This window comes from Pseudomonas sp. F3-2, from assembly GCF_038804275.1.
Taxonomy (GTDB): domain Bacteria; phylum Pseudomonadota; class Gammaproteobacteria; order Pseudomonadales; family Pseudomonadaceae; genus Aquipseudomonas.
Window position 1 is genome coordinate 3,769,109 of sequence record NZ_CP152388.1, and the last position, 57,671, is coordinate 3,826,779.

Consider the following 57,671-nt stretch of genomic DNA (forward strand, 5'->3'; position numbering starts at 1 on the left):
GGCGACAGGCGCGGCGCTGGTCGCGTTGAGCTTCGGCATCTCCAGCGCACACGGCCCGGTGCTGGCCTTGAGCATTGGCGCCGGTTTCGCCGCCGTGGGCAGCGTGGCGAGTGGATTGCGGCTGGTGACCAAGAACTCGGCCAACCCCCGAACCTGAACGCTGCACGCCCGTTCGCAGGCGCGCGCATCCGCTCTGTCACTGCAGGAGCGCGCTGGCCCGCGAAGACTGATTTCCAGCCGCTGCATCTCCATCCAACACACCGGCCCCTACCCGGCTAAAGCCGGTCCTGCAAGTGCTCGCGCGCAAAGATCGGTGATATTGTCCCGTGCAGGATCAGGCAATCATCCCGGAGGACTGGTACAGCGCTTCGCAGCCCGAGGTTTCTAATATGGCGTTATCGAGCAACGATATCTGCCTTGTGAGGAAACGATATGACCACGACCAAAACCCTGTTCATCACCGGCGTCAGCAGTGGCTTCGGCAAAGCGTTGGCGCAGCAGGCGCTGGCCGCCGGACACACCGTGATCGGCACCCTGCGCACCCAGGAAGCACTGGCCGAATTTGAATCCCAGGCGAACGGCCGCGCCCACGGTGTGCTGCTGGACGTCACCGAATTCGACGCCATCGACACCGTGATTGCCAACGTCGACAAAGCGTTCGGGCCGGTGGACGTGCTGGTCAACAATGCCGGCTACGGTCACGAAGGCATTCTGGAAGAGTCGTCGCTGGACGAATTGCGCCGCCAGTTCGACGTCAATGTGTTCGGCGCCGTCGCGATCACCAAAGCCTTCGTGCCGTTGTTTCGTCAGCGGCGCAAAGGCCACATTCTCAACATCACATCGATGGGCGGCTTCATTACCATGCCGGGCATTGCCTACTACAACGGCAGCAAGTTCGCGCTGGAAGGGATTTCAGAAGCATTGGGCAAGGAGCTCAAGCCGTTCAACGTGCACGTCACGGCAGTGGCGCCAGGCGGGTTTCGCACGGATTGGGCAGGTCGTTCAATGCAGCGCTCGCCTCGCCAGATCGCCGATTACGACGAAACCTTCGACCCGATCCGCAAGGCCCGGGAGGAACGGAGCGGCAAACAGATCGGCGATCCGCTGAAAGCGGCGAACGCCATGCTGAAATTGATCGACAGCGAAAACCCGCCTGCCCACCTGTTGCTCGGCAGCGATGCGTTGAAACTGGTGCGGGACAAGCTGGCCTTGCTGGAATCGGAAATTGCCGCGTGGGAAGCGGTGACGCTCTCCACCGACGCATGACCGACAACGCTTGAGAGGGTCTGCAGCCGCGGCGACCGTTACGCCCCGCCGCGACTGAAGATCCGGATCACTTCATCCAGGTGATCGGCCATCGCCTGCCGCGCGGCGTGCGGGTCACGGTTCTGCAGCGCCTGCAGAACCAGACGATGCTCGTGCTCCGAGCGGAACGGCATGTCGTCCGAAGTGTAATGCGCCTGCAGACGCTGGAACATGCTGCCGTATTGATGACCCAGCAAGTGCTGGATCATCAGCGCATACGCCGGGTTGCCCGACGCCTGGGCGATGCGGATATGGAACAGCCGGTCCCCCGGATGGGTGTGGGAATGTTCGCGGTTGTCGCGGGTGTTGCGCTCGAAGGCTTCGCGGATCGACTCCAGCTCTTCATCACTCGCGTTCTGGGCCGCCAGCGCCGCGGTCTCCGGCTCGATCAGACGGCGCGCCTGGAGCAAGGCGAACGGCGGGATTTCCGCGCTGAAATCCACCTCGATGCCCAGCTCCGGATCGACGTCTTTCCACTGATCGCGGGTCGCCTGGGTCATCACCGGTTCATCCGACAGCGACTGCACCGGTGGCTCACACACCAGTACGCCGTTCCCGACGCGCACATCGACAAGGCCGATGACTTCCAGCGCGATCATCGCCTCGCGCACCGACGCTCGACTGACACCCAATAACTTGGCCAGCTCTCGTTCGGCGGGCAATCGGCTACCGGGCGGAAATTCGCCGCTGTCGATCAAGGCCCGAAGCTGATCGGCGATCTGGCGGTAAAGCCGTTGGTTATCAATAGCTTGGATTGGCATGGGCACTCGGCTCAAAGATGAAGATGGCTGTCCGGCATGAAAATGACCTTGTTGAGGCCGAAAACAAGTGCTAAAAACAGGACCAATGGCCTGACCATTGGACGCCTGTGACGAGCGGATGATAGCAAACCTGGAAGGGTTCGGCTCAACTCCCCTGGCACGCGTCGAATGGCCTGACCATCAGACCGACCACGGTCGCCTCAACAATAAAAACAAAGGATGCATCATGGACCTTACCGGTAAGCGCGTGCTCATCACTGCCGCAGCTCAAGGCATCGGTCAAGCCAGTGTCGAGGCTTATCTGAATGCCGGCGCGGAAGTCTTTGCGGTCGATATCAACGCAGCCGCGCTGGACACCCTGCAGGGCGTGCACAAACACGTACTCGACGTCACCGACCATCGCGCCATCGAGCAACTGGCCGCCGAGATCGGCGCACTGGATGTGCTGTTCAACTGCGCAGGCGTGGTGCACAGCGGCAACATTCTGGAGTGTTCGGACACAGACTGGAATTTCGCGTTCGACCTCAACGTCACGGCCATGTACAAGATGATTCGGGCGTTCCTGCCCGCCATGCTGGCCAACGGCGGCGGCTCGATCATCAACATGTCGTCGGTGGCTTCGGCCATCAAGGGTGTCCCCAACCGCTTCGCCTACTGCGCCAGCAAGGCCGCCGTGATCGGCATCACTCGCTCGGTCGCCGCCGACTTCGTCGGTCAGAACATCCGCTGCAACTGCATTTGCCCCGGCACCGTCGAGTCGCCGTCATTGCGTCAGCGGGTGGCCGAACAGGCGGCCCGCGAGCAGCGGGACGAGGCCGATGTGTACGCTGCGTTCGAGGCCCGCCAGCCCATGGGCCGCCTGGGTACGCCGCAGGAAATCGCGCAACTGGCGTTATACCTCGGCTCCCCTGCCAGCGGGTTCACTACCGGTACGGCACAGATCATCGATGGTGGATGGAGTAATTGAACTCACCCACGCCTACCTGCCCCCTGTAGAAGTGAGCTTGCTCGCGATGCGATATGCCTGTTTCGCAAGCGGTGGCTGATACGACGCTCTCGCGAGCAAGCACACCTACACGGGCTGACACCCCATGCTGATTCATCATTCAAACGAGGACATCCAATGAAACTGCTGCGTTACGGCGAACCAGGCAAAGAACTTCCGGCCCTGCTGGACAAGGACGGAGGCATTCGCGACCTGTCGGAATTCATCGATGACGTGTCAGGCCCGGCGCTGAGCCCGGAAAGCATCGCCAGGCTCAAGGCGCTGGACCCGGCCAGTCTGCCGCTGGTGCAGGACAAACCGCGCATCGGTGCGTGCGTGGGTCAGGTCGGCAAGTTCATCTGCATCGGCTTGAACTACGCCGACCACGCGGCGGAAACCGGCGCCGACATCCCCAAGGAACCGATCATTTTCAACAAGTGGACCAGCGCGATCGTTGGCCCGAACGACAACGTCGAAATCCCGCGCAACTCCAGAAAGACTGACTGGGAAGTGGAGCTGGGCGTGGTGATCGGCAAGGGCGGCCGCTACATCGACGAAGCCAATGCGATGGATCACGTGGTCGGCTATTGCGTGATCAACGATGTCTCCGAGCGCGAATTCCAGATCGAACGCGGCGGCACCTGGGACAAGGGCAAGGGCTGCGACACCTTCGGCCCGACCGGCCCGTGGCTGGTGACCAAGGATGAGATCGCCGACCCGCATCAGCTCAACCTGTGGCTGGAAGTGGACGGCAAGCGTTACCAGAACGGCAATACCCGCACGATGATTTTCCAGATCCCGAAACTGGTCAGCTACCTGAGCCAGTTCATGAGCCTGCAACCGGGTGATGTGATTTCCACCGGAACGCCGCCGGGCGTGGGCCTGGGCATCAAGCCGGAGCCGGTGTTCCTGCGCGCCGGTCAGCGCATGCGCCTGGGCATCGAAGGCTTGGGTGAACAGGAGCAACTGACCGTCGACGCTTGATCAGGATGGCGCCGTCGCACTGACCGACGGCGCTGCACGGAGGGCAGTGAGCACGCTCACGAAGGCGTCGTCCGGACCGCAGCAAACGCGCGGACCGGCCTCGTCGTGAGCACTCACTTCCGCCGGATGACCGCTGCATCCGAGACTCACTGCCTCCCAAAAACAATTCCAAAGGGACCCGCCATGACGACCATCACCGCCCTGCGCGTTGAAGACATTCGCTTTCCCACTTCGCAGTCGCTGGACGGCTCCGACGCGATGAACCCCGACCCGGATTACTCCGCCGCTTACGTCATTCTTGAAACCGATGATCCCGCGCTGCAGGGTCATGGTCTAACCTTCACCATCGGCCGTGGCAACGAGATCTGCTGCGCGGCGATCAAGGCGCTGTCCGGCGTCATGGTCGGCCTGAAGCTTGAGTGGATCGCCGAAGACATGGGGCGCTTCTGGCGGCACGTCACCAGCGACAGCCAGTTGCGCTGGATCGGTCCGGACAAGGGCGCCATCCACCTGGCGACCGGCGCGGTGGTCAACGCCACGTGGGACTTGTGGGCCAAGGCCGAGGGCAAGCCGGTGTGGCAACTGGTGGCCGACATGAGCCCCGAGCAACTGGTGCGCTGCATCGACTTTCGTTACATCACCGACTGCATCACCCCGGACGAAGCACTGACCTTGCTGCGTGATCGCGCCAAGGGCAAGGCCGAGCGCCTGACAGCGCTGCAGGCCAAGGGTTATCCCTGCTACACCACCTCTGCCGGCTGGCTGGGCTACCCCGACGACAAACTGCGCCGGCTGTGCCAGGAAGCCGTCGACGGCGGTTTTTCGCATATCAAGCTCAAGGTCGGCCGCGACCTGCAGGACGACATTCGCCGGGTGCGCATCGCCCGCGAAGTGCTCGGTCCGGATCGGCATTTGATGATCGATGCCAATCAGGTCTGGGAAGTCGACGCCGCCATCGACTGGGTCCGCGAGCTGTCCTTTGCCAAGCCCTGGTTCATCGAAGAGCCGACCAGCCCGGATGACGTCGAAGGCCACCGCAAGATTCGACTCGGCGTACTGCCGGTAAAAGTCGCCACCGGTGAGATGTGCCAGAACCGCATCGTCTTCAAGCAACTGATCATGCGTGAAGCCATCGACGTGGTGCAGATCGACGCCTGCCGCCTGGGCGGGGTCAACGAAGTGCTGGCGGTCATGCTGATGGCCGCCAAATATCACCTGCCGGTGTGCCCGCATGCCGGCGGCGTCGGGCTGTGCGAGTACGTGCAGCACCTGTCGATGATCGATTACCTGTGCATCGCCGGGACTCACGAAGGCCGCGTAGTGGAGTTCGTCGATCACTTGCATGAACACTTTGAAGACCCCTGCGTGATCCGCGATGCGGCGTACATGCCACCCTCGGCGCCAGGGTTTTCGATCCAGATGAAAGAGGCGTCGAGGAAACAGTATGCGTATCGGGGCTGATCCTGCTTTTCCCTGATCAAGCGCTTATCCCTTGCAGGAGTGAGCTTGCTCGCGATAGCGGTCCATCTGCACCGCATTTATCGATTGACGCACTGCAATCGCGAGCAAGCTCACGCCTGCAGATGAGATGTGACAGGCAACGAAAACGGACGGAGTACAACAACAATGTCGTCCCGACACTTGAGCAACCCGGCGGCCGCGTTACGCCTGGACGCTCATCAGCATTTCTGGCGTTACCAGGCGCAGGAGTATCCGTGGATCGACGATCGTCACGGCCTGCTGCGCCGTGACTTTCAACCACAGGACCTGAAGCCGTTACTCGACGCGCACGGCCTGGACGGCTGCATTGCCGTGCAGGCCCGCCAATGCAGCGATGAGACCGATGCGCTGCTGGCGCTGGCCGATGAGCATCCGTGGATCGTCGGTGTGGTCGGCTGGGTCGATTTGCGCGCGACGGATCTGGAACGCCAGCTGGAAAGCTGGTCGCAGGCTCGCAAGCTGGTGGGCATGCGCCACCAGATCCAGGATGAGCCGTCGCCTTCGCTGTTTATGCAAGACCCGGCGTTCGCCCGAGGCATGCGTCTGCTGCAAGCCCGCGAACTGAGCTACGACCTGCTGATCAAGGACGCCGATCTGCCGGCCGCTGCCGAGTTCTGCAAACGTCACGACGACCATCACATCATCCTCGATCACCTTGGCAAACCCGATCTGTCGCAGGAAAACCCGCTGGCCTGGGCCGACCGCATCAGCCCGCTTGCGGTCCTGCCCCACGTCAGTTGCAAGCTTTCGGGGCTGATCACCGAGGCCGACTGGCAGCAATGGCGACCCGTGCAGCTGCTGCCGTATTTCTACCTTGCGCTGGAGCTGTTTGGTCCGCAGCGTTTGATGTTCGGCTCGGACTGGCCGGTGTGCCAGTTGGCCGGCAGCTACGGCGACGTCCACCACTTATTCGAAAGCGCCCTGCGCGAGCTGTCCGCCGACGAACAGGCGGCGATCCGTGGCGGCACTGCCCTCCGCCTTTATGGCCTGCAAGGAAACTGCCCATGAATCTGCACCTGCAAGACAAAGTCATCATCGTGACCGGCGGCGGCTCGGGCATCGGCGCCGCCATCTCGTTGGGTCTGGCCGAAGAAGGCGCGATCCCGGTGATCTTCGCCAACCAGCCGCTGCCCCCGCCGTTGGCTGCACAGCTCGATCAGCGCCAGCCGCAAAGCCTCTTCTTCCAGGTCGAGCTGCGCGACGAAGCGCAATGTGCCGCCGCCGTCAGCAGCGTGCTCAAACGTTTCGGGCGCATCGACGGGCTGGTCAATAACGCCGGGGTCAACGACAACGTCGGGCTGGACGCGGGACGCGAGGCGTTCATCGAGTCGCTGGAAAAGAACCTGATCCATTACTACCTGATGGCGCATTTGTGCGTCGAGGCGCTGAAAGCGAGCCAGGGCGCGATCGTCAACATCGGTTCCAAGACGGCCCTGACCGGCCAGGGCGGCACCAGCGGCTACACCGCGTCCAAAGGTGCGCAGCTCTCGCTGACTCGCGAGTGGGCAGCCTCATTGCTCGAGGATGGCGTACGGGTCAATGCGGTGATTCCGGCGGAAGTGATGACGCCGTTGTATGAGCGCTGGATCGACAGCTTTACCGACCCACAGGCGAAGCTGGCGAAGATCGTCGAGAAAATTCCGCTGGGCAAGCGCATGACCACGCCGACCGAAATCGCCGACAGCGTGCTGTTTCTGTTGTCGTCGCGCGCCTCGCACACCACCGGACAATGGCTGGTGGTCGATGGCGGTTACACCCATCTGGACCGGGCGCTGACATGAGCGCGCAGCGACTGTGCCTGGCGCTGGACCTGGCCGACGACCCCGCGTCGATTGCCGAATATCAACGCCTGCACGCGCGGATCTGGCCAGAAATCGCCGCTCACCTGCGCGAACAGGGCGTGCTCGACATGCAGATCTGGCGGCTGGGCACGCGGCTGTTCATGGTCATGGAAACCACCGGAGATTTCAGTGCCGAAGCGATGGACAAGGCCGCTGTCGAGAACCCCAAAGTGCAGGAATGGGAAGACCTGATGTGGGCTTACCAGAAGCCGACACCCTGGACCGAACCGGGCAACAAATGGCAGCCCATGGAGCGGATTTTCAGTCTGGCGGAGCAGCCCCGGTAACGTTCTGAATCTGTAGCAGTGAGCCTGCTCGCGATGCACTCAGCCTGACCCACACATGTCGGCTGACACACTGTTATCGCGGGCAAGCGCGCGCCTACAGGAATCGATGCATCACCCACCGTCACGTTTCACGCCCCAACAAAAACAAAAGGAGAGCGTTATGTTGACTGAAAACACGAAAGTCCAGACCCGGGTATTGCGCCAGGCCGAGCCATCGGTGCGGATGGCGCTGATGCTGGTCACCAGCCTGTTTTTTCTCTGGGGCCTGTCCTATGGCCTGCTCGACGTCCTGAACAAGCACTTCCAGGAAACGCTGCATGTCAGCAAGGCGCAGTCCGGCCTGTTGCAGGCGGCCTACTTCGGCGCCTATTTCATCATCGCCCTGCCCGCCGGCTTTCTGATGGACCGCTTCGGCTACAAGGCCGGGATTCTGCTGGGACTGTGCCTGTATGCCGCGGGCGCGCTGCTGTTCATGCCGGCCGCCAGTGCCGCGAGCTTTCCGTTCTTCCTGTTCGCGCTGTTCGTCATCGCGCTGGGGCTGGGATGCCTGGAGACCGCGGCCAACCCTTACGCCACGGTGCTCGGCGACCCCAAAGGCGCCGAGCGCCGGCTCAACCTCGCGCAGTCGTTCAACGGCCTGGGCCAGTTCGTCGGCCCGCTGCTCGGCGGCGCGCTGTTCTTCGGTGGCGCCCAGGCGGCCACCGATAACAGCTCGCTGCAGACGACCTACGTGGTAATCGCGGTAATCGTGTTGCTGGTCGCCGCCCTCTTCGCCCGCACGCCGATGCCCGATCTGCGTGAGCAGGAATCCGGGATTCAGCGCAGTGACAGCAAGACGCTGTGGCAGCACCGTGAATTCGTCGGCGGCGTCGTGACTCAGTTTTTCTACGTGGCGGCACAGGTCGGCGTCGGCGCGTTCTTCATCAATTACGTCACCGAGCATTGGGCGAGCATGACCAGCCAGACCGCTGCCTATCTGTTGTCGGTGGCGATGATCTGCTTCATGTGTGGGCGTTTCTTCAGCACCTGGCTGATGGGACGCATCCCCGCCCGGCGGCTGCTGATGGTCTATGCGTGGATCAACGTCGCGCTGTGCGCCGTGGTGGTCAGCGGTGTCGAGAGCGTGTCCGTGGTGGCGTTGATCGCGGTGTTTTTCTTCATGTCGATCATGTTCCCCACCATCTTCGCCATGGGCGTGAAAAACCTGGGCCCGCACACCAAACGCGGTAGCTCGTTCCTGATCATGGCCATCGTCGGCGGCGCGCTGATGCCGTACTTCATGGGATTGGTCGCCGATCACTTCTCGACGGCGCTGGCGTATCTGCTGCCATTGGGGTGTTTTGTGGTGGTGGCGTTTTACGGAAAGAGCGGGTTGCGCGGGCGGGAGGCGTAATCGGGTCGCTGCCGGCGCGGTCAGTAGGACCGGCTAAAGCCGGTCCTACAGGGTTATCAGCCACGACAGTGCCGCGTGGCGCGGTCCTGCATCGAAGTTCCAGTCAATGATCGTTCCACGCTGGGCGTGGGAACGATCAGATTCAGGCTGAGTGAGAGCCGGACCTCAAGGCTTGGCGATGTCCGTGCGGCTCACCGCTGGCGATTCCTTGGGCAGGGTCGCCCGAAGCTTCGTCACCTCCTCGACGTTCACCGCCGGCGCCTGGTTGCCCCAACTGCTGCGGATGAAGGTCAGCAGTTGCGCCACTTCCTCATCCGACAGTCGCCAGGCGAAACCCGGCATGCCCAGTTCCGAAGGCGCCGTTGCAGTGGCCGGGAGCTTGCTGCCCGCCAGCACCAGACGGATCATCGACACCGGGTCTTGCGACAGCACCGATGAGTTGCCCGCGATCTTCGGGAACACCCGCTCGTAGCCCTGACCATTGGTGCGGTGACAGGCCGCGCAGTTGTCCACATACAGCTCGGCGCCGCGACTGTCTTCCTGCCCCGCTGCCAACGCCTTGGCCGTGGCCGGATCAGCGTTGAAGCTTGCGACCTGATCCTTGGTCGGCGGCAGGGTTTTCAGGTAGGCGGCGACGGCTTGCAGGTCTGCATCGTTGAGGTGCTGGGTGCTGTGAACCACCACATCGCCCATCGCGCCACCCAGTACCGCATGGGTGGTACTGCGTGCGCTGCGCAAGGTCGCCACGATGTCATCGCGGGTCCAACTGCCCAGACCGTCCGCGGGATTGCCCCGCAGATTGACCGCCAGCCAGCCGTCGATCACCGGACCGCCCGACAGATAAGCCTCGCCCGACTCATCCAGCGCTTTCTCCTGCAAGGTCAATGCACGCGGCGTGTGGCAACTGCCGCAGTGTCCCAGTCCCTGCACCAGATAGGCGCCGCGTGCGATCTGCGGATCCTTGTAACGGCTGGCATCGAAGGCGACGGCTTGCGGCGCAGGTGCGAACACCTTGCGCCAGATCGCCAGCGGCCAGCGCATCGATAACGGCCACGGTACGTCATTGGCGCGGTTCTGGGCAGCAACCGGCGCCACGCCCTGCATGAAGTAGGCATACAGCCCCCGCATGTCGTCATCGCTGGTCCGCGCATAGGCCGGATATGGCATGGCCGGGTACAGACTGCTGCCGTTGGCGGCAATGCCATGGCGGACGGCACGGTCGAACTCATCCAGCGTGTAATTGCCGATGCCGGTGGCTTTGTCAGGCGTGATGTTGCTGCTGTACAGCGTGCCGATGGGAGAGGCGATCGGCAGTCCACCGGCGAACGGCTTGCCTCCTTTCGCGGTATGACACGCCGTGCAGTCGCCTGCGTCGGCCAGATAGCGGCCCTTCTCGATCAACGCGGCCTGATCGGCATCCCCGGCAGCCGCAAGCGTCGGGGTTGTCGTCGGCCAGAAGGCGAACACCAGCAGCGCGACGAACACCACCACCGCCAGTGATACCAGGCTCAAGAGAAACTTTTTCATGGTCGTCTCTCCTTATGCCTGAACCAGCGGGCCGGGGTTTTTCAGGTACTGCTCGCGAATGGCCTTGGCCGACCAGTACGCCAGCGCACCCACCATGCCGGTCGGGTTGTAGCCGTTGTTCTGCGGGAAGGCATTGGCGCCGATGGCAAACACGTTATGCACGTCCCACGATTGCAGGTATCGATTGAGCGCCGAGGTCTTCGGATCGCTGCCCATGATCGCGCCGCCACAGGTGTGGGTGCTCTGGTACTTGGTGATGTTGTAGTGCTCGCCGGGTTTCTTGGCGTCCCCCGACAGCGCCGTCGGATTGAGCACCTTCGACATCTCCATGGCCTTGCCCACCAGGAACTGAGAAGCCTTGACCTCGTTGTCGTGCCAGTCGAAGGTCATGCGCAACAGTGGCCGGCCGAAGCCGTCTTTGTAGGTCGGATCCAGGCTCAGGTAATGCTGTTTGTAGGACATGCAGGCGCCCTGCACTTCGAAGTAGAACGAATGACGGAAGGCATCGCTGGCCGCCTGTTTCCATGCGGTGCCCCAGTTCGGCGTGCCCGGCGGTACGTTGATGCCACGCACCGGCCCGGCGCCGGGCTGACGCGCCCAGATGATCCCGCCACCGACGAAACCGGCCTGAGCGTTGTCCAGCTGGTTGCCGTTGAGGTTGTCCATCGTGGTGCCGGCACCGCCGATGCCGATGAACTGATTGGCCTGCACGTCCTTGTTGAAAAACAGCACCACGCGGTTGAGGTTCTGGTATGAGTAGTTGCGCCCGACCGTGCCCTCACCGGTTTGCGGATCGTACGGTTTGCCGATGCCGGACAGCAGCATCAGGTGCACGTTGTACAGCGAGAACGCGCAGAGCAAGACGAGGTCAGCCTGCTGCTCGACTTCACGGCCCTGGGCGTCGAGGTAGGTCACGCCCGTGGCTTTCTTGCCGTCGCTGTCGAGGTTGACCTTGAGCACCTGCGCGTGAGTGCGCAGCTCGAAGTTCTTGCGCTGCCGCAGCACCGGCAGAATGCTGATGTTCGGGCTGGCCTTGGAGTAGTTCAGGCAGCCGTAGTCGCTGCAGAAACCGCAGGCGTTGCACGGCCCCATCTGGCAACCGTACGGATTGACGTAAGGTGCCGAAGCGTTGGAAGCCGGGATCGGATAAGGGTCCCAGCCCATCTCGCGGGCGCCTTTGTAGAACATCTCGGCGCCGAGGTAATTGGGGTTCGGGCCCAGCGGGAATTCACGCGAGCGCGAGCCTTCGAACGGGTTGCCGCCGAGCTGCTTGACGCCGTTGATGATGCCGGCTTTGCCGGAGGTGCCGCAGACGTATTCGAAGTGATCGAAATGCGGTTCCAGGTCCTCGTAAGTCACCGGGAAGTCCTGAATGCTCATGTCCGACGGAATGAATTTCGCCCCGTAGCGTTGCTCGACGTTGCTGCGCAGTTTGAAATCTTCCGGCAGCGCGCGGAAATGGCAGCCGGACCAGTGACTGCCCGCGCCGCCGACGCCGGTGCCGGGTTTGAACGAGCCCATCTGCCGATACGGCACGGCCGTCGAGGTCAGGTTGTGCCGGGCGGTGACGGTTTCCTGAGACAGGCTCTGCAGGTAGCGGCGATGCACCGAACCTTCGAGCTCATCGACCACTTTCGGATAGGCGAAATCGGGCTGCGTGTCTCGATCGGCGCCGCGCTCCAGCACCACCACGTGCAGACCGGCATCGGTCAGCTCTTTGGCCAGGATCGCCCCGGTCCATCCCATGCCGACGATCACGGCATCCACTTTCGGTTTTGCGTTCGCCATGATTATCCCCTCCGTCCGGCCAGATCGACGGGCGGCAGCGGGTACGGCTTGTCGCGCACCGTGACCCAGTCCATGTAATCGGCGCGCATGCCGGGGTAGCCGATCATCTTCCAGGCGCCCATGTTCTTGTTGCCGCCGTGGGACGGGTCGGCGAAATAGCCGTTGCGCACCTCGTTCAACAGGTTGGTGAAAAACAGCTTCGAGGAGATGTCTTCCAGCACCAGCTTGCCGCCCTCGGCCGCCTTGAGCAGTTCTTCCTGCTGGGCGTGGGACAACTCGGCGAAGGCCTTGCCGGAGAACGTCTTCTTGCAACTGGCGTCCATCGCCTTGATGCCGATGCGCAGGGTTTCGCGCAGGTTCAGGCGGCCTTGATAACCGAATTCCGGCGCGGCTTCGAGGAACGGGCCCTGCATGTACCAGATGCCACCATTGGCGTAAGGCGTCTGCATATGGCGATCGAGAAACTCGGGGACGCCCAGCTCAACGGCGCCGGGGCCGACAGCGTCGGAGGGAATCAGACGGTCACAGGCGGCGATCACAAACGTCCATTCCTGCGGGGTAAAGAAGGTCGGTTTGTACTCGCCGCTTGGGACGGCGGAAGGCGTTTGCCCGGCATCGCTGGCCGGCGTCTGCGCGAATGAACTGGAAGGAAGGCCAGCACTGGCCAGGGTTACGACGGGGATGAGCGTCAGCGACTTGCGTAGAAAATCGCGACGCGCCGGGGAGGTGTCGTCATCGAACATCTTTCACTTCTCCTGAGACTGAACACGGGTGTGCTTCGTTTTTCTTGTGGTTTCTTCTTATGGATCTCCCGACGCAGCGAGCCTGAAAGGTCGCGCGCAGGGAAATTCGATTGCCAGCTAATCATTGCCTGGCTAAGTATTTGCGCGTCACTAAACCAGTTATTGCCGCCCGGTTCTACCCGAGCGGCGGGGTTAAACGATTCATCAGATCTTGAACTGGCGGACCAGCGCGCTGAGATTGCCGCCCAGCGCAGACACGTCGCGCATGGTGCGCGAGCTTTGTTCGGTTTCTTCGGCGAGGTTTTCCACGGCACCGGCGATCTGGTGCACGCTGCGGTTGATCTCTTCAGCGACCGATGTCTGTTCCTCGGCGGCGCTGGCGATCTGCGCGTTCATGGCGTTGATGGTGCCGATCAGCGTGGAAATGGAATCCAGGGAAACGCCGACCTCGTTGGTCTTCTGATTGGCGCCCTCGCCGGCTTCGGTGGAGCGACGCATGGCTTCGACCGAGGCATGGGTGCCCGTTTCAAGACGGGTGATCATGCCCTGGATTTCCTGCGTGCTCTGCTGCGTACGGCTGGCCAGCGCGCGAACTTCATCGGCGACCACGGCAAAACCGCGCCCGGCTTCTCCGGCGCGCGCCGCTTCGATGGCGGCATTGAGCGCCAGCAGGTTGGTCTGCTCGGCGATCGAGCGAATCACGTCCAGCACCGAAACGATGGAGCGCACGTCCTGCTGCAGGCTGTCCAGGCTGGTGCCGCTCAGGCGGATGTCGTTCACCAGCGAGCTCATGCCAGTGATGCTGGTCCCCACCACCTTGCGCGCGGCCTGCCCTTGCTCATCGGTCTGCGAAGCAGCCTCGGCGGCACGCTGCGCACTGCTCGCGACTTCTTGCGCGGCCGCAGACATTTCGTGAATCGCGGTGGCGACCTGATCGGTCTCCTCCCGCTGACGCTGCATCGCCTGCTCCGAGCGCAAGGTCTGCTGCGTGGCCTGTTCCACCAGGCCGGCAAGGTCGGTGGTCATCTGCGCGATCTGCCGGACCATGGCGTGAATCTTGTCGACGAACAGGTTGAACGAGGTCGCCAGATCGCCCAGCTCGTCGCGGCTGGTGACCACCAGGCGATGGGTCAGGTCGCCGTCGCCGGCTGCGATGTCATCCAGGTTGGTCTTGAGCACGCGCAGCGGACGGACGATGCCGTTGGCGGTCCAGATGCCTGCAGCAGCGGTGACCAGCAACAGCACCAGAGTAACAACGAACACGCTGGTCAGGATGGTGTGGGTGCGCTGAGTGACTGCCTGCTGCTCCTTCACCATGGCGGCATCGATGTCGTCCATGTTGATCGCGCTGCCAAGCACCATGTCCCACTTGTCCAGGTACACGGTGTAACCGAGCTTGGGCACCTGAACGGCTTCATCGCCTGGCTTGGGCGCAGCGTAATCGATGTAATGCTTACCGTTTTTCGCCACTTCCACGAAGGTCTGGTAATGGTAGGAGCCGTCCGGATCGCGCGTGTCCCAGAAGCTCTTGCCGACGCCGGCCGGGCTGTCGCCGCGGAAGATCCGCACGCCCTTGGTGTCGTAGCCGAAGAAGTAACCGTCATCGCCGTATTTCATCGGCTTGAGCAACTCCAGCGCCTTGTCCCGCGCGGCCATGTCACCGGCAGCGGATGCGTCGTGCAATGGCTTGATCGTGGTCAGCGCCACTTGCACGTAGTTCTGCAACACCTGGCGATTGCGCTCGACCAGTTGCTCGCGGGTTTCTTTCATTTCCTGATCAGCGCTGCTTTGCAGCATCCACGCGGCCACGCCACTGAGAATCAGCGCGAAAAGCAGGGCGGGAATGATGGCAAGACAGAGCAGCTTGCTCTTGACGGTAAGCTTCATGGGGGAAAACACCTTCCAGTCATGTGGTCTTTACCTATCGGCAAGAGGTCATACAACTTGAAAGGTTTTACTGGCTTTTTGACGTCAGGTAAATCAGCAATGGCAGTTTTATCGCGCGTACACGCTACAAACCGGTTGAAATCAGGTGTGGCCCGGCATCACCGTTTCGCCTGCTTGCACTCAGTGGACAGTTCTCGCAATGAGGCAAATCATCCACCCGATAACGCACGCAGCACACGCGACGCTGGCGTTTCAGCGCCGACTGGCCATCAACCGACATGTAGCGTACAGGCTGATACATTGGATTGCGGCGGCCATCGGGCGTGGTCCGGGCGTTGAGCAACGCGTGCCCGTCTTTCAGGTCTGCTCCGGGCATAGCGCCAGCGAGCACCCCCAGCAGCCACTCGAAATAATTACCGGCATTGCTCCACAGCACTCGGGGCGAGACGCCAGCGTATCCGCCCAAGGCGTCGATCAGTGGCCGCAGATGGCCTTCGATCAACGCGTCAAAACGCTGAAAAGCGTCGGCCGGCGCGGGTGCCCAGCGCTCACCTTCGTGGGGCAGTTTGAACGCCACGGGCAACTGTTCGTCGTCGAGCACCACGTGCAGGCGATCGAGGTGTAGCGGCAAGCGGCGGTCAAGCAGCAAGGAGGCCGCAACCACCGGCGGGATGAGTTTGATGAAGTAGTATTTGGACCAGATCGACGCCACCCCGCGCAGGTCCGGCACGTGGTAGCGGGTGCCGAAGCGGGTCAGCAGCGGCCCCAGGTATCCGGCGCTCGACAACGTGCGCAGCGGCACGCCCGGACGCGGATCGTCCGCGAGCACCAGCACCTCGCGGTAGTGCTCGAAGTCGGCAATGAACAACGGCGCCAGCGCAGGGATCACGGCATGATCGCCCTGGCTGACGCCGCTCGGGCGCGACGGCAATTAATGAGGCTGACGCCGCGCCAACACCCACAACCCCTGCTCCAGTGCCGGAAACAGGCTGTTGTTGAAGTTGTTCCAGCGCAGTTCCAGGATGGTGTCGTCCGGCGCGATCGGGGTGTCCAGCACATCGAAGATGACCTCACCCGAATCGATCCCGTTGTCGACGTAATGGAACGAGGCGCCGGTCATGTCCACCACCGGAATGTCGATGGTTTCGCGGGTCGTCCAGTCGATCACCTTTTTGCCTTTCGCGCCGTACAAGGCATCGAGGGTCGCGTAAGCGCCGCGACGCTCATACGGCGACTCGAGACGGGTGATTCCCGGGTGAATATTGACGATGCGACGATGAAAATCGGCGCCAGGCCGCACCAGCTCATCGAGGATCACCAGCAGCCCGTCGAGCACCACGACCTCGGCCTGCAGCGCGTGCAGCCGCTGGCCCAGGCGACGCTCGAAATCGGATTTGCCCGCCGGCCGCTGACTGTCTCCCAACGGCAACGCACGATAGGAGGACGGCACGTTTTCCAGCAGATCGTTCATCAGACGCCCTTGCACGGTCAGCTGCGGCGGGTAGAACCAGTGCTCGCCCTGCCCCGGCGTGAAGCCGTAGTCCTTGATGTTCTCCCGATCGCGGGCCGACGCCGGGTCATCGTCGCAAAGCACCGCTTCCAGCGAGTAGTGATCGCCCAATGGTGTGTGATCCAGCGCATGGGCCAGATACTCCAGCGGTGACTTCATGTAGCGCCGTTCGCCATGGTAATCCACGTACTGGCCGGCCTTGTCGGCCGATGCGTTACGCAACGACCAGACGTAAACAAGTTTGGTTTTTTGCATGAATTCCGGACTCATGGGGTATTGATCAGCGTGTTGCCGTCGACGCCTTCGGCCATCGCCACCACCACCTTGCGCTCACCACTGAAAGGCTTGCGCGAATGGGCGGTGAGCATGTTGTCGAGCATCAGCACATCGCCCGTGCTCCACGGAAAGACCACTTCACACTCAGCGAGCACGCCGCGGATTTCCGCCAGCGCGTCCTCTTCCAGCGGGCTGCCGTCGCCGTAATACACGTTGCGCGGCAGTCCTTCTTCGCCGACGGTGTCCAGCAGGATTTCCTGCATTTCAGGGTCCAGGTTGGACAGGTGGAACAGATGCGCCTGATTGAACCAGACCCAGTCCCGGGTACGTGGATGCTGCGCCACGCCCTGTACCGACTGACGGGTGCGCAGGTCGCCGTCCTCGTTCCACTGACACTCGATCCCACGCTTGCGGCAGTAGTCTTCGACGTCACTGTGGCGGTCGGTGTTGAACACCTGTTGCCACGTCAGGTCCAGGCCGTTGCCGTAATTGCGCACGTACATCAGGCGTTTGTCCTGGAAGCGCTTGCGCAACGCCGGATTCACCCGACGAAAGACTTCGCGGCTGTCGGCGATGGGGGTTTCGCCGCCGCTGGCCGCGGCTTTGGCGCAGTAGAACCAGATGCGCATGGGCCATTCGGTGGTGTAGGCCTGCTCGTTGTGAAGCGGGATCGAGCGGTGCGCCGGGTATTCGGTGGAGGTGTAGACGCCCTTGCCGTCGACCTGGCTGCGTGGGGTCGAGCCGAATTCGTAGTTGAGCAAAGGATGCCCGAAGGCGGCGGCGAATCGTTGAAAGCCCTCGACGCCGTCGCTGGCAAACCCGCTGAACAGAATCGCACCGTCGCGTTCAAGCATTTGCTCGACCACGCCGCGCAGATTGTCGAACTCGGCCGCCAGCGTTGCACCGGTCTGACCGGGGTAGACCCGCAGCGGGAAGCCGGTTTCGACATGAAGCTGATGTGGCGTAAGCATGCGCATATTCATGGGCAAGACGCTCCGCAGGGAATGGGTTCTATCAGGCCATGGCCTTGCGCAGGCTCAGGGGACGCATGTCGGTCCAGGTGGTTTCGATGTACTGGAGACAGGTCTGTTTGTCGCCCTCGACGCCGACGCTTTTCCAGCCATCGGGAATCGCCTTGTAGTCGGGCCAGATCGAGTATTGCTCTTCGTCGTTGATGACTACGCGGAACTGAGTGTTTTCGCCGTCAAAGCTCATGTGAGGACCTCGTCAATGTTGAATCGCCGCGTGCAGGCGGCCGTATCTAAAAGACGATCAAGCGAGCGGGATGATTAGTGCTTCGATGAAAAAAATCAGAGAGGCGCCTTCATCGCCCAATCGACCATCCGCACATAAATTCGCGCCACAGCCTTTGTTTTTGATTTTGATCTTCGAACGCAAACGCCCAAACGCCACACATCGCGACGTGGGCGCAGGCCGAGCGCAGGCGACTCGCAGTGGGCCGAGCGGCATGGATGCCGCGAGAGCCGCCCCCCGCCATGGATGGCGGATGGCGGCGGGCCCATGGAGCGTCGTCGGAGTGAGGGAATTTCGACGAAGGAGGAACCCAGCCAGGAGCAAGCACCCTTGGTTACTTGGGGTGCTTTTCCAAGTAACTCGCCAAAGGCGAAACCAGTCTGGCGTTAGCCAGACCCCTGCCCCCGAGCACTCACATCACCAACGAAACGCAACCGTCCCCATCACAGTGCGCTCCTCACCCCAGTAGCAACGCCCGGCATTGTTACAACCACTGACGTACTCCTTGTCGAACAGATTCTTCGCGTTCACGTCCACCGACCAATGCTTGTCGATGTCGTAGCCCACCAACGCATCCACCAGCGTGACATCCCCGGTTTTCAGCTTGCCGTACAGCGTCGGCGCGGTATACGCGAACGTATTGTCGAAATAGCGCACACCACCGCCCAGACGGAAACCGCTCAACGGACCCTCGAGGAAACGATAAGTCGCCCAGGTCGACGCCTGATTACGCGGAATACCGGTCAATTGATGATCCTCGAACAACGACCCCGGCGCATCCTTGGTCACCCGCGCATCGGTGTACGTGTAAGACGCGGTCAGGCTGAGGTTCGGGGTGATGTCACTGTTCGCTTCAAGCTCCAGCCCCTTGGACTCGCTCTCCCCCACCTGACGGCTGAAACCGTTGCTGCCGGCCACCACATCATGGGTCTTGGTCAACTGGAACACTGCAGCGCTGAAGGTGGTATTCCAGCCAGCCGGTTCATACTTCAACCCCACCTCGTACTGGTGACTGAGGATCGGATCGAGCAGTTCGCCGTTGGGCTGCGAAGACTGCTGCACCGGCGTGAACGCCGTCGAGTAACTGACGTAAGGCGAGATACCGTTCTCGAACTGATACATCACGCCGGTCTGCCAGCTGAACCGGTGATCCCAGCCGTCCAGGTCAGCCAGGCCACTGGTGGTGCCCGCGCGGTTGCGATACTTGCTGTTCACGAAATCCTGACGACCACCGAGCAAGAAGATCCAGTTCTCGTATTTGCTTTGCAGCTGGCTGTACAGGCCGTACATCTGCTGATCGAGCTGTGAGTTCTGGACCGTCGCGAGCATCTGCGGCGTCCCGGCAGGGAACACCGGATTGAATACGTCGTAAGGGCCACTGAAGCCAGCGGCCCAATCCTGGTTGAACGAGGTACGGTCGTAGCTGGCGCCGAGCAACAGGGTGTTCTCCAGCGCACCGGAGGTGAAATGACCTTCGAACTGGTTGTCGACCGAGTAGGCGATGGACTTGTTGTCACGATCGTAATAAGTGGCCGTCAGCGTGCTGCCAAAACCGCCGTTGTTCAGGTTGTTCGGCCAGGTCTCATGCCGATCCAGGCGCGACTCCATGTAGCGCGAGTTCTGCCGGAACTGCCAGTTTTCATTGAGCTGATGGCTGAACTCATACCCCAGCGTCCAGGACTCACGCTCGAAGTCGTCCCAGTTCGGGTTGCCGTTGAACTGGTCCTTGCCGATCTTGCCGTTCGGGTTGTTCAGCAACGTGCCTGCGGCCGGATAGCCCAGCAGCAGCTTGGTCCGATCCCGCTGGTACGACGACAGTAACGTCAGGGCGGTGTCTTCATCGAAATTGAAGGTCATCGAGGGGGCGATGTAGAGACGGTCGTCCGGTACCGAGTCAACCTGGGTATCGGCATTGCGACCCAGCATGACGATGCGCCCCAGAATGCGGTTGTCATCGGTCAGCGGGCCGGACACGTCCAGGCCCAATTGGCGGCGGTTGTTGCTGCCGTAACTGAACTTGGCCTCGCCCTGCGCGGTTTCGGTCGGCCGTTTGCTGACCAGGTTGACCAGGCCACCCGGCGCGTTTTCACCGTACAGAATCGAACTCGGGCCACGGAACACCTCGGTGCGTTCCAGACCATAGGGCTCGGTGGTGGTGTCATAACGGTTGCCTTGCAGACGCAGGCCGTCCTTGAGCAACCCGTAGCCGTAGTCGGTGGCGTTGTAACCGCGGATGGAAAACAGGTCGCCGGCCAGGCCGTCGCCGACCGCAAACGGCGGCGCGAAAATACCCGGCACATAACCGAGGATGTCGGTGAGGGTCTGCGAGCCCTGGTCCTGAATGCGTTGACGTGTCACCACCGATACAGAACGCGGCGTTTCTGATAATGGAGTGCTGGTTTTAGTGCCCGCGGTGCTGTTCTTGGCCTGGTAACCGACGTCCTGTTCTTGCACCGGCGCTTCACCGCTCACCACCGAGTTCTGCAATTGAATCGTTGATCGCTTCGCGGGCGTGGCAGGTGCCTCTTCAGCCCATGCCAACCCCTGACACGCGACCGTGGCAACCAGCGCTGCCAAGGCTTTAACCCTGAATTGTCCCTTGTTGTTGCTAGCCATCCGAACGCCCCCTCCCTTTGAAATCACACGAGGCACTCGCCTCAAAGTTTGACCAAACGTGTCAAAAAAGCGTGAAAAATGTAACAAAGAAACATTCTCATTACTATTAATATTACGCGTAACAGCAAAAAGCCATCCCTGGTGTCATTGCTGTTACAAACGTAGGTCAGCGTTGATGAACGGCGGCGTGGACGGCGGCGCCGAAGATGTCGGCGATCTGGTCGATCTGCGCAGTGGTGACGATCAGAGGGGGCAGGAAACGGATCACCGAAGAGCGACGGCCGCCGACCTCGATGATCAGGCCGCGTTGCAGGCACTGACGCTGGATTTTCGAAGCCAGTTCGCCGCTCTGCGGGAAGCGACCGAGCACGTCCGGGCGCCCTTCAGGGTCAACCATTTCGACGCCCAGCATCAGCCCCATGCCGCGCACATCGCCCATCTGTGGATAGTCCTTCTGCAGGGCGCGCAGGTGGTTGCCCAGGCGCTCCCCCATGGCAGCGGCATGCAGGTCCAGTTGCTGCTCGCGCACGATGCGCAAGGTGGTGGACCCGGCCACCATCGCCAACTGGTTGCCCCGGAATGTCCCGGCATGAGAGCCCGGTTTCCAGACGTCCAGCGATTTGTTGTACACCACGACGGCCATCGGCTGGCTGCCGCCGATAGCCTTGGACAGCACCAGCACATCGGGAACGATGTCGGCGTGCTGGAAGGCAAACGGCTTGCCGGTCCGCGCCACGCCACACTGGATCTCGTCAAGGATCAGCGGCACGCCTGCGTCGCGGGTGATGCGGCGCACTTCGCGCAGCCAGTGGGCCGACGTCGGCACTACGCCGCCCTCCCCTTGCAAGGTTTCGAGGATCATGCCGGCCGGCGGCAGCACACCGCTTTCGGGGTCGCTCAGCTGGTTTTCGATGTAGTGCAGACCGATGCGTTCACCGGCCTCGCCACCGACGCCGAACGGGCAGCGGTAGTCGTACGGGAACGGCAGAAACTGGGCGTTCGAGGCCAGGCCATCCAGGTACGCCTTGGGCCCGAGATTGCCCATCAGCCCCAGCGCGCCTTGGGTCATCCCGTGATAGGCACCGTGGAACGCCATCAGATTGCTGCGCCCGGTGGCGGTGCGCACCAGTTTCAGTGCCGCTTCCATCGCATCGGTGCCCGCGGGCCCGCAGAACTGGATGCGGGCGTCCTTGGCGAACGCCGGCGGCAGCAAGGCGAACAGCTCGTTGATGAAGTCGTCCTTGGCCTCGGTCATCAGGTCCAGCGTGTGCAGCGGGCGTTGCCCGTCGAGCAGGCTGCGCATCGACTGCACCACTTCCGGGTGGTTATGGCCAAGGGCGAGCGTACCGGCGCCGGCCAGGCAATCGATGAACCAGCGCCCCTGACTGTCTTGCACGTGAATGCCCTGGGCACGCTTGAGCTCCAGCGGAATCCGCCGCGGGTAGCTGCGGGCGTTGGACTCCACGGCGGCCTGACGTTCCAGCCGCGGGGTCGGCGCGAACTGGTAGTCGGCATGGGCCAGCGCCGCATCCGGCGTCAGTTCGGTGATCGGCATCACGTTGTGTGGGCTATGCATATTCCTGCTCCTGGAAATCATGTGACTGAGGGCGTTCGTTGACCTGCGCGAGGGACTCGGCAAGCTGAGTGATGAACTGCTGATCACGGACGATCGAAAGGTGGTCGGCGTCGATCCAGGCCGAAACCTGCAGGCGCCCACCCATGCCCTGCTCCAGAAGAGCCGGTGCGTTATCGTTATTTTCCGGGGACCGCTCGGCCCACCAGGCGTAGACCGGCACGCCCGAGGTGTGGATTTCCCGGCATTGATTGGCCAGCTGGCGCATGTGCCGCTCGACGCCAAGCAGTTGTTGCCAGTGCTCGTCGGTCTGGCTGTCGTCATCACCGCCCACCGCAGGCGCTGTCGATTCCGGCACCGGAGGACGCGGCTGACCGGCGCCCGGCACGTAGCCGTCGATCAGGCCGACGAAGGCCACGCGCTTGCCCAGACGCACCAGCAGACGGGCCATCTCCAGCACCAGGGTCCCGCCCATCGACCAGCCGATCAGGCGGTAGGTCCCGGCAGGTTGGTGTTCGAGCAAGGCCTTGACGTAGTCGCGGGCCATTTGCTCGATGGAGCTGTCGCGCCAGTTGCCGTCGAGCACCTGACGGTTCTGGATGCCCCACACATCCCACTGGGCCGACAGGCGTCGCGCCAGGGCGTAGTAACCCACCACCGTGCCGCTGACCGGGTGCACGCAGAACACCGGTGGCTTGTCGCTGGCACCGCTGCTCAGGCGAATCAGCGGATTCGGCGCGCTATTGCGCAAGACCGGTTGCGTGTGAGCCGGGGCGTCTTCAGGCACGGGCAGGCTGTCCAGCAACTCAACCAGCGCCGTGCGGTAGGCGGCCTGCAGGCGCTCGATGGTTTGGCGCTGATAGCGCTGACCACTGAAGCGGAAGGTCAGACCTAACTGCCCGGCGAACACCTGACCGTTGATTTCCAGCTCGCGATTCAGCGGCGTGGACGGGTCGATCAGGTCACCGGCCGAGACATTCGCCGGTGCAAAACGGCCATCGCCCAGATCCTGGTCGAACTGGCCGAGGTAGTTGAACACCACCTTGGGTTCAGGCAGAGCAGCCAGTTGCTGACGAACCCGATCGGTCCCCAGATAACGCAGCAGACCGAAACCCACGCCCTTGTCCGGCAGACCGCGCACGGTGGCGCGTACGCTCTGCAGGGTGTGCCGGATGTCCTGCGCTGCTTTGACGCGCAGCGGAAACAGGCTGGTGAACCAGCCCACCGTACGTCCGACGTCCAAGGCTTCGGACAGCGCTTCGCGACCGTGGCCTTCGAGCGCGACGAGGTGGCCGGTCTGACCGCTCCAGCCGCTGAGGGCCTGCGCCAGTGCCGCCAACAGAATTTCGTCCATTCGCGCATCCAGTGCCGCTGGCGCTTCACGCAACAGACGACGGGTCATGTCCGCGTCCAGCAACAGCTCGCACTGCTCCAGGTCCTGCTGCGTCGCGCGGCCCTGGGCGTCGTCCACCGGCCATGCGTCATCACCCTGGCCGATCTGCGCCAGCCACCGTCCGGCCTCGGTTTCACGTTCCGGCATGCGTGCTGCGAGCGCGAGTTGCTGCGCCCAACGCTGGTAGCTGCCGGGTTTCGGCCCCAGGTTCACGGCGCTGTCCGAAGCCAGTTGCGCATACGCGCGGGCCAGATCCTCCAGCAGCACACGCCAGGACACGCCGTCGACCACCAGGTGATGAGCCACCAGCAACAGACGCTGGCCGTGAGGCAGCTGCGCCAGTACCACTCGCAGCAACGGGCCGTGCTCCAGATCGAGGCTGCGCTGCGCCTGTTCGCACACCATTGACAGCGCGGCGTCATCGGCCACCTCGCGGACCCACAGGCTGTCGCCCGCCGGCGCTTCGCGGTAGACCTGCTGCCAGCGCCCGTCGGCGTGCTGACTGAAACTCAGGTTCAGCGCGTCGTGATGCCGCTGGACGGCCTCAAGCGCACGCTCCAGCACATCGGCTTCCAGCGGACGCTGGACGTCCAGCAACAACGCCTGGTTGAAGTGCGCACGATGGGTCATCGGCTGTTCGAAGAAGTGCGCCTGAATCGGCGTCAGTGGCACCTCGCCCCTTGGGGTTTCATCGATCAGCACCGCGGCACTCGCCTCGACCACACTCAGACGCAGCGCCAGATCCTTGAGCCGCGGATGGCTGAACACGTCCTTGGGCACCAGCTTCAGGCCGACGTGACGCAAGCGAGTGATCACCGCCAGCGATTGAATCGAGTCGCCACCCAGCTCGAAGAAACTGTCCGAGCGCCCAATGGCTTCGACGCCCAGCAATTGCTGCCAGACCCGCGCCAGTTGCTCTTCCCGCTCGCCTTGCGGTGCTTCGAACGTCTGGCTGTTGAGCTGCGGATCTGGCAGCGCATTACGGTCCAGCTTGCCGTTCGGCAGCTGAGGCAGACGCGCCATGACGATGATGTGATGCGGCACCATGTATTCGGGCAGCGTGCTTCCCAGTTGTTGTTTCAGGCTGTCCTCGCTCAGATCGTTGCCACCGACATAGCCCAGCAGGCGTTTGCCGCTCGGCCCCTCGCGGACGATCACCAGCGCCTCGCGCACGCCGTCGCAGCCCTTCAGCGCCGCTTCGATTTCACCGGCCTCGATGCGGAAACCTCGGATCTTGATCTGATGATCGATGCGGCCCAGGTATTCCAGCAGCCCTTCGCTGTTCAGCCTTACGCGGTCGCCACTGCGGTAGAGGCGCTCACCTGGGCGGAACGGGTGCGGCAGAAAACGCTCGGCGGTGGCACCCGGACGATCCAGATAACCCCGCGCCACTGCGCCGCCCAGGTACAACTCGCCCGCGATGCCTTGAGGCAGCGGGTTCAGGTCGGCGTCCATCACGTAGCCCTGACGGTCGCCCACCAGATCACCGATCGGCGCGTACGCGGTGCTGAAGTCCGCCGTTTGCGCCGACGCCAGCCACAGCGTCGGCGTGACCACCGTTTCGGTCGGGCCATAGCCGTTGATGATCCACAGCGGCTGCAGGTTGCGGATGACGTCGCGCAGCATTTCGCGGCTGAACGCTTCGCCGGCAAAGCAGTAGGTTTTCACGCCGGGGCCCTTGCCCTGCAACCCGGCCCAGTCGGACAACTGCCGCAGGTAACTCGGCGGGAACGACGCGACGGTGATGCCTTCACGAATCAGCGTGTCGTAAGTCTGCTCGACGCTCCACAACTCCTGGTCGCGCAGCACCACGCGGGCGCCGTAACACATCGGCATCATCCAGCCTTCGTGGGCGCCGTCGAAGCTGATCGACAGGAAGTGGAACTTGCGATCCTCCGCGGTGAAGCGGTAACGCTCGCCGATGGTCTGGATGTGCATCGAGATGTCGCCGTGGGCGATGGCCGCGCCCTTCGGCTTACCGGTCGAACCCGAGGTGTAGATCAGGTACGCCAGTTGCTGCGGATGAATCACCACCTCCGGCGCGGTGTGCGGTTCAGCCGAGACGTCCAGCTGATCCAGATTGAGCAGCGGCACGTCGCCCACCGGCACGCGATCCAGTGCCGCGTCGTGAGAAATCAGCAGCTTCACACCGCCGTCTTCGAGCATGTAGCGCAGGCGTTCGGTCGGGTAATCCGGATCGAGCGGGATGTACGCGCCGCCGGCCTTGAGCACCGCGAAGAACGCCAGCCACAGGTCGACACCGCGCTCCATGGCAATGGCCACGCGCACCTCGGTACCGATGCCGCGCGCGCGCAGGGCATGAGCGAGCTGGTTGGCGCGACGATCGAACTCGGCAAAGGTCAGGCGCTGCTCGCCATGCACCAGGGCGATGGCGTCAGGACGCAGACGCGCGTGGTCGGCGATCAGTTCATGGATCGGGCGATCGACGTAGGGCGAGAACGGCGGCGTATTCCACTGGTCCAGCGCGGCGAGGTCGACCTCACTGAGCAGCGGCAGGTCGCCGATGGCGGTCTGCGGTTGCGCACAAACGGCGCGCAGCACGGTCAGCAACTGGCCGAACAAACGCTCTACGGTCGAGGCGTCGAACAGGTCGGTGGCGTAGTCCAGATAACCACTGATGCGGCCGTCCTGATGTTCGAAAGTGCCGAGCACCAGGTCGAACTGCGCGCCCTTGATGTCCCACTGTTGCGCCTCGATACTCAGGCCGTCGAACTGCAGCAGCGACATGTCCGGTTGCTGCTGGTGGTTGTAGCTGACCTGGAACAACGGGTTGACGCTCAGGCTGCGGGCCGGTTGCAGCGCCTCGACCAATTGCTCGAACGGCAAATCCTGATGAGCATGGGCGCCCAGCAGGTTGTCCTTGACCTGCGCCAGGAGCCGGTTGAACGGCTGATCGCCGCTGACCTGCGCACGCAGCACCAGGGTGTTGACGAAGAAGCCGATCAGGCCTTGCGTCTGCACTTCGGCACGCCCCGCCACCGGTACGCCGACGCGCAGATCGCGCTGACCGCTGAGGCGATACAGCAACGTGTCGAAGGCGGCCAGGAACAGCATGAACAGCGTGGCATCCTGCGCCCGAGCGGTCAGCCGCAACTGGTCGGCCAGGTCCTGCGGCAGCACGAAAGCATGCCGCCCGCCTTTGCCGTCGCGTTCGGCCGGACGTGGCCGGTCAGCCGGCAACTCCAGCACCGGCTGCTCGTCACCCAGCGCCGCGCGCCACCAGTTCAGCTGACGCTCGCGTTCGCGGCCACTGAGGTATTCGCGCTGCCAGCTGGCGTAGTCGGCGTACTGCACGGTGAGCGGCGGCAAGTGCGCGCCTTCCCCGCGCGAGAAGGCGCGATACAGCGCGGCGAAATCTTTCAGCATCACTTGCACCGACCAGCCATCGGAAATGATGTGGTGCATGCACAGCAACAGACGCCATTGGTCATCGGCGAGCTGCACCAGAGCGACCCGCCAAGGCGCGCGCTCGGCATCGAGGTCGAACGGCTGGTTCATGAAAGCGTGGGCGAGCGCGACGAAATCTTCCTGCGCGGTGACGCGCTCACGCAGATCGTAGCGAGCGACGGTGACGCTGCCGATGGGCAGAATGCGCTGCAAGGGAACGCCGGCCTCACCGGGAAGCAGGCACGTGCGCAGGCTTTCATGGCGCGCAGCCAGTGCGTCGAAGCTGCGTTGCAGGGCATCGAGCTGCAGCGTGCCGTCGAGGTTCAAGACGCACGGCAGGTTGTACGCCGCGCTCTCCGGTTCCAGTTGCGCGAGGAACCACAGACGCTGTTGTGCGAACGATTGCGGCGCGAACTCACGCTCGCTTCGCGGCAGCAGCACCGGCATGGCGGCCTGCTCGGCGCGAGAGGTGAGGTCATGCGCCAGATCCGCCAGCATCGGCGATTCGAACAGCGCCCGCAGCGGCAGCTCCCGCTTGAGGTCGCGCCGGATCTGCGCCACCAGTTGAATGCCGAGCAATGAATGCCCGCCCAGCTCGAAAAAGTTGTCCTGACGCCCCACCTGCTTGACGCCGAGCAGGTCCTGCCAGAGCTCGGCCAGTGCGCTTTCCACGCCGGCCAGTGGCGCTTCGAAGGCGCGTTGTTGCAGCTGAGGTTCGGGCAATGCCTTGCGATCGAGCTTGCCGTTGGCCGACAGCGGGAATCGCTCCAGCATGACCAGATGCGCCGGGACCATGTAGTCCGGCAGGCGCTGTTTCAACTGGTTGCGCAGCTGTTCTTCATCGAAGGCGTCGGCAACCAGATAGCCGACCAACTGCATGCCGGTACTGAGTTGACGCGCGACCACGACCGCTTCGCTTACCGCCGGATGATCCAGCAGCGCCGATTCGATCTCGCCGATTTCCACCCGCAGACCGCGCAGCTTGATCTGGTGATCGAGCCGACCGAGGTAATCCACCGCGCCGTCGGTACGCCAGCGGGCCAGGTCGCCAGTGCGATACAGCCGCTCGCCGTGGCCGAAGGGGCTGGCGACAAAACGCTCGGCGGTCAGGCCGGGACGCTGGTGATAACCCCGGGCCAGGCCGGCGCCGCCGATGTACAGCTCGCCCGGCACACCGACCGGTTGCGGGTTCAGGCGGCTGTCGAGGATGTGGACGTGCAGGTTGGCAATCGGGCGGCCGATCGGTACGCCAGCGCTGGGCTCATCGCGGCAGGTCCAGTGGGTGACGTCGATGGCCGCTTCGGTCGGGCCGTAGAGGTTGAACAGGCCCGCGTTCGGCAGGCGTTGCAAGGTGTCGCGAGCAAGGTCTGCGGGCAGCGCTTCACCGCTGCAGACGATGCGTTTGAGCGAGGCACAGCCGGACAAATCATCCTGGGCCATGAACGCAGCGAGCATCGACGGCACGAAATGCAGCGTGCTGATCCGGTTCTGCTCGATGAGTGCAGTGAGCAACGCCGGATCGCGATGATCGCCCGGCTGGGCCATGACCAGACGCGCACCCACCATCAGCGGCCAGAAGAACTCCCAGACCGAGACGTCGAAGCTGAACGGGGTCTTTTGCAGCACGGCATCGGACGCGTCGAGGGCGTAGGCGTCCTGCATCCAGGCCAGCCGGTTGAACAGCGCAGCGTGGGTGTTGCCCGCGCCTTTTGGTTTACCGGTCGAACCCGAGGTGTAGATCATGTACGCCAGCTGCTCGGGATGAATCTCGACGTTCGGCGCGGTGGTGGGCTGATCGGCGATATCCAGACGATCCAGATTCAGCACCTGCAAACCGTCCACGCCCGGCAGATCGTCGATCACCGCATCATGACTCAGCAGCAGCGCAATACCGGCGTCTTCGAGCATGTAGCGCAGACGGTCCAGCGGATACTCCGGGTCCAGCGGCACATACGCAGCGCCCGCCTTGACCACCGCGTACAGCGCCACGACCATCTCGATGGAACGCAACGCCGCAACGCCGACCAGCGATTCCCGGCCCACGCCCTGCCCGCGCAGGTAATGCGCCAGCTGATTCGCGCGCTGATCCAGCTGCCGATAGGTCAGCACCTGATCGCCACAGCGCAGGGCTTCGCGGTCCGGATGCTGCTGCGCCAGGCGTTCGAACACCCGATGCACAACGCAATCATCCGCAGCCCAATCCCGCGCCGTGTCATTGGCCTGCGCCAGTTGTGTGCGGTCCTGCGCATCGAGCAGTTCGAAATCACCAATCGCCGCGTCGGGCTGCTCGAGCAGCTGCGCAAACAGCTGCACGAAACGCTGATGCAGGCGCGCGATACTGGCGTGCTCGAACAGGTCGGTGGCGTAATTCCATGAGCCACCGAGCGCACCGTCCGCGTCTTCGAGAGTGTTCAGCGCCAGATCGAACTGGCTGCTGCCATCGTCAAGCGGCAGCACCTCGGCCTGCACACCAGGCAGTCCGGACAGCGGCTCGAAATCACGTTGCTGATGGTCGTAAGCCACCTGAAACAGCGGGTTGTGGCTCAGGCTGCGCTGCGGTTGCAGGGCTTCGACCAACTGTTCGAAGGGCAAGTCCTGATGGGCGTGCGCCCCCAGCGTCTGCGCCTTGGCGCGCTGCAGCACCTCGTCGTAGGACAGCTCAGCCGACACCTCGGTGCGCAACACCTGAGTGCTGACGAAGAAGCCGATCAGGCCTTCCACTTCCAGGCGTGAACGCCCGGCAATCGGCACGCCGATGCGCAGATCGTTCTGCCCGCTCAGGCGATGCAGCAACACCTGATACGCCGACAGAATCACCATGAACGGCGTGACGCCCCGGGCCTTGGCGAAAGCGCGCAGGCGCTGGCTGAAGTCGCCATCGAAACTGAACAGCAGGCGATCACCCTGATAGCTCTGCTGCGCCGGACGCGGACGATCGGTCGGCAGCTCCAGCACCGGGTGTTCGTCGCCCAATTGCTGTTTCCAGTAGGCCAGTTGACGCTCGCCCTCGCCCGCCGCCAGCCACTCGCGCTGCCAGACCGCGAAGTCGGCGTATTGAACTGGCAACGGCGTCAACTGCGCTTCGCGCTGCTCAACGGCGGCGCGGTACAGCTCGCTGAACTCCTGCAACAGCACCCGCACCGACCAGCCGTCGGAGATCATGTGGTGCAAGCACAGCAGCAGGCGCTGTTCACCCGCGCCCATGCGCACCAGCGCCAGGCGCCAGAGCGGGTCGTGGGAGAGGTCGAACGGACGCTTGACGAAATCCTGCGCCAACACGCTGAACGCCGCTTCCTGATCGGCTTCCAGAGTGCCCGGCGCGCTGAGGTCGATGCGCTCGATCTCTACGGCACGGGCGGGCTCGATCTGTTGCAGCGGCACCTCATCGCCCGCCACAAACCGTGTGCGCAGCACTTCGTGCCGTTCGGTCAGCGCGTCGAATGCCGATTGCAACGCCGCTTCGTCGAGTTCACCCCGCAGACGCACCGCGCCCGGCAGGTTGTAGGCATGGCCGCCCGGTTGCAGTTGATCGAGAAACCACAGGCGCTGTTGCGCGAACGACTGCACCGCGCGCGTGGCGTGACGGGCTATAAGCTCCAGTGGCTTGCCCGGCTGTTCGTCGGCGGGGTCAAGCTGTGCGATGCGCGACGCAAAATCGGCCAGGCGCGGCGCCTCGAACAGCGCCCGCAGCGGCACGCTGACGTCGTGTTCGTGACGCAGGCGCGAGATCAACTGCATCGCCAGCAGCGAGTGGCCGCCGAGTTCGAAGAAATGATCGTTGCGGCCTACCGCGTCGATGCCCAGCAGGGTCTGCCAGAGCGACGCCAACTGCTGTTCCAGAGCATTCTGCGGCGCCTGATAATCGCTGGAACTGACTTGCGGATCTGGCAATGCATTGCGGTCCAGCTTGCCGTTCGGCAGCTGCGGCAAACGCGGCATGACGACGATGTGCGCCGGGATCATGTATTCCGGCAGGGTCAGCTGAAGTTGTTGCTTGATCGATTCTTCGTGCAGCTCGTTGCCACCGACATAGCCCAGCAGACGCTTGCCGCTCGGCCCCTCGCGGACGATCACCAGCGCTTCACGCACGCCTTCGCAGCCCTTCAGCGCCGCTTCGATCTCACCGGCTTCGATGCGGAAACCGCGGATCTTGATCTGGTGGTCGATACGGCCGAGGTATTCCAGCAGTCCTTCGCTGTTCAGCCTTACGCGGTCGCCACTGCGGTAGAGGCGCTCGCCGGGGCGGAACGGGTGCGGCAGAAAACGCTCGGCGGTGGCACCCGGACGATCCAGATAACCCCGCGCCACTGCGCCACCCAGGTACAACTCGCCCGCGATGCCTTGAGGCAGCGGGTTCAGGTCGGCGTCCATCACGTAACCCTGACGGTCGCCCACCAGATCACCGATCGGCGCGTACGCGGTGCTGAAATCGGCCGTTTGCGCAGACGCTAGCCACAGCGTCGGCGTGACCACCGTTTCGGTCGGGCCATAGCCGTTGATGATCCACAGCGGCTGCAGGTTGCGGATGACGTCGCGCAGCATTTCGCGGCTGAACGCTTCCCCGGCGAAGCAGTAGGTTTTCACGCCGGGGCCCTTGCCCTGCAACCCGGCCCAGTCGGACAACTGGCGCAGATAACTCGGCGGGAACGACGCGACGGTGATGCCTTCGCGAATCAGCGTGTCGTAGGTCTGCTCGACGCTCCACAACTCCTGATCGCGCAGCACCACGCGGGCGCCGTAACACATCGGCATCATCCAGCCTTCGTGTGCGCCGTCGAAGCTGATCGACAGGAAGTGGAACTTGCGATCCTCCGCGGTGAAGCGGTAACGCTCGCCGATGGTCTGGATGTGCATCGAGATGTCGCCGTGGGCAATCGCTGCGCCTTTGGGCTTGCCGGTCGACCCCGAGGTGTAGATCAGGTACGCCAGCTGCTGCGGATGAATCACCACCTCCGGCGCGGTGTGCGGTTCAGCCGAGACGTCCAGCTGATCCAGATTGAGCAGCGGCACGTCGCCCACCGGCACGCGATCCAGCGCCGCGTCGTGGGAAATCAGCAGCTTCACGCCGCCGTCTTCGAGCATGTAGCGCAGGCGTTCGGTCGGGTAATCCGGATCGAGCGGGATGTACGCGCCGCCGGCCTTAAGCACCGCGAAGAACGCCAGCCACAGGTCGACGCCGCGTTCCATGGCAATGGCCACGCGCACTTCGGTGCCGATGCCGCGCGCCCTCAAGGCATGAGCGAGCTGGTTGGCACAACGATCAAACTCGGCAAAGGTCAGGCGCTGCTCGCCATGCACCAGGGCGATGGCGTCGGGACGCAGACGGGCGTGGTCGGCGATCAGTTCGTGGATCGGGCGATCGACGCAGGGCGAGAACGGCGGCCGGTTCCAGGCGTGCATCTCGCTGACGTCACGCTCGGTGAGCATCGACAGATCGCCGACACTCGCCTCGGGGAAGCGGCAGAGGCCATCCAGCAGTTTCTGGAAATGGCCGCACAGACGGTCGATCTGGTCGGCGCTGAACACGTTGCTGTGATAGTTGACGTGGATGTGTGCCCGCTCCCCCGCCACCACCGCCAGGCTCAACGGGTAGTGGGTCTTGTCGCTCAACTCCACCGAGCCAAGGTTGACGCCGCCTGCCTGCTTGTCGCGCAGCACTGCATCCACCGGGTAGTTCTCGAACACCACCAGGCTGTCGAACAGGTCACGCCCGGCGTGCCCGGCGTAGCGCTGCGCTTCGAACAGCGGCGTGTGTTCGTGTTCACGCAGTTCAAGGTTGTGCGCTTGCAAGGCGTTGAGCCAGTCGCCGACCTTCTGCTGCGATTCCGGCGCCTGCACCAGCGGCAGCGTGTTGATGAACAGGCCGAGCATGCGCTCGATACCCGGCACCTGCGCCGAACGGCCCGACACCGTAGCGCCGAACGCGACGCGCTTTTGCCCGGTGTAACGCTGCAACAGCAAGACCCAGACCGCCTGTATCAGCGTGTTGACGGTCACGCGTTGACGACGGGCTGCGCTGTGCAACAGGGCGCTGTCCAGGTCCATCGACCTGACCAGCACCTGCGCGGGCAGTGGCTCGCCGGTGGCCGACGTCGGCGCGGTCAGGGCTGCGGCCATCAGGGTCGGCTGCTCGAATCCGGCCAGATGCTGCCGCCAGAAATTCGCGCTGTGCTGCGCATCGCGGCTGAGCAACCACTGTACGTAGTCGCCGTAGTGCCCGGCAGGCATCGGCGCGGTGTCGGACATGGCCGTCTGGATCACTTCGCCCAGCACCGCCGCGCTGCTCCAGCCATCGAGCAGGATATGGTGGAAGGTCCACACCAGTTTCCACAGTGTTTCGTTCTGACGCACCAGCAGCACGCGCATCAGCGGCGCTTCGTGCAAGTGGAACGGCGTTTCCCGCTCCGCCGCGAGCACCTCGGCCAACGCCCGCGAGCCGCTGCGCAGGTCCAGTTCGCGAACCACCAGCGCCGCATCACGACGAATCAGTTGCACGGGCTGTTGGCTGCCGGCCAGACGCAGGAAGGACGCGCGCAGAATCGGGTGACGCTGAACGGCAGCGGACCACGCCGATTTGAAGCGCGTCAGCGGCAGGTGATCGATGTCCAGCGCCACCTGGTTGATGTAGAGATCTCGGGCATCATCGGCGCCTTGGGTCTGGGCCAGCTCGCTGTGGAACAGCAGGCCTTGCTGCATGGGCGTCAGCGGGTACAGCTGCTCGATGTCGCGCGCCGCGCCCGGCAATGCGTCCAGTTGCGCCTGAGTCAGGTCCAGCGACGGGAAGTCCGACGGCGTCACCGCCGAATGGCTGCGGCAGTGCTCGATGACCTCGTCCAGCGCGACGGCGTAGGCATCGAGCAGGCGTTGAATGGAGGCCGCCTCGTGACGCTCGCCGCTGTAGCTGCACGTCAGGCTGAAACGGCCATCGCGCACCTGGGCCTCAACGGACAACTCACAGCTCAGCGGCGCATCGGCGGCGCGCTGTGCCCCGCTGCTCTCGTCGGCGAGCATGAACAGACCGCTGCTGTTCTGCAGACGGCCCATGTAGTTGAACAGCACGCAGCCGTCCAGCGCCGGCAAGGCTTCACCGCGCAGGTGACGCAGCAAGCCATAACCGAGGCCGCCATGAGGCACCGCGCGCAGGGTTTCCTTGGTGTGTTTGAGCGCTGCATCGAGATCGTCGTGGGCCTGCAGGCTGACCGGGTACAGGCTGGTGAACCAGCCGACGGTGCGCGACGGATCGAGGCCCTCGAACAGGTCCTCGCGACCATGCCCCTCGAGCGCGATCAACGCGCGGGATTCACCACTCCAGTGGGCCATCGCCCGCGTCAGCGCGGTCAGCAGCAAGTCGTTGATCTGCGTGCGATAGGCGGCCGGCGCTTCGCTGAGCAGCGCCTGAGTGCGCGCCTCGTCCAGCTGCAACTGAAGTTGCTGCACCACGCTCTGCTGCGCACTGCCCCTCGGGTTGGCGCACGGCAGTGGCGGCGCGGCGGGCAGGTCACGCCAGTAATCGGCTTCGGCCAGAACGGCATCGCTGTAGGCGAAGTCCAGCAAGCGATTGGCCCAGCGCTGAAATGACAGGCCCTTGTCGCCCAGATCGATATCCAGACCGGCCTGGGCCTGATGATAGGCGTTGTGCAGGTCCTCGAGCAGGACGCGCCAGGACACGCCATCCACCACTAGATGATGCACCACCAGCAACAGACGCTCGCCGCCGTCGGCCAGTTTGAAATGCACAGCGCGCAGCAACGGACCGTCCTTGAGATCAAGGCTGGCCTGGGCTTCGTCGCAGGCTTCGGTCAGTTGGTCGGCGCTTACTTCACGCTGCCACAGCAGCGCATCGACGGGTTCTGCGCGATCAGCATCCGGATGAGTTTCAGGGCGATAACGCTGCTGCCACTGACCGTTGTCCTGACGCACGAAGCTCATGCGCAAGGCATCGTGCCGGCTGATCAGCGCGTGCAGCGCCTGCGCCAGAGCGGGCACTTGCAGGGCTTCGCCCGGCGTCAGCAGCAACGACTGGTTCCAGTGGGCGCGGCGACCCATGGGTTGCTCGAAGAACCCGTGCTGAATCGGCGTCAGCGGGATGTCGCGGTTGAATTCGATGCGCGCCTGCGCCACCGCTGCGTCGCGGTCCAGCACCTGAGCGACCTGCGCCAGTTCGGCGATGGTCTGGCGCTCGAACATCTGCCGGGGCGACAGTTGAATCCCGCGTTTCTTGGCGCGGGAGACGATCTGCAGACTGAGGATCGAATCGCCGCCCAGTTCGAAGAAGTTATCCTGACGCCCCACCTGCCTGACGCCGAGCAGGTCCTGCCAGAGCTCGGCCAGTGCGCTTTCCACCCCGGCCAGTGGCGCTTCGAAGGCGCGTTGTTGCAGCTGCGGTTCGGGCAATGCCTTGCGATCGAGCTTGCCGTTGGCCGACAGCGGGAATCGCTCCAGTGTCACCAGATGCGCCGGGACCATGTAGTCCGGCAGGCGCTGTTTCAACTGGCTGCGCAGCTGTTCTTCGTCGAAGGCTTCGGCGCCCAGGCGTTCCAGGACCAGGTAGCCCACCAGTTGCATGCCGGTGCTGAGTTGACGCGCGACCACGACCGCTTCGCTTACCGCCGGATGATCCAGCAGCGCCGATTCGATCTCGCCGATTTCCACCCGCAGACCGCGCAGCTTGATCTGGTGATCGAGCCGACCGAGGTAATCCACCGCGCCGTCGGTACGCCAGCGGGCCAGGTCGCCAGTGCGATACAGCCGCTCGCCGTGGCCGAAGGGGCTGGCGACAAAACGCTCGGCGGTCAGGCCGGGACGCTGGTGATAACCCCGGGCCAGGCCGGCGCCGCCGATGTACAGCTCGCCCGGCACACCGACCGGTTGCGGGTTCAGGCGGCTGTCGAGGATGTGGATCTGCAGGTTGGCAATCGGACGACCGATCGGCACCGCCGCGCCGGGCTCGTCGCGGCAGGTCCAGTGGGTGACGTCGATGGCCGCTTCGGTCGGGCCGTAGAGGTTGAACAGGCCCGCGTTCGGCAGGCGTTGCAAGGTGTCGCGGGCAAGGTCTGCGGGCAGCGCTTCACCGCTGCAGACGATGCGTTTGAGCGAGGCACAGCCGGACAAATCATCCTGGGCCATGAACGCGGCGAGCATCGACGGCACGAAATGCAGCGTGCTGATCTGATGCTGTTCGATCAACGCGGTGAGCAACGCCGGATCGCGATGATCGCCCGGCTGGGCCATGACCAGACGCGCGCCCACCATCAGCGGCCAGAAGAACTCCCAAACCGAGACGTCGAAGCTGAACGGGGTCTTTTGCAGCACGGCATCGGACGCGCCGAGGGCGTAGGCGTCCTGCATCCAGGCCAGTCGGTTGAACAGCGCAGCGTGGGTGTTGCCCGCGCCTTTTGGTTTACCGGTCGAACCCGAGGTGTAGATCATGTAAGCCAGTTGCTCGGGATGAATCTCGACGTTCGGCGCCGTGGTGGGCTGATCGTCCAAAGCCAGACGATCCAGATTCAGCACCTGCAATCCTTCGATCACGGGCAGATCGTCGATCACCGCATCGTGACTCAGCAGCAGCGCACTACCGGCGTCTTCGAGCATGTAGCGCAGACGATCCCGCGGATACTCCGGGTCCAGCGGCACATACGCAGCGCCCGCCTTGACCACCGCGTACAGCGCCACGACCATCTCGATGGAACGCAACGCCGCAACGCCGACCAGCGATTCCCGGCCCACGCCCTGCCCGCGCAGGTAATGCGCCAGCTGATTCGCACGCTGATCCAGTTGCCGATAGGTCAGCACCTGATCGCCATAGCGCAGGGCCTCGCGGTCCGCGTGCTGCTGCGCGAGGCGTTCGAACACCCGATGCACAACGCAATCATCCGTCGCCCAATCCCGCGCCGTGTCGTTGGCCCGCGCCAGTTGCGCGCGGTCCTGCGCATCGAGCAGTTCGAAATCTCCAATCGCCGCGTCAGGCTGCTCGAGCAGCTGCGCAAACAGCTGCATGAAACGTTGATGCAGGCGCTCGATGCTGGCGTGCTCGAACAGGTCGGTGGCGTAATTCCAGTTACCCGCCAGTTCATCCGCGGCGTTTTCCCACGTGTGCAAAGCCAGATCGAACTGCGCGCTGCCGCTGTCCAGCGGCATCAGGGTCGCCTTCAGGCCAGGCATCAACTGCAGGGCTTCGTCCTGACGTTGCTGATGGTTGTACAGCACCTGGAACAGCGGGTTGTGGCTCAGGCTGCGCTCAGGCGCCAGGGCATCGACCAACTGCTCGAAAGGCAGGTCCTGATTGGCCTGCGCGCCTTGGGATGTGACGCGCACGTTGTCGATGATCTGATTGAATGTGGCGTCGGCGGTGACCTCGCCGCGCAGGATCTGGGTGTTGACGAAGAAGCCGATCAAGCCTTCGGTTTCGGCGCGCTGCCGGCCTGCAATCGGTACACCGATGCGCAGATCGGTCTGCCCGCTCAGGCGCTGCAGCAGCACCTGATAAGCCGCCAGCATCACCGTGAACACGGTCACGCCACGCTGTTTCGCCAGCTCACGCAGGCGACCGGACAACGCCGCTTCGAAGCTGAACGGCAGGCGCGCGCCGCGAAAACTCTGACGTGCGGGGCGCGGCCGGTCGGCGGGCAGTTCCAGTACCGGCGGCTCATCGCCGAGCTGCTGCTTCCAGTATTCCAGCTGGCGATCGCCCTCACCTGCGTCCAGGCACGCCCGCTGCCACAGGGCAACGTCGGCGTAGTTCAGGGCCAGCGCGGGCAGCGCTTCATCGTCACCCTGAAGTGAGGCGCGATAGGCCTGAACGAAGTCGAGCAACAGCACCTGAATCGACCAGCCATCGGCGATGATGTGATGCAGACAGACCAGCAAGACATGCTCATCGACAGCACGCCTGACCAGTGCCACGCGCCAGAGCGGCCCTTGCGCCAGATCGAACGGGCGACGGGCGAAGGCATCCGCCAGCCCCTGCAACGCCTCTTCGTCAGCGGCCTCGAGCCGCTCGAAGGGCAACGCCTGGCGCGGCTGAATCACTTGCTCCGGCGTGCCGTCTTCGGCCGTGGCAAATACCGTGCGCAGGCTGGCGTGCCGCTCAGCCACGCGCTCGAACGCTGACTGCACGGCCGCGATGTCCAGCGTGCCTTCGAGCCGCAGCGCACCCGGCAGGTGATAAGTGCTGTTACCCGGTTCCAGCTGTTCGAGGAACCACAGGCGTTGCTGGGAAAACGACGTCGGGCTGCGCTCGCCGGCCACGCCCGAAGGAATCGGCAGGGCCGACGCATCCAGCCCCTGTTCGCGCAGCTTGCCCAGAAACACCCGGCGTTGGGCCGCGCCCAGGCTGAGGAAGCGGGTAGCCAGTGCCTGCAGCTTGCTTTGCGAAGTCATGCTCGGTTGCGACATCAGTTGCTTTCCTCCAGCTCATTCATTAACTCGTCCAGGGCATCGAGCCGGTCGAGTGTCAGGGTCTGCCCCTGCAAGGTGTCGATCAGGGCGGCCTGCGCGGCGATGGTGGTGGCCTCGAAGGCCTGGGCCAGTGGAATGCTCACGCCCAGGCGCTCGCGAATGCGCGACAACAGCCGTGTTGCCAGCAGCGAATGCCCGCCCAGTTCAAAGAAGTTGTCGTCGCGACCGACCCGCTCGACTTTCAGCAGGCTTTGCCACAGCTCGGCGAGAATCTCTTCGCGCTCGCCGCGAGGCGCTTCAAAACGGCGGGCCTGCCAGTCAGGCGCCGGCAGCGCCTTGCGGTCGAGCTTGCCGTTGGCGTTGCGCGGCAGGCGTTCGAGCAGCATCACTTGGGCCGGCACCATGAACGCCGGCAGCTCCAGCGCCAGCGCGGTCTTCAGCACGTCGGCCGACAGACGCTGCTGCGGCTCGCCGACCACATACGCCACCAGTTGCGGACCGTGTGGAGTCGGCTGCGCGCTGACCACCGCGTCGCGCACAGCCGGTTGCGCCAGCAGCACGCTTTCGATCTCGCCCAGCTCGATGCGCTGGCCGCGGATCTTCACCTGGAAGTCGGCACGGCCGACGTACTCCAGCGCACCGTCGGCATTCCAGCGGGCCAGATCGCCGCTGCGATACAGCCGTGCGCCCGGCTCGCCGAAAGGATCGGGCAGGAAACGCTCGGCGGTCAGCCCGGGACGAGCGGCATAACCGCGACCCACACCGATGCCGCCGATGTACAACTCACCCACCACACCCGGCGCCGCCAGTTGCAGGCTGGAATCCAGTACATACAAACGGTTGTTATCGGTCGCACGCCCGATCGGCATGTTCGCCTTGGCCGCAGGTGCGGCGGTCAGCGTATGCAAGGCGACGTCGTCGGCGCATTCGGCCGGGCCGTAGGCGTTCACCAGCGGCACGTTTGGGTAGCGGGCGAACCAGCGGGTGGCCAGATCGACGGTCAACGCTTCGCCGGTCGGCAGCAACCAACGCAACGTATCGAGCTTGTGCGGCGCCACGGCGAGCATGCCGTCGATCACCGCGGGCACGCATTCGAGCACCGTGATCTGGTTGACAACCACCTCTTCCAGCAGGCGTTGCGGGTCGTGCACCACGGCGTCCGGAAGGATCTCCACGCGCCCGCCAAACAGCGGTGCGGTGAGGAACTGCCAGACGGAAATATCGAAACCGGTGGCGGCGGTCTGGGCAATCACGTCGCCCTCGCCCAGGCGCAGATACGGCAGCTTGGACATCTGGTTGTTGAGCATGCCGCGCTGGTTGACCATCACCCCTTTCGGCTCGCCCGTGGAGCCGGAGGTGTAAATCACGTAGGCCAGTTGCTCGGCACTGGCGTAGCGGCCCGGATTGCTGTCAGCGCTGCTGTCGGCGGTGCTGGCGAGCAGGTCTTCGAGAATCAGCACGCGCGGCCTGGCCTGTGCCAGCGCCAGAATCGCCTCGACCTGAGCCAGGCAGTCAAGGGGCGTCAGCAACACCGGCGCGGCACTGCTGCCCAGCATGCGCGCGCTGCGGCCGGCCGGGTGACGATCGTCCAGTGCCAGATAGGCACCGCCGGCCTTGAACGCGCCGATGATCATGCTCAGCAGCGGCAGACCGCGCGGGGCGAACAGCGCCACCACGTCATCGCCCTGCACACCGGCGGCGATCAGGCCGTGACCAATGCGGTTGGCATCGCGGTTGAGTTCATCGTAGGTCAGGCTCTGGCCCTGACAGCGCGCCACTTCCCGTGCCGGGTGGGCGAGCACGCGCGCCTCGAAACGCTCCAGATAACTGATGCCGTACCAATGCGTCTCAAGCGGTCCGCGCCCCTGCGCCAGCAACTGCTCGCGCTCGGCCTGTTCCAGCACCTGCAACTGATCGAGGGTCTGCTGCGGATCGTCGATCAGCTGCGTGAGCAGGCGACGGAAATGCCCGACCAGCGAGGTCATGTCGGCGTCGTTGAAGTGTCGGCTGTCGTAGGTGAGCTGCAATTGCAGCGACTCGCCGGGCAGCAGCACCACCGTCAACGGGTAGTTGGTGTGAGTACGGTTTGCCAGCGGATTGATCCGGTATTCGTTCACGGCCTGCTGAACCTCGGCGCCCAACGGAACGTTTTCGAAGACGAACAGGCTGTCGAACAACGGCTGCCCGCGCGGTGTGTCGGCCAGCAGCTGGATGTCTGCCAGGGACAGGTGTTCGTGCTGACGCATCTCGGCGTTCTGGCCTTGCAGGGCGTTGAGCAGTTCAAGCGCCGAAGCCCCGACGCCCGGACGCTTGATGCGCAGCGGCAAGGTATTGATGAACAGGCCCAAGGCCCCTTCGATCCCCTCAAGCTCGGTCGGACGACCGGCGACCGTGACGCCGAACAGCACTTCGTCGCGGTCGGCATGGCGCATCAACAACAGCGCCCAGGCGGCCTGCACGAAGGTGTTGGCAGTCAGACGAAACTGCCGCGCCTGCTCGGCCAGCTTCGTGGTTTGCCCGCTGCCCAGCGCCAGCGTGACGTCGCGCATCTGCGATTCGCGCTGCAGGTGACTTTGCGGGCTGTGGCGGTAGGGCAACGGTGTGACGTCGGTGAAACCGGCCAAGGCGTTGCGCCAGTAATCGCGGCTGAGCGCTTCGTCCTGCTCGGCCAGCCAGGCAAGAAAGTCACGGTACGGCCGCGCCGCCGGGAGGCTGACCTGACGACCGTCGAGGAAGGCGCGGTAATGGGCGAAGAATTCAGTGAGCATCAGGCCGCGGCACCAGGCGTCGATCAGCGCGTGGTGATGGCTTTGCACGATGCGGAAATCTGCCTCGCCGAACTTCACCAGACGCAGGCGCAGCAACGGCGCCCGGGCGAAATCGAAGCCCTGCTCACGCTCGGCGGCGAGCAATTCGTCCAGCTCCGCTTCGGCAGCCGCGCGAGGCAAATGACTGAGGTCGATCAGTTGCGCCACCGACGGCACGCGACGCATCACCACCTGACGCTGCACGCCACTTTCCAGGCCATGGAACGCCGTGCGCAGGGCCGGATGACGCTGCACCACTTGCTGCCAGGCGAACTTGAATGCGTCGAAATCTACGTGGCTGCCGACGGCGTACTGATCCTGCATCAGATAGATGCCGTTGCCCTGTTCCAGCAGGCTGTGCAACAGGATCCCCTGCTGCATCGGCGCCAGCGGCAGGATGTCTTCGATGTCCCGCGCAGCGATTGCCAGCGCATCGAGCTGGCCCTGATCGAGCCCTGCCAGCGGGAAGTCCGACGGCGTCACGCCTCCTTGGCGCTCATCGCTGCAGTGGGCGATGAGCAGCGACAATTGCTCGCGGTACAGCGCCACCAGTTGCTCGATGCTGTCACGACTGAAACGCGCGTGGCTGTAGGTCCAGTGAAGCTGCAACTGGCCGTCGCGGACCTGCCCGTCCACCGCCAGCGCGTTGGCCAATGGACCTTGCGGGTCGCGCAGATGGCCGGGGGTATGTTCCGCTCGTGCAAACCGCACCCCTTCGGCGTCGTCGAAACGGCCCAGATAGTTGAAGGTAACGCCCTGCCCTGTGAGTTCAGGCAAGTCGGCACCAGTCAGGTATTTGAGCACGCCATAACCCAAGCCTTTGTCGGGCACGGCACGCACGGCCTCTTTGACCGACTTGAGCGTGGCGACCACGTCGTCACCGGCTTGCAACGCTACCGGATACAGGCTGGTGAACCAGCCGACGCTGCGGCTCAGGTCCAGCGCGCCGCTGGCATCCTCGCGGCCATGGCCTTCGAGACTGATCACGTGACGACGGCGTCCGGTCCATTGCTGCAGCGCCTGGGACAGCGCCGCCAGCAACAGGTCGTCGATGCGTGTGCGATACGCCGCCGGGGCTTCACTGAGCAGGCGCCGGGTGTCGTCCGCGCCCAATGTCAGGCCGACGGTCTGACCGTCGCCGACCCGGCTTTCAATCGAGGTGTCGCCTGGCAGGCAGGCTTCGGCGGCGTCCAGCGCTTGCCAGTACGGCAATTGAGCGGCCAGTTCCGGGCTGCGGGCCCGTGCGTGGAGGGCGTTTGACCAGCTCTGGAAGCTGGCGGTTTTCTCCGCCAGCGTGGCGCTGTGTCCGGCGGCCAGACGGCTGTAAGCGTGTTGCAGGTCTTCCAGCAGCACGCGCCACGACACGCCATCAACGGCCAGGTGATGAATCGCCAGCAGCAGACGCCCCTCGCCTGACGGCAGCCGGGCATGAACCACGCGCACCAGCGGACCGGTCTCGATGTTCAGGCTGCGCTGGGCTTCGTCGCTGAGTGAGGCAAGGTCTTCTTCACGGCTCAGCTCACAGGTCCAGAGCACGCGGTCGACGGTTTCGCTGTCGCGATAGCGCTGCAGCCACTGCCCGTCGTCACCCTGATGGAAGCTCAGGCGCAGGCTGTCGTGTTGCACCAGCAACAGCGCCAGCGCTTGCCCCAGCATCATCACGTCCAGCGCCTGCGGCAGGTTCAGAAGAAGTGACTGGTTCCAGTGCGAGCGCTGCGCCATCGGCAGGCTGAAGAAACGTGCCTGAATCGGCGTCAGGGCGAAATCCCGAGGGGCAACCGCGGGTGCGGGGGCGGCTGCGGCAGGCTTGGCATCGGCCAGCACCGCCACCTGCGCCAGCTCGGCGATGGTCTGCTTTTCGAAGAGCTGTTTGGGTGTCAGGCGAATCCCCTGACGGCGAGCCCGGGCGATGATCTGCAGGCTGAGAATCGAGTCGCCGCCCAAGGTAAAGAAGTTGTCGTGACGGCCTACGGACTCGACGTTCAGGGCCTTTTCCCAGAGCGCAGCGAGGGTCGCCTCGACGCCATCGTGGGGGGCTTCGAAAGTCTGCGACGTCACGTTCGGCGTCGGCAATGCGTGGTGATCGAGCTTGCCGTTGGCCGTCAGCGGGAAAGTCTCCAGCGTCAGCACATGGCTGGGCAGCATGTAATCGGGCAGGTGCTCCGCGAGGCGCGCCCGCAGGCTGTCGCCGTCGGTGTGTGCCGCCTTCTCGGTCAACGCATAGGCGATCAACTGGCCGCGATCGTCGACCCGCACGTGCGCATCACGCACGCCATCCAGCTGGCGCAGGCGCTGGGCAATTTCACCCAGTGCCACACGGTAGCCGCGAACCTTGACCTGATCGTCGGCGCGACCGAGGAACTCGATCTGCCCGTCAGCCAGCAGGCGCGCGCGGTCACCGCTGCGGTAGAGACGGCTGCCCGAGCCGACTGGATCGGGAATGAACACCGCCGCCGTCATGCCAGGTCGGTCGTGATAGCCGCGAGCCAGACCCGGTCCACCTATGTACAGCTCGCCGATGTCGCCCTGCACCACTGGCTCCAGCTGATCGTTGAGGATCAGCGCCAGCGCATTCGGCAGCGGGCGGCCAATCGGCGCGGTTAGCGCAGCGCCACCGGCGTGCGTGAGTTCATTGCTCAGCACGCCGACCGTGGTCTCGGTCGGGCCGTAATGGTTGATCACGCGGCAGCCCGGTTTCAGGCGCTGGACCTGTGACACCAGCGCCCAGGGCAATGCATCGCCGCCGAGAATCAGCGCCTGTTCGGGCAGAACGTCGGCGGCATTTGCGGCCTGCAGCAGACCGCTCAGGTGCGTCGGCACGATCTTCAGCACGCCCACCGAGTGCTCGGCCATGTAAGCGGCGAAACGGTCGGCGTCGTTGGTGCGTTCAGGGCTGATCAGGTGCAGCGTGCGCGCCGAACACAGCGCGCCGAACAACACGGTATGGCCCAGATCGGCGCCGACCGTGGAGACCATCGCCATGCTCGCCTCAGGTGACAGGTCCAGACGTTTGAGCAGGCCCTGAACGTAATCGGCCAGCGCAGCGTGGCTGATGACCACGCCTTTTGGCGTGCCACTGGTGCCGGAGGTGTAGATCAGGTACGCGGCCTGCTCGGGATGCAGACGCCCATGCAGCGCTGCAGCAGGCAGTGAACGCCATGCAGCGTGGGTGTCCATGCCGATGACTTCGCCGGTGAAACCGCCAGGCGCCGGGGCATCACTGAGCAACCCGCGCGCACCGCTGTCGGCCAGCACGAAGGCCAGACGTTCTGCTGGCCATTTCGGGTCCATCGGCACATAGGCGGCGCCAGTCTTGAGGATCGCCAGCAGACCGACGACGAACTCTACCGAGCGCTCCAGCACCACGCCGACGCGGCTTTCAGGACCGACACCGACCGAGCGCAGGTACTGAGCCAGTCGATTGGCGTCGGCCTCCACGGTCTGGAAGTCCACACTGTGTGCCTCGCTGCGCAGCGCCGGATGGCCGGGCTGCGAGCGGACACTGGCGTCCCACAGCGTCAGCACGTCACTGCCTGGGAATGCCAGCGTTTCAGCCTGCAGCCGCGACGGCACGGCCGCCACCTGCAAGTCGCCCAGGTGACGCTGTGGCTGAGCCACCACCTGCGCGCAGATGCGCAGCAGATCGGCGGCGAAACCTGCGATCCGGGGCTCGTCGAACAGGTCGCAGGCGTAGGTGAATACCGCCTGTATGCCTTCGGCGGTGTCGGTGATGTCCAGCCCCAGATCGAAGTGCGCCGAGAAGTCATCCAGCTGGTTGACGTCCATGCGCATGCCGGCCATTTCCAGGTTCTGCGGCAACGGGAACTGCTGAGTGAACTTCACGTGACACAGCGGGTTGTGGCTGAGATCTCGGGTCACGCCCAAGGCTTCGACGAGTTGCTCGAACGGCAGGTCCTGATGATTCTGCGCGCCCAGCGCCGCGTCCTTGACCGCCTCGATCAGCGTACTGAAGGGCTGCTGCGCAGAGAGGTCCGTGCGCAGCACCAGCGTGTTGACGAACAGTCCGATCAGCCCCTCGGCCTCGGTGCAGGTGCGTCCGGCCACCGGCACACCGACGCGCAGATCGGTCTGGCTGCTGTAGCGATGCAACAGGGTCTTGTAGGCCGCGAGCATGACCATGAACAAGGTGGCGCCGTGGCTCGCCGCCAACTGGTGCAAGCCCTGACTCAACGCAGCATCGAACGCGAGGGCGTAACGCGCGCCGCGATGACTTTGCTGCGCCGGACGGGGACGGTCGCTCGGCAGGGTCAGCACCGGATGGGTGTAGCCCAGGCGCTCACGCCAATAGTCAAGTTGACGCTGGCCTTCGCCGCCGGCCAGGCGCTCACGTTGCCAGGCGGCGAAATCGGCGTACTGGATCGGCAACGGCGTCAGCGTCGGAGTCCGGTCCTCGGCGTAGGCGCTGTACAGCGCAGCGAAGTCCTTGAGAAGGACCTGCACCGACCAGCCGTCCGAAATGATGTGGTGCAACACCAGTACCAGTTGCTGCTGGTCCGGCGCCAGACGCACGTTGATTACCCGCCACAACGGCCCGGTGTGCAGGTCCATGGGCTGCTCGACGGCGGCCCTGGCCAGTTCGCCCAAGGCTTCGAGCGGTTGCGCGTGCCGGCTCAGGTCATGGCGCTCGACGGCCACCGGCTGCGCCGCGTGAACGTGCTGCACTAGGCGCTCATCGGCATCGATGGCAAAGGTGGTGCGCAGGCTTTCATGCCGGGCGACCAGGTCGTCGAGGCTGCGCTGCAGGGCAAGGTCATCGATGGCGCCGCTCAGACTCAACTGGCCACACAGGTGATAGGCGCTGCTATCGGGTTCCAGTTGGGCAAGGAACCACAGGCGCTGCTGCGCGAAGGATTGCTCCGCAGGCGTGTCCCGAGAAATCCGCGCCACGGCCTGCGGGCGTTCCGGGCTGAGCGTCTGGCTGGCGACATGGGCACTGAAGGCGCCCAGCGTCGGGTGTTCGAACAGGTGAGCAGGCGCAAGTTTCAGGCCCAGTTCGGCGTTCAGGCGCGACAGCACCTGCACCACACTCACCGAGTCACCGCCACGGGCGAAGAAATGATCGTCGGCGCACAGGCCCTGTTTGCCGAGCACTTCGGCCCACGCCGCAACCACCTGCGGCAACAGCGGCGTCGCCTCGCCGGTGCCCTCTTCAATCGACGCATCGAGCAGACGCCCGTCCTGCCAGATCGCGAAACTGTCGAGGCTGCCGTCCTGCCAACCGCTGCGGCAGGCGGCGCGCTGCAGCTTGCCGCTGGTGGTGCGCGGCAAGGCGCCGGGCTCCAGCAGCACGATGACTTTCGGCGCCACCAGAAACAGCTCGGAGACCGCATCGCGCACCGTTTCGCAAATCATCTGCGGCTTCATCAGACGGCGCACGTTGCGGCTGATTTCCAACGCCAGCCCCACCCCTTCGGCGCCCTGCTCGTCGGTCACCGGGAACGCCGCGATGCGGCCACGGCGCAGCAACTCCACGCTCTTCTCTAGCGCCTGCTCGATGTCCTGCGGGTAAAGATTCTGGCCGTTGAGAATGATCAGGTCCTTCAGGCGACCAGTGATGAACAGCTCGCCTTCACTGGCGATCGCAAGATCGCCGCTGCGCAGCCAGCGCTTGCCGTCTGCCTGTACGAAGGTGGCGGCGGTGGCTTCGGCGTTCTGCCAGTAACCCTGAGCGACGCTGGGGCCTGCGATCCACACTTCGCCGACCTGCCCGGCCTGCAGAACCTGCTGAGTCGCGGGATCGACAATGCGCAGGTCGTGATCCGGGCGGCACCAGCCACAGCCGGGCAAGCGGCTGGTGGAACGCTGCCGGGCGAACACCGCTTCTTCAGCGTCTCCTGCCGCCAACTGGCTGCCATCGAAGTGCCTGATGCCGAACGGCACCTCACGTTCTGCGGCGCTGACATACAGCGTCGCCTCGGCCAGACCGTAGCTGGGCGTCAAGGCGCGGCGATCGAAACCGGCCGGGGCAAAGTGCTCGCTGAACGCGTCCAGGGTCGCGATGCGGATCGGCTCGGAACCGGAAAACGCCAGGCTCCAGTGTTGCAGATCGAGATGCTTGACCGCCGCTGGCTTGATGCGCTCCACGCACAGGCGGTAAGCGAAATCCGGGCCGCCGGAGAAGGTGCCGTGGTACCGGCTCATTGCTTCGAGCCAGCGCGCCGGACGGCCGAGGAAGTAGTTCGGCGACATCAAGGTCAACGTACCGCCGTAGTACAGCGGCAACAGAAGTCCGCACATCAGGCCCATGTCGTGATACAGCGGCAGCCAGCTGACCCAGCTTTCGGTCGAGGCATCGGTGACGAAGTGCCGTGCCATCGCCAGTTCGTTGGCCATGAGGTTGTCGTGGGAAACCATCACGCCCTTCGGCGCACTGGTCGAACCCGAGGTGTACTGCAGAAACGCCAGCGACGACGTGTCGATCAGCGACGGCTGAAATTGGCCCTGCCAGCCGTGCACCTCTTCAATGGCGACGAAGCGCCCGCCAGCCGGCATGAACGGCTGCAGCAGGTGCTGGAATTTATCCAGATCCTCGCGACGGCCCAGCACCATGCCCGGCGCCGCGTCGTGAAGGATGCCGGTCAGGCGGTCCAGATGGGTCTGGCGGTTGTACTCCGGCGCGAATGCCGGCACCGCGATGACATTGGCATACAGGCAACCGAGAAACGCCGCTGCGTAATCCGCACCGGTCGGCAGAATGAGCACACATCGCTCGCCACCGCGGGTTCCCAGGTGGTGCTGCAACAGCCCGGCAATCGAGCGCGCCTGGGTATCCAGCTGCGCATAGCTGGTCAGCAGCGGTTCCTGGTCCTCGTGGACGATGTGTCGAAGGGCAATCCGGTCCGGCTGGCTCTGCGCATAAAGGCCCACCAGTTCGGGAAAATGCGCGGCCTGATCTCGTATGGATTTCATTCTTTCACCTATTTGTTTCGGCAAGGCTCAACCCACGGACGGCCCGACGGCCTGGCCCGCAACGTTGTGAAAAGGAATTCGGTGGCCTGGACGGCCACCGTCATGACGGCTCTGGCGTGGCGCGCCGACTCAGCGCGCCAGCTTCAGCGCCACCCGCTCGGTCTGCGCCGGTCGGCTCGAACAGGGCTGCTCGCAATCGGCGAAGATCGACTCGACCACTTCCTGAGAGCGCACCGCCAGTACCGACAGCAGCGTGTCGCTCAGGCCGTGACTTTCCTCGCAGCAACCCTGCAGGAAGATCCCCGCCTCGCTGCCCGGACGCAGTGGCAGGCGGTAGTGACGGTCGACGCCGGCGCCTTGCACGTAATCCTGCAGACCGGCCAGCAGCTCCAGGTGATAGTCGCGTCGGTACCCGGTGGCCAGCACCACGACGTCGAACGACTCGCTGTGCGTCTGGTCATGGGGCGCGTCGCGCAGGAACAACTCGATGCCGCCGGCGCCCACTTCGGCGTGCGCCACTTCGCGATTGGTCAGCAACCGGTGACGCTGCTCACCACGCACTTTCTGCTGATACATGCGCTGGAAAATGGTCTCGATCAGGTCGGTGTCGACCACCGAATAGTTGGTGTTGCGGAACTCGTTGAACAACGCACCGCGACGCTCTTCGCTGTGGTTGAAAATGGTGTCGGTGAACGACGGATTGAAAATCTGGTTGACGAACGGACTGTCATCCGAAGGCTTCAGCGCGCTGCCGCGGATGATCAGCGAGGCCTCGACGTTATCGAAGCGGGTGGCCAGGTCCTCGAAGATTTCCGCGGCGCTCTGGCCGCCGCCGACCACCGCCACGCGCACCGGGCCGGGACGATTGGTCAACAGTTTCTCGATACCGCCCCGATAGCCGGCCGAGTGCAGGACACGTGGATCATCCAGGCCATCGAACGCCGCCGGCGCCTGCGGAATGCCGCCGATACCGAACACCAGATTGCGCGCGCGACGGCGCGAGACATTACCGGTCGGGCCCCGCGACAGCACGTCCACAGCCACGAAACGGCCGTCCTGAAAATGCGGTTCGACCGACATCACTTCCTCACCGTAGTGGGCCTGTTCGCCGAAATGCGACGCCGCCCAGCCGAGGTAATCGGTGTACTCCTCACGCGTGGGGAAGAAGGTCTTGAGGTTGATGAAATCCTGCAGACGGCCGCGTTCCTTGAGGTAATTGACGAAGGTGAAGCGGCTCGCCGGATTGCGTAAGGTGACCAGGTCCTTGAGGAAGGAAATCTGCATGGTGGAGCCGTCGATCAGCATGCCTTCGTGCCAGTTGAACGCTGGCTTTTTTTCGAGGAAACACACCTGGGGCGCCAGACCGTTGCGCAGTGCATGCTCCTGGGTGGCGATAGCCAGCGCCAGGTTCGACGGGCCGAAACCGATGCCGATGTAGTCGTAGACGAGTTCCATGCTTCCCTCTCGTAAGGAGCGATGCGCGATCGGTTCCGGCAAGGCAGCAACGACAGTTGCCGGCGCCAGGGGCAGCTCACACGCATCGAGAATGAGTAAGACTGATTATCATTACAAAGACGCCTGAGCCGTCCGGCTGTTTAGTCTCTGCGGATGAAAAATTTACAAAGTGCTTACATTTTCCAGGCGGTAGGCGCCGCCGATTTCTTCCACCGCATCGCGGCTGGCGTTGTCGCGGCGATCGCCCTGCAATTCGCTGAGCTGGCCGGACTCCATCTTCACCAGACGGTCCGCCAGGTCGAAGTACTGATCGTCGTGGCTGATGGCGAATACGGTGACACCCGCCTGCTTGAACATCGGCAGAAGCTCGCGATAGAAGAAGCGGCGGAACAACGGATCCTGATCTGCGGCCCACTCGTCGAGCAGCAGAATGTCGCGTTTTTCCAGCAGCGCCAGCAGCAGCGCGAGACGCTTGCGCTGCCCTTGCGAGAAGCGCGTGTCGAGCAGATGACCGGCGCCGATCTGCACCTTGTGCTTCATGTGCAGCTGGTCCAGCCAGTGCTCGACCTGCACCGCGTCGGCATCCTGGCCATCGGCGCCCAGCAGCTGGGAAAACAGATGGAAGTCAGTGAAGACGCTGGCGAACAAATGCCGATACGCAAGCCAGTCGCCTGAGGCAATCACCTTCCCGTCGATCAGAATCGAACCCGCCGACGGTCGATACAACCCACTGAGCAGACGCGCCAGACTGGATTTTCCGCTGCCGTTGCCGCCCATCAGGAAAACGGTTTCGCCACGGTGCAGGGTCAGGTTGACTGGGCCGACATCGAACCCCGGCTCATCGCCCTGCGCCGGGTAGTGGTACTCGACGTCGCGCAGCTCCAGCGTCTGCCAGTTGCCGACGATGTGACTGGGCGCGACTTCAAAACTGTCGTGATGCTCGGCGAGCGCCAGCGATTCGACCTTGTCCAGCGCCACGCGGCCGGAGATCTGCGCGGGAATCGCTGCCACCGCCAGCACCAGCGGCGTGCGCATGAACAGCACGGTCAACGCATACGTCGCCGCCACCTCGGTGGGTGCCCAGCCCAGGCCGTTGGCCAGGTAGAACGCCAGACCGATCGTGCCCAGCACCATGATGTTCGCCCAGTTGCTGGCAAGCCCGTGATAGCGGTCGGCCAGGGTGAAATGCTCGCGATAACGCAGGGCCGCGGTGTCGAAGGTTTCTTCGTACAGACGCCGGGCGCGGTCGCGATTTAGGGTCAGTTCCTTGCGGCCATCGATCACCGCCTGATAGCTCTGATAGAGCTTGTCCTCCGATTCGCGCAGGGCGCGGATGTGCGCGTTGAGCTTGCCGACCAGCAGCCAGCCGACGCCCAGCGTGAAGGCCATCCAGCACAACGTGGTGATGAACAGCGAAGGCGACAGCCAGGCCAGGTAGCTGAACGCGGCCACACTGAGGACGGTGCCGTAGATGAGGTCCGGCAGTTGCACGAACGCCATGGTCACGGCGCGGATGTCGCTGGACAGGCTGGCGAAAATCTTCGCGCCGCCGATGGATTCGATGCGCTCGATGTTGGTGTCCAGCAGACGTTTGACCATCACCCGGCGCAGCCCGTAAACGAAGCGATGGCCCAGCGCGGTCAGCGACAGCGAAGCGCCCGAGGCCAGCGCCAGCAGCAACACGAGCATCAGGCCGAACTGCCACAACGCGGTGCCCAGACCGTCATGGGTGCTGATCATGCGCTGATTGACGAAGGCAATGACGCCCACGCTCAACAGGCCGCTGCTGATGCTCAGCAGCAGCACCATCGCGAGCGGCCAGCGGTATTGCTGGAAGACCAGACGAATTAATTTCATGGATGACTCCGGGCAATTAAGGCAGAAACACGTGCAGTCGATTGAACGAAACCTAGATCTCGCCCACGCGCGCGCGGCAGTGGGACAGGGTGTCGCGCAGGAGGAAATTGACCATCGTGGGCGAAGTGCCGATGACCTTGGCGACGTCACGCTGGGTGTAGCCCTGAATCTGGCTGAGGTTGAAGACGATGCGCATGCGCTTGGGCAGCTCGTTGAGCGCGCCGACCAACTGGGTGAGCGATTCGCGCCCGGCCAGCACGCGTTCAGGGGACACCTCGAAGCGCGGCTGCTCGTCCAGCTCGCTTTCGCTTCCGTGGTAACGCTCCAGGCGCTGGCGACGCAGGCGGTCGATCGCCAGGTTGCGCACCACGCGGTACATGTACCGCGCAGGCTCGGTGGAGGCCAGGTCGCTTTCGAGCATCTTCACGAAGGCGTCCTGAACCACATCTTCCGCGCGGGCGCGACAGCCGAGGAATTTCGCAGCCAGCCGCATCAGCCCTTCGCGATGGGTGTGGTAGGTCCCCATCAACGCATCCAGACGAGGATCGACCGATGCGCAGGCCTCTGCGGCACAGGCACCTCGCAGCTTGGCAGGCCGGCTCATTGCAGGACGAAAATCCATCTTGTTCGACATCCCTGGTTACAAAGGAACGCGAAGAATAACGCAAACGATTCTCATTGCAATGTAAGAAATTTTACCGATTAGTGAAACTTTGGATATATGGAAAATGTCGCGGAGAGGCCGCCAAGATGGCGGCGAAACAGTGGCAGGATCGCCAGAAGACCCGGAATCAAAGGCTGGCGCCGGGATGGCCGTTGCAGCCGCGATGAGGCCCACTCAGTGGAAGGCGGGATTTTTTGCGGTCAAAAAAATGTGTCGATGTCGATACAATCGTCTCTGCGCGGGGGACGCGGGCGCTGCTGAGAGCAGGACTCTGCTCCTGCAGGCCCTCAGTCAGCGCTCGCGACGACCGCCATTCAGCGCATCAATCGCAGCTCCAGGTACTGCAGCAGCATGATGGTCTTGCCGTCGGCAATTTCGCCGCTGTCGACCATCGCAATGGCCTGATCGAAGCCCAGCTCGAGCACCTCGATGTCCTCGCCCTCTTCCTGCAGACCGCCGCCGTCACTGACCCGGTCGTGGGGCTGGTATTCGCCGATGAAGAAGTGAATCCGCTCGGTGACCGATCCGGGGCTCATGAACGCGTCGAAGATTTTCTTGACCGAGCGGACCGCGTAACCGGTCTCCTCTTCTGCTTCCAGACGGATACGCTCCTCGGGGCTGGCGTTGTCCAGCAGGCCGGCCGCCGCCTCGATCAGGTAGCCGTCGTGCTCGTTGACGTACGCAGGCAGGCGGAACTGCCGCGTCAGGACCACCGTGCGCCGGGCCAGGTTGTACAGCAGGATGGTCGCGCCATTGCCGCGGTCGTAGACCTCACGTGTCTGCGGCTGCCAGCTGCCGTCCCGGCGTTTGAGGTCGAAGCTGTACTTTTTCAGCACGCCCCAGTTGTCAGAGAGGGTCTGTTCGGCGGTGATGCGGATCGGTGGGGAGGGCATGGAGGTCCTTGAAAACAGGTCGTCGAAAACGCCCATACCGTAGCAGCACCGGCCGTCTGGAGCGAGTCTTCGGGCGCGACCCGGTCATCGGCTGGCTGAACCTTCCGCCGCAACGGGGCTCCCTAGTTCAAGACCCGCTCCCGACCTCCCGCACAGGATTTGACATGGGCCTTTACCCCGCCGCAACCGCTTCGACGTCCGGCTCGACCAGCGCGCTGCCCTTGCGCATCGAGCGTGAACTGAGCCCTCGCGCCGTGTTGACCGGTGCCGTGTTAGGCATTCTGCTGACGCCCTCGAATGTGTATGCGGGGCTGAAAATCGGCTGGTCCTTCAACATGTCGATCATCGCGCTGCTGGTGGGTTTCGGCATCTGGCAGAGTCTGGGGCGCAACCGAAACCTGGCGCCCTGGACACTTCATGAGAGCAACATCAACCAGACGGTGGCGTCGGCGGCAGCGTCGATCATCTCCGGCGGGCTGGTCGCGCCGATTCCTGCGTACACGCTGCTGACCGGTCAGCAACTGGACCCATTGCCGATGATGGCGTGGGTGTTTTCCGTCAGTTTTCTTGGCATCTGGATCGCCTGGTATCTGCGTCCCACGCTGCTCAATGACCATGGCCTGAAGTTTCCCGAGGGCATGGCGACGCTGGAGACCCTGCAGCACATCTACCATCACGGCCGCGAAGCCGTGTCCCGGATCAAGGTGCTGTTCGGTGCTGCGCTGTTGTCGGGCTTGCTCAAATGGGTCGATGACTTTGTCTGGGCGATACCGCGCTGGGCGCCGACGGCACACTTGGAGCGGCTGACCTTCACCCTGGATCCGTCGCTGCTGTTGATCGGTTTTGGCGGCATCATCGGCATTCGTGTCGGGCTGACACTGCTGCTGGGTGCATTGCTGGCGTGGGCGGGTCTCGGACCGTGGTTGATCGACAGCGGTCTGGTCACCCTCGCCCCGGACGCCAGCGGGCCGCAATTCGCCCGGCTGGTGGAATGGCTGCTGTGGCCAGGCGTGAGCCTGATGGTTTGCGCAACCCTCACATCCCTGGGCGTGCGACTGCTCCACAGCCCGCCGGCACGCTCGACCGAACCTGGCGCCGACGCAACGATGCCGCAGGCCCGGGCGCCCTTCGCCTGGCCGCCGGCGCTGGGGCTCGTCCTGTCGATTGCGTTGGTCGTGACGCTGCAGGCGCTGCTGTTCGGCATCGACGTGTGGATGGCGCTGTTGAGCATCCCGCTGGCGATCTGTCTGGCCGTGTTGGCGGCGCGGGTGGTCGGGGCTACGGGCATCGCTCCCATAGGCGCGATTGGCAAACTGTCGCAACTGACCTTCGGCCTCGTCGCGCCGGGCCAGGTGGGCATCAATCTGATGAGCGCCAATACCGCAGGCGGCGCGGCCGGACAGTCCACAGACCTGATGAACGATTTCAAGGTGGGCCTGGCGATTGGCGCGACACCGAAGAAGCAGGTCATCGCTCAATGCATCGGCATCGCCATCGGCAGCGTGGTCGGCGTGCTGGTCTACATTACGCTCATTCCCGATCCTCAACACATGTTGCTGACCGAGCAATGGCCGGCGCCCGCCGTCGCGACCTGGAGGGCCGTCGCGCAGACGCTCACCCACGGTTTGCAGTCGCTGCCGCCGGATGTTCGCTGGGCCATTTTTGTCGGCGGATTCGTCGGCGTGCTGTTGGGTGCGCTGGACAGCCTGCTGCCTCAGCGCCTGGCCCGCTGGCTGCCCAGTACGGCAGCGCTGGGGCTGGCATTCGTGCTGCCTGCGTCGACGTCGCTGATGATGGGCCTTGGCGCGGTGCTGACCTGGGCGATCAGTCGCCGGTGGCCAAGCGTGACCGAGCGTTTCGCGATCACCGCTGCCGCAGGATTGATCGCCGGCGAGAGCATTACCGGCGTCGGCGCGTCGTTCTGGGAGATGCTGAAAAATCTCTAGCGGCGTTCGCGGGCCCGTCAAGCACAGGCGTTGCGACGCGCTCAAGTCCTGAACTATCGATTGTGTCGATAGCCATCATCCGCACGGGCGCCGTTCAATTCAGGGCGGCAAACCGGGATCATGGCGCCATTGAATCGAAACCGGACAAGGATTTTCACCCATGACAGTCAACATGACCCTTCTGCTGATGCTGATCGTATCGTTTTCCATCGCACTGGCAGGCGTCGCCCAGTTCTGAAGCCCGGCAGGTCACCTCATCGGGCCTGCCGGCGCTGACCCGTTACTCGTGAAACTCAGCCACCGTCTGTTTGCTGCCAACGAAAAAACTGTCGGCGACGATACGCAGCGGCTGCAGGTCCAGATCACTCTGCCGATCGGCGATCAGCTGCGCGAAGTGCCGGTACATCGCCGGATACTCGCCCTCCTCGGCCACCGGCTGGCTGACCCCGTCAATAGCCACCTGCGCGCCACCGGCGTCCAGGCGCATCACACCCTCCTCGCAGTGCAGCTCGATGCTCCATTGCTCATTCACGCCGTGATCGAAATCCAGCTCGGCCACCACGTGCACCGCTGGGCCTGAACGCATCTGCAACGAGGCGGCAATCGGCGACTGACAATTGCTCGGCACGCTCAGCGCAGCAGATTCGACGAACAGCGCGTCAGGCAGCAGATCCGTGACGATGGACAGCGCATTGATCCCCGGATCGAACACCCCCAAGCCGCCCGCCTGCCAGATCCACGCCTGACCGGGATGCCACTTGCGCACCTGTTCCTTCCAGTCCACGCGCACCTGCTTCAGGGTCTTGCCGTGCAGCCAGTCTCTGGCATTCGACACGCCCGGGGCGAACCGCGAATGCCAGGCGAACAGGCCGCTGACCCCCGCCGCGTTGACCTCATCGATCAGCACCATGGCCTCGCCAAGGGTTGAGCACGGCGGCTTTTCCACCAGCACGTGCTTGTCTGCTTTCAGCGCCTGTTGCACCAGCGCGAAGCGACCTTGAGGGGGCGTGCAGAACGCGATGGCATCCACCGGCGGGCCATTTTCCAGGAGGTCGGCCAGCGAGCTGAAATTATCGACGCCGGGGCACGGCGCGCCCAGCGTGGCGACGGACACCAGCTTGAATTGCTCACTGGCATTGATCGCCGGCACATGCTGGTCTTGCGCGATCTTGCCGTACCCCACCAGCCCTAAACGAATCGGATGCATCGATGACTCCTGTGATGTTGTCTTTATTTGCAGTCGTATGTTGTCGTCCGACGCCGCGCCCGCGGGGCGTCGTGTAATCAATCTGCTCAGTGAATCGCTGCCCCGGCCCCTTGCTGGTACTCGCGCGGCGTGCAGCCAAATTCGCGACGGAACACGGTGTGCAGGTACTGCGCCGACTTGAAACCGCAATGCTGGGCAATGTCGGCGATGGCCGAATCGGTCTTTTCCAGCCGTGTCGCGGCGGCGGCCAGTTTGAAGCGCAGGATTTCATCGTGCACGCTGCAGCCTCGTTCCTTGCGAAAATGCGCCTCGAGCGAAGACCGTGAGACACCGACGTAGCCCGCCACCTGCGCAGTCTTGATGCCTTGGCAAGCGTACTGGCGGATGAAGTGCAGCGCCTGCATGACGTAGGGATTGCCCAATGGCTGATGCAGACTCGACGCCTGCACATTGATTGCCTCCGGCGGCACCAGAATCTGACTTCCCGTCGCGGGCATGCCGTGCAGCATCTGATGCAGCAGACGCGCCGCCGTGCGGCCCATGCTCTGGGTGCCTTGAATCACCGAACTGAGCGGCACGCGGGTGAGCGTGCGGGTCAGCGGATCGTTGTCGATGCCGATCAACGCGACCTGCTCCGGCACCGCGATGCCGGCCGTCAGGCAGGCCTGCAAAAGCTGACGCGCACGGGCGTCGCTGACGGCGATGATGCCGATCGGTTTGGGCAGGCTCTGCAGCCAGGCGATCTGCTGTTCAACGGCGCTGTCCCACAACGGCGCGCTGGTGCTCAGGCCCCGATAGACCTCGCCAGTCAACCCATCGCGCTTGAGCAATCGGCGAAACGCCTTCTCGCGTTCCTGTGCCCAGCGATTGCTTTGCGCCTCGGGCAGGCTGAAACAGGCAAAGCGGGTCAGTCCGGCCTCGATCAAATGCTCGTACGCCAGTTTGATCAGCGCGAAATTGTCGGTGGCCACGTAGGGAATGTGGCTGGGATAGGCCCGCTCGTCTTCGTAGGAGCCGCCCACCGCAACCACCGGCAAGCGGCTGCCGGCCAAGGCCTCGCCGATCAGCGGGTCGTCGAAGTCGGCAATGATGCCGTCGCCCTGCCAGCGCTCGATGCCCTTGAGGCGGCAGAGAAAATCTTCCTCCAGAAACAGATCCCACGACGCGCGGGTGCTGCTCAGGTAGTTGCCGATGCCTGTGATGATGCCGCGATCATAGATTTTGCCGCCGTTGAACAACAGGGCAATACGGTGAACGGGCGGGACGGTTTTCATTGTTGTTTCCCCGAGCCTGTGAAACAGGTCGGCACAGACTAGGCCTGCGCCGAGGGAATCTCAATACTCAAAATCGAACACCGAGTTGGTGATTTTCGTAATCGGCGGGCATCGGGCCGTTGCTAGTATCCAGGCAGCCTCAGATCAAAAACAGAACAACAAGGAAACGTCCGATGCCCTGCTTTCCCGATATCGACCGAATTCGCT

General features: G+C 63.8%; 30 protein-coding genes (2 of these 30 running past the window's edge). 11 read left to right on the forward strand and 19 right to left on the reverse strand.

Going from position 1 to position 57,671, the window contains the following annotated elements; translation table 11 throughout:
* Together AAGQ88_RS17245 and AAGQ88_RS17250 are read left to right on the forward strand one after the other, a co-directional pair.
* On the forward strand, positions 1-157 hold the 3' end of the coding sequence (locus AAGQ88_RS17245; protein ID WP_093460114.1) for an MFS transporter. Its footprint begins 1,169 nt before the window's first position; the window shows 157 of its 1,326 coding nt (coding positions 1,170-1,326); its start codon lies off the left edge, out of view; its stop codon occupies positions 155-157.
* A 275-nt stretch (positions 158-432) separates the two neighbouring features.
* Positions 433-1,266, forward strand: a complete 834-nt coding sequence (locus AAGQ88_RS17250) for an oxidoreductase (RefSeq protein ID WP_342653049.1) — start codon at positions 433-435, stop codon at positions 1,264-1,266.
* Between the two features lie 38 nt (positions 1,267-1,304).
* On the opposite strand, the gene AAGQ88_RS17255 is transcribed toward AAGQ88_RS17250, so the two are convergent.
* On the reverse strand, positions 1,305-2,066 hold the full coding sequence (locus tag AAGQ88_RS17255; RefSeq protein WP_285425436.1) for a FadR/GntR family transcriptional regulator: 762 nt from the start codon (positions 2,064-2,066) through the stop codon (positions 1,305-1,307).
* A gap of 226 nt (positions 2,067-2,292) precedes the next feature.
* Here AAGQ88_RS17255 and AAGQ88_RS17260 point away from each other — a divergent pair, with 226 nt between their 5' ends.
* The 7 genes from AAGQ88_RS17260 (at position 2,293) to AAGQ88_RS17290 (ending at position 9,056) form a co-directional block, all read left to right on the forward strand.
* Positions 2,293-3,033, forward strand: coding sequence for an SDR family oxidoreductase (locus AAGQ88_RS17260; RefSeq protein WP_342653050.1), 741 nt, complete (start codon positions 2,293-2,295; stop codon positions 3,031-3,033).
* A 156-nt stretch (positions 3,034-3,189) separates the two neighbouring features.
* Complete coding sequence (locus tag AAGQ88_RS17265) at positions 3,190-4,035, forward strand: fumarylacetoacetate hydrolase family protein (protein ID WP_342653051.1); 846 nt, start codon at positions 3,190-3,192, stop codon at positions 4,033-4,035.
* Positions 4,036-4,218: 183 nt separating this feature from the next.
* A complete protein-coding gene (locus AAGQ88_RS17270; RefSeq protein ID WP_285425439.1) occupies positions 4,219-5,496 on the forward strand; it encodes an L-fuconate dehydratase in 1,278 nt (425 codons plus the stop codon).
* A 165-nt stretch (positions 5,497-5,661) separates the two neighbouring features.
* Entirely contained in the window at positions 5,662-6,543 is an 882-nt protein-coding gene (locus AAGQ88_RS17275) for an amidohydrolase family protein (RefSeq protein ID WP_342653052.1), read from the forward strand.
* Complete coding sequence (locus tag AAGQ88_RS17280; RefSeq protein ID WP_342653053.1) at positions 6,540-7,316, forward strand: SDR family oxidoreductase; 777 nt, start codon at positions 6,540-6,542, stop codon at positions 7,314-7,316. Before AAGQ88_RS17275 ends, AAGQ88_RS17280 begins: the two co-directional genes overlap by 4 nt.
* A complete protein-coding gene (locus AAGQ88_RS17285) occupies positions 7,313-7,663 on the forward strand; it encodes an L-rhamnose mutarotase (protein WP_342653054.1) in 351 nt (116 codons plus the stop codon). Before AAGQ88_RS17280 ends, AAGQ88_RS17285 begins: the two co-directional genes overlap by 4 nt.
* Positions 7,664-7,823: 160 nt before the next feature.
* Entirely contained in the window at positions 7,824-9,056 is a 1,233-nt protein-coding gene (locus AAGQ88_RS17290) for a sugar MFS transporter (protein WP_342653055.1), read from the forward strand.
* A 165-nt stretch (positions 9,057-9,221) separates the two neighbouring features.
* On the opposite strand, the gene AAGQ88_RS17295 is transcribed toward AAGQ88_RS17290, so the two are convergent.
* The 16 genes from AAGQ88_RS17295 to AAGQ88_RS17370 form a co-directional block, all read right to left on the reverse strand.
* A complete protein-coding gene (locus AAGQ88_RS17295) occupies positions 9,222-10,583 on the reverse strand; it encodes a c-type cytochrome (protein ID WP_342653056.1) in 1,362 nt (453 codons plus the stop codon).
* A 12-nt stretch (positions 10,584-10,595) separates the two neighbouring features.
* Positions 10,596-12,371 carry a GMC family oxidoreductase gene (locus tag AAGQ88_RS17300; RefSeq protein ID WP_285425445.1) on the reverse strand — a complete coding sequence of 592 codons (1,776 nt, stop codon included), beginning with the start codon at positions 12,369-12,371 and terminating at the stop codon, positions 10,596-10,598.
* A 2-nt stretch (positions 12,372-12,373) separates the two neighbouring features.
* Positions 12,374-13,114, reverse strand: a complete 741-nt coding sequence (locus AAGQ88_RS17305) for a gluconate 2-dehydrogenase subunit 3 family protein (protein WP_342653057.1) — start codon at positions 13,112-13,114, stop codon at positions 12,374-12,376.
* A 204-nt stretch (positions 13,115-13,318) separates the two neighbouring features.
* Positions 13,319-15,001 (reverse strand): methyl-accepting chemotaxis protein, encoded by a 1,683-nt coding sequence (locus AAGQ88_RS17310; protein ID WP_342653058.1) that lies wholly within the window; start codon positions 14,999-15,001, stop codon positions 13,319-13,321.
* Positions 15,002-15,125: 124 nt separating this feature from the next.
* Positions 15,126-15,932 carry a siderophore-iron reductase FhuF gene (fhuF, locus tag AAGQ88_RS17315; protein WP_342653059.1) on the reverse strand — a complete coding sequence of 269 codons (807 nt, stop codon included), beginning with the start codon at positions 15,930-15,932 and terminating at the stop codon, positions 15,126-15,128.
* A complete protein-coding gene (locus AAGQ88_RS17320) occupies positions 15,933-16,766 on the reverse strand; it encodes a formyltransferase family protein (RefSeq protein WP_342653060.1) in 834 nt (277 codons plus the stop codon). It lies immediately after the preceding gene.
* 11 nt (positions 16,767-16,777) lie between these two features.
* A complete protein-coding gene (locus AAGQ88_RS17325) occupies positions 16,778-17,758 on the reverse strand; it encodes a TauD/TfdA family dioxygenase (protein WP_342653061.1) in 981 nt (326 codons plus the stop codon).
* A gap of 43 nt (positions 17,759-17,801) precedes the next feature.
* Positions 17,802-18,002: an MbtH family NRPS accessory protein gene (locus AAGQ88_RS17330; protein ID WP_093459280.1), complete on the reverse strand. Its 201-nt coding sequence runs from the start codon at positions 18,000-18,002 to the stop codon at positions 17,802-17,804.
* 456 nt (positions 18,003-18,458) lie between these two features.
* Complete coding sequence (locus AAGQ88_RS17335; protein WP_342653062.1) at positions 18,459-20,657, reverse strand: TonB-dependent siderophore receptor; 2,199 nt, start codon at positions 20,655-20,657, stop codon at positions 18,459-18,461.
* 166 nt (positions 20,658-20,823) lie between these two features.
* Positions 20,824-22,212, reverse strand: a complete 1,389-nt coding sequence (locus tag AAGQ88_RS17340; RefSeq protein WP_342655830.1) for an aspartate aminotransferase family protein — start codon at positions 22,210-22,212, stop codon at positions 20,824-20,826.
* 13 nt (positions 22,213-22,225) lie between these two features.
* A complete protein-coding gene (locus AAGQ88_RS17345; protein WP_342653063.1) occupies positions 22,226-38,428 on the reverse strand; it encodes a non-ribosomal peptide synthase/polyketide synthase in 16,203 nt (5,400 codons plus the stop codon).
* Positions 38,428-48,168 carry an amino acid adenylation domain-containing protein gene (locus AAGQ88_RS17350; protein ID WP_342653064.1) on the reverse strand — a complete coding sequence of 3,247 codons (9,741 nt, stop codon included), beginning with the start codon at positions 48,166-48,168 and terminating at the stop codon, positions 38,428-38,430. The genes AAGQ88_RS17345 and AAGQ88_RS17350 overlap by 1 nt, the downstream gene beginning before the upstream one ends.
* 129 nt (positions 48,169-48,297) lie before the next feature.
* Positions 48,298-49,623, reverse strand: a complete 1,326-nt coding sequence (locus tag AAGQ88_RS17355; protein WP_342653065.1) for a lysine N(6)-hydroxylase/L-ornithine N(5)-oxygenase family protein — start codon at positions 49,621-49,623, stop codon at positions 48,298-48,300.
* Positions 49,624-49,785: 162 nt separating this feature from the next.
* Positions 49,786-51,480: a multidrug ABC transporter permease/ATP-binding protein gene (locus AAGQ88_RS17360; RefSeq protein ID WP_285425455.1), complete on the reverse strand. Its 1,695-nt coding sequence runs from the start codon at positions 51,478-51,480 to the stop codon at positions 49,786-49,788.
* Positions 51,481-51,532: 52 nt separating this feature from the next.
* Positions 51,533-52,102, reverse strand: coding sequence for a sigma-70 family RNA polymerase sigma factor (locus AAGQ88_RS17365; protein ID WP_285425456.1), 570 nt, complete (start codon positions 52,100-52,102; stop codon positions 51,533-51,535).
* Positions 52,103-52,458: 356 nt separating this feature from the next.
* Positions 52,459-53,037, reverse strand: coding sequence for a GDP-mannose pyrophosphatase (locus AAGQ88_RS17370; RefSeq protein ID WP_342653066.1), 579 nt, complete (start codon positions 53,035-53,037; stop codon positions 52,459-52,461).
* 164 nt (positions 53,038-53,201) lie between these two features.
* Here AAGQ88_RS17370 and AAGQ88_RS17375 point away from each other — a divergent pair, with 164 nt between their 5' ends.
* Entirely contained in the window at positions 53,202-54,983 is a 1,782-nt protein-coding gene (locus tag AAGQ88_RS17375) for an OPT family oligopeptide transporter (protein ID WP_342653067.1), read from the forward strand.
* Between the two features lie 280 nt (positions 54,984-55,263).
* Here the strand turns inward: AAGQ88_RS17375 and AAGQ88_RS17380 are convergent, their stop codons facing one another.
* Positions 55,264-56,190: a Gfo/Idh/MocA family oxidoreductase gene (locus AAGQ88_RS17380; RefSeq protein ID WP_342653068.1), complete on the reverse strand. Its 927-nt coding sequence runs from the start codon at positions 56,188-56,190 to the stop codon at positions 55,264-55,266.
* Between the two features lie 86 nt (positions 56,191-56,276).
* Positions 56,277-57,464 (reverse strand): DNA-binding transcriptional regulator, encoded by a 1,188-nt coding sequence (locus tag AAGQ88_RS17385; protein ID WP_342653069.1) that lies wholly within the window; start codon positions 57,462-57,464, stop codon positions 56,277-56,279.
* Positions 57,465-57,637: 173 nt separating this feature from the next.
* Here AAGQ88_RS17385 and xylA point away from each other — a divergent pair, with 173 nt between their 5' ends.
* A protein-coding gene (gene xylA, locus AAGQ88_RS17390; protein WP_342653070.1) for a xylose isomerase crosses the window boundary here: on the forward strand, positions 57,638-57,671 show its 5' end (the start). It continues 1,283 nt past the right edge of the window; only the first 34 of its 1,317 coding nucleotides appear in the window; its start codon is at positions 57,638-57,640; its stop codon lies off the right edge, out of view.

Bases quoted from the DNA above. Each gene is read 5' to 3' on its own strand.
- AAGQ88_RS17320 (WP_342653060.1), bottom strand. From the start codon at position 16,766: ATGCAAAAAACCAAACTTGTTTACGTCTGGTCGTTGCGTAACGCATCG.
- AAGQ88_RS17340 (WP_342655830.1), bottom strand. From the start codon at position 22,212: ATGCCGATCACCGAACTGACGCCGGATGCGGCGCTGGCCCATGCCGAC.
- AAGQ88_RS17300 (WP_285425445.1), bottom strand. From the start codon at position 12,371: ATGGCGAACGCAAAACCGAAAGTGGATGCCGTGATCGTCGGCATGGGA.
- AAGQ88_RS17305 (WP_342653057.1), bottom strand. From the start codon at position 13,114: ATGTTCGATGACGACACCTCCCCGGCGCGTCGCGATTTTCTACGCAAG.
- AAGQ88_RS17325 (WP_342653061.1), bottom strand. From the start codon at position 17,758: ATGCTTACGCCACATCAGCTTCATGTCGAAACCGGCTTCCCGCTGCGG.
- AAGQ88_RS17385 (WP_342653069.1), bottom strand. From the start codon at position 57,464: ATGAAAACCGTCCCGCCCGTTCACCGTATTGCCCTGTTGTTCAACGGC.
- AAGQ88_RS17350 (WP_342653064.1), bottom strand. From the start codon at position 48,168: ATGAAATCCATACGAGATCAGGCCGCGCATTTTCCCGAACTGGTGGGC.
- AAGQ88_RS17255 (WP_285425436.1), bottom strand. From the start codon at position 2,066: ATGCCAATCCAAGCTATTGATAACCAACGGCTTTACCGCCAGATCGCC.
- AAGQ88_RS17355 (WP_342653065.1), bottom strand. From the start codon at position 49,623: ATGGAACTCGTCTACGACTACATCGGCATCGGTTTCGGCCCGTCGAAC.
- AAGQ88_RS17290 (WP_342653055.1), top strand. From the start codon at position 7,824: ATGTTGACTGAAAACACGAAAGTCCAGACCCGGGTATTGCGCCAGGCC.
- AAGQ88_RS17265 (WP_342653051.1), top strand. From the start codon at position 3,190: ATGAAACTGCTGCGTTACGGCGAACCAGGCAAAGAACTTCCGGCCCTG.
- AAGQ88_RS17380 (WP_342653068.1), bottom strand. From the start codon at position 56,190: ATGCATCCGATTCGTTTAGGGCTGGTGGGGTACGGCAAGATCGCGCAA.
- AAGQ88_RS17270 (WP_285425439.1), top strand. From the start codon at position 4,219: ATGACGACCATCACCGCCCTGCGCGTTGAAGACATTCGCTTTCCCACT.
- AAGQ88_RS17345 (WP_342653063.1), bottom strand. From the start codon at position 38,428: ATGTCGCAACCGAGCATGACTTCGCAAAGCAAGCTGCAGGCACTGGCT.
- AAGQ88_RS17275 (WP_342653052.1), top strand. From the start codon at position 5,662: ATGTCGTCCCGACACTTGAGCAACCCGGCGGCCGCGTTACGCCTGGAC.
- AAGQ88_RS17250 (WP_342653049.1), top strand. From the start codon at position 433: ATGACCACGACCAAAACCCTGTTCATCACCGGCGTCAGCAGTGGCTTC.
- AAGQ88_RS17260 (WP_342653050.1), top strand. From the start codon at position 2,293: ATGGACCTTACCGGTAAGCGCGTGCTCATCACTGCCGCAGCTCAAGGC.
- AAGQ88_RS17365 (WP_285425456.1), bottom strand. From the start codon at position 52,102: ATGGATTTTCGTCCTGCAATGAGCCGGCCTGCCAAGCTGCGAGGTGCC.
- AAGQ88_RS17280 (WP_342653053.1), top strand. From the start codon at position 6,540: ATGAATCTGCACCTGCAAGACAAAGTCATCATCGTGACCGGCGGCGGC.
- AAGQ88_RS17370 (WP_342653066.1), bottom strand. From the start codon at position 53,037: ATGCCCTCCCCACCGATCCGCATCACCGCCGAACAGACCCTCTCTGAC.
- AAGQ88_RS17335 (WP_342653062.1), bottom strand. From the start codon at position 20,657: ATGGCTAGCAACAACAAGGGACAATTCAGGGTTAAAGCCTTGGCAGCG.
- AAGQ88_RS17330 (WP_093459280.1), bottom strand. From the start codon at position 18,002: ATGAGCTTTGACGGCGAAAACACTCAGTTCCGCGTAGTCATCAACGAC.
- AAGQ88_RS17375 (WP_342653067.1), top strand. From the start codon at position 53,202: ATGGGCCTTTACCCCGCCGCAACCGCTTCGACGTCCGGCTCGACCAGC.
- AAGQ88_RS17295 (WP_342653056.1), bottom strand. From the start codon at position 10,583: ATGAAAAAGTTTCTCTTGAGCCTGGTATCACTGGCGGTGGTGGTGTTC.
- AAGQ88_RS17310 (WP_342653058.1), bottom strand. From the start codon at position 15,001: ATGAAGCTTACCGTCAAGAGCAAGCTGCTCTGTCTTGCCATCATTCCC.
- AAGQ88_RS17360 (WP_285425455.1), bottom strand. From the start codon at position 51,480: ATGAAATTAATTCGTCTGGTCTTCCAGCAATACCGCTGGCCGCTCGCG.
- AAGQ88_RS17285 (WP_342653054.1), top strand. From the start codon at position 7,313: ATGAGCGCGCAGCGACTGTGCCTGGCGCTGGACCTGGCCGACGACCCC.